Origin of the sequence: Terriglobus roseus, from assembly GCF_900102185.1 — a bacterium.
Classification (GTDB): Bacteria; Acidobacteriota; Terriglobia; order Terriglobales; family Acidobacteriaceae; genus Terriglobus; species Terriglobus roseus_A.
Map to the genome: position 1 here is coordinate 1,899,239 of NZ_LT629690.1, position 57,671 is coordinate 1,956,909.

At 56.5% G+C, this 57,671-nt stretch carries 52 protein-coding genes, 3 tRNA genes and 1 riboswitch (1 of these 56 cut by a window edge); of the genes, 38 read left to right on the top strand and 17 right to left on the bottom strand.

Annotated elements, in window-relative coordinates; translation table 11 throughout:
- The first annotated feature begins 213 nt into the window (after positions 1–213).
- Both BLT38_RS08100 and BLT38_RS08105 read left to right on the top strand, forming a co-directional pair.
- On the top strand, positions 214–558 hold the full coding sequence (locus BLT38_RS08100; protein ID WP_083344710.1) for a PadR family transcriptional regulator: 345 nt from the start codon (positions 214–216) through the stop codon (positions 556–558).
- 31 nt (positions 559–589) lie between these two features.
- Complete coding sequence (locus BLT38_RS08105) at positions 590–3,352, top strand: ABC transporter permease (RefSeq protein WP_083344711.1); 2,763 nt, start codon at positions 590–592, stop codon at positions 3,350–3,352.
- Positions 3,353–3,413: 61 nt separating this feature from the next.
- Here the strand turns inward: BLT38_RS08105 and BLT38_RS08110 are convergent.
- Positions 3,414–3,501 (bottom strand) — tRNA-Ser (locus tag BLT38_RS08110).
- 129 nt (positions 3,502–3,630) lie between these two features.
- Between BLT38_RS08110 and BLT38_RS08115 the strand changes: the two genes are divergently transcribed.
- The gene (locus tag BLT38_RS08115; protein ID WP_083344712.1) at positions 3,631–4,875 is read left to right on the top strand and encodes an FG-GAP repeat domain-containing protein; all 1,245 of its coding nucleotides are present in this window, start codon (positions 3,631–3,633) and stop codon (positions 4,873–4,875) included.
- On the opposite strand, the gene BLT38_RS08120 is transcribed toward BLT38_RS08115, so the two are convergent.
- The gene (locus BLT38_RS08120) at positions 4,872–7,751 is read right to left on the bottom strand and encodes a serine/threonine-protein kinase (protein WP_172838187.1); all 2,880 of its coding nucleotides are present in this window, start codon (positions 7,749–7,751) and stop codon (positions 4,872–4,874) included. The genes BLT38_RS08115 and BLT38_RS08120 overlap by 4 nt on opposite strands.
- Before the next feature lie 182 nt (positions 7,752–7,933).
- On the opposite strand from BLT38_RS08120, the gene BLT38_RS08125 reads away from it, so the two are divergent.
- The 4 genes from BLT38_RS08125 to BLT38_RS08140 all read left to right on the top strand — a co-directional run bounded on the left by BLT38_RS08125 (position 7,934) and on the right by BLT38_RS08140 (position 9,864).
- Positions 7,934–8,665: an HAD family hydrolase gene (locus BLT38_RS08125; protein ID WP_083344714.1), complete on the top strand. Its 732-nt coding sequence runs from the start codon at positions 7,934–7,936 to the stop codon at positions 8,663–8,665.
- A gap of 72 nt (positions 8,666–8,737) precedes the next feature.
- Positions 8,738–8,822, top strand: a tRNA-Leu gene (locus BLT38_RS08130).
- A gap of 45 nt (positions 8,823–8,867) precedes the next feature.
- On the top strand, positions 8,868–9,164 hold the full coding sequence (gene secG / locus BLT38_RS08135; RefSeq protein ID WP_083344715.1) for a preprotein translocase subunit SecG: 297 nt from the start codon (positions 8,868–8,870) through the stop codon (positions 9,162–9,164).
- Positions 9,165–9,237: 73 nt separating this feature from the next.
- On the top strand, positions 9,238–9,864 hold the full coding sequence (locus BLT38_RS08140) for an MBL fold metallo-hydrolase (protein WP_083344716.1): 627 nt from the start codon (positions 9,238–9,240) through the stop codon (positions 9,862–9,864).
- Between the two features lie 71 nt (positions 9,865–9,935).
- On the opposite strand, the gene BLT38_RS08145 is transcribed toward BLT38_RS08140, so the two are convergent.
- Entirely contained in the window at positions 9,936–10,565 is a 630-nt protein-coding gene (locus BLT38_RS08145; protein WP_083344717.1) for a YdcF family protein, read from the bottom strand.
- Positions 10,566–10,611: 46 nt separating this feature from the next.
- Complete coding sequence (locus BLT38_RS08150) at positions 10,612–12,648, bottom strand: CCA tRNA nucleotidyltransferase (protein ID WP_083344718.1); 2,037 nt, start codon at positions 12,646–12,648, stop codon at positions 10,612–10,614.
- A gap of 232 nt (positions 12,649–12,880) precedes the next feature.
- Here BLT38_RS08150 and BLT38_RS08155 point away from each other — a divergent pair, with 232 nt between their 5' ends.
- The 7 genes from BLT38_RS08155 to BLT38_RS08185 all read left to right on the top strand — a co-directional run bounded on the left by BLT38_RS08155 (position 12,881) and on the right by BLT38_RS08185 (position 18,667).
- Positions 12,881–13,423: a DUF6982 domain-containing protein gene (locus BLT38_RS08155; protein WP_083344719.1), complete on the top strand. Its 543-nt coding sequence runs from the start codon at positions 12,881–12,883 to the stop codon at positions 13,421–13,423.
- Between the two features lie 17 nt (positions 13,424–13,440).
- On the top strand, positions 13,441–14,454 hold the full coding sequence (gene lpxD, locus BLT38_RS08160) for a UDP-3-O-(3-hydroxymyristoyl)glucosamine N-acyltransferase (RefSeq protein WP_083346994.1): 1,014 nt from the start codon (positions 13,441–13,443) through the stop codon (positions 14,452–14,454).
- A 21-nt stretch (positions 14,455–14,475) separates the two neighbouring features.
- Positions 14,476–15,333, top strand: coding sequence for a response regulator (locus BLT38_RS08165; RefSeq protein ID WP_231966824.1), 858 nt, complete (start codon positions 14,476–14,478; stop codon positions 15,331–15,333).
- 32 nt (positions 15,334–15,365) lie between these two features.
- On the top strand, positions 15,366–15,713 hold the full coding sequence (locus BLT38_RS08170) for a hypothetical protein (RefSeq protein WP_083344721.1): 348 nt from the start codon (positions 15,366–15,368) through the stop codon (positions 15,711–15,713).
- On the top strand, positions 15,710–16,417 hold the full coding sequence (gene tmk / locus BLT38_RS08175; protein WP_083344722.1) for a dTMP kinase: 708 nt from the start codon (positions 15,710–15,712) through the stop codon (positions 16,415–16,417). Before BLT38_RS08170 ends, tmk begins: the two co-directional genes overlap by 4 nt.
- A gap of 6 nt (positions 16,418–16,423) precedes the next feature.
- Positions 16,424–17,857, top strand: coding sequence for a cytochrome P450 (locus BLT38_RS08180; protein WP_083344723.1), 1,434 nt, complete (start codon positions 16,424–16,426; stop codon positions 17,855–17,857).
- 66 nt (positions 17,858–17,923) lie between these two features.
- Entirely contained in the window at positions 17,924–18,667 is a 744-nt protein-coding gene (locus BLT38_RS08185) for a TIGR03435 family protein (protein WP_083344724.1), read from the top strand.
- 17 nt (positions 18,668–18,684) lie between these two features.
- Here the strand turns inward: BLT38_RS08185 and BLT38_RS08190 are convergent, their stop codons facing one another.
- Positions 18,685–20,892: an EAL domain-containing protein gene (locus tag BLT38_RS08190; RefSeq protein WP_083344725.1), complete on the bottom strand. Its 2,208-nt coding sequence runs from the start codon at positions 20,890–20,892 to the stop codon at positions 18,685–18,687.
- A gap of 177 nt (positions 20,893–21,069) precedes the next feature.
- Between BLT38_RS08190 and BLT38_RS08195 the strand changes: the two genes are divergently transcribed.
- Positions 21,070–22,188: an ATP-binding protein gene (locus tag BLT38_RS08195; RefSeq protein ID WP_231966825.1), complete on the top strand. Its 1,119-nt coding sequence runs from the start codon at positions 21,070–21,072 to the stop codon at positions 22,186–22,188.
- Position 22,189: 1 nt separating this feature from the next.
- Here the strand turns inward: BLT38_RS08195 and BLT38_RS08200 are convergent, their stop codons facing one another.
- The gene (locus BLT38_RS08200; RefSeq protein ID WP_156785054.1) at positions 22,190–22,984 is read right to left on the bottom strand and encodes a DUF6454 family protein; all 795 of its coding nucleotides are present in this window, start codon (positions 22,982–22,984) and stop codon (positions 22,190–22,192) included.
- Positions 22,973–23,114: riboswitch (cobalamin riboswitch) on the top strand. It overlaps the preceding gene by 12 nt.
- Positions 23,088–23,225, bottom strand: coding sequence for a hypothetical protein (locus tag BLT38_RS20480; RefSeq protein ID WP_156785055.1), 138 nt, complete (start codon positions 23,223–23,225; stop codon positions 23,088–23,090). Its footprint overlaps the riboswitch before it by 27 nt.
- 33 nt (positions 23,226–23,258) lie before the next feature.
- On the opposite strand from BLT38_RS20480, the gene metE reads away from it, so the two are divergent.
- A complete protein-coding gene (metE, locus tag BLT38_RS08205; RefSeq protein ID WP_083344728.1) occupies positions 23,259–25,535 on the top strand; it encodes a 5-methyltetrahydropteroyltriglutamate--homocysteine S-methyltransferase in 2,277 nt (758 codons plus the stop codon).
- 190 nt (positions 25,536–25,725) lie between these two features.
- Positions 25,726–25,802: transfer RNA gene (locus tag BLT38_RS08210), tRNA-Arg, on the top strand.
- A 51-nt stretch (positions 25,803–25,853) separates the two neighbouring features.
- On the opposite strand, the gene BLT38_RS08215 is transcribed toward BLT38_RS08210, so the two are convergent.
- From BLT38_RS08215 to BLT38_RS08230, 4 genes are all read right to left on the bottom strand, one after another.
- Complete coding sequence (locus BLT38_RS08215; protein ID WP_231966826.1) at positions 25,854–26,804, bottom strand: serine hydrolase; 951 nt, start codon at positions 26,802–26,804, stop codon at positions 25,854–25,856.
- Positions 26,805–26,877: 73 nt separating this feature from the next.
- Positions 26,878–27,195, bottom strand: coding sequence for a YbaB/EbfC family nucleoid-associated protein (locus BLT38_RS08220; RefSeq protein ID WP_047493075.1), 318 nt, complete (start codon positions 27,193–27,195; stop codon positions 26,878–26,880).
- 10 nt (positions 27,196–27,205) lie between these two features.
- Positions 27,206–29,278: a DNA polymerase III subunit gamma/tau gene (dnaX, locus tag BLT38_RS08225; RefSeq protein WP_083344730.1), complete on the bottom strand. Its 2,073-nt coding sequence runs from the start codon at positions 29,276–29,278 to the stop codon at positions 27,206–27,208.
- 43 nt (positions 29,279–29,321) lie between these two features.
- Positions 29,322–29,795 carry an SET domain-containing protein gene (locus BLT38_RS08230; RefSeq protein WP_083346995.1) on the bottom strand — a complete coding sequence of 158 codons (474 nt, stop codon included), beginning with the start codon at positions 29,793–29,795 and terminating at the stop codon, positions 29,322–29,324.
- 80 nt (positions 29,796–29,875) lie between these two features.
- Here BLT38_RS08230 and BLT38_RS08235 point away from each other — a divergent pair, with 80 nt between their 5' ends.
- Positions 29,876–30,688 carry a tetratricopeptide repeat protein gene (locus tag BLT38_RS08235; RefSeq protein WP_083344731.1) on the top strand — a complete coding sequence of 271 codons (813 nt, stop codon included), beginning with the start codon at positions 29,876–29,878 and terminating at the stop codon, positions 30,686–30,688.
- Here BLT38_RS08235 and BLT38_RS08240 read toward each other — a convergent pair whose 3' ends face one another.
- Complete coding sequence (locus BLT38_RS08240) at positions 30,689–31,165, bottom strand: hypothetical protein (RefSeq protein ID WP_083344732.1); 477 nt, start codon at positions 31,163–31,165, stop codon at positions 30,689–30,691.
- Positions 31,166–31,268: 103 nt separating this feature from the next.
- On the opposite strand from BLT38_RS08240, the gene BLT38_RS08245 reads away from it, so the two are divergent.
- From BLT38_RS08245 to lysA, 3 genes are all read left to right on the top strand, one after another.
- On the top strand, positions 31,269–32,471 hold the full coding sequence (locus BLT38_RS08245; protein WP_231966827.1) for a hypothetical protein: 1,203 nt from the start codon (positions 31,269–31,271) through the stop codon (positions 32,469–32,471).
- 111 nt (positions 32,472–32,582) lie between these two features.
- Positions 32,583–32,888, top strand: a complete 306-nt coding sequence (locus BLT38_RS08250; protein WP_083344733.1) for a PspC domain-containing protein — start codon at positions 32,583–32,585, stop codon at positions 32,886–32,888.
- Positions 32,889–32,918: 30 nt separating this feature from the next.
- On the top strand, positions 32,919–34,187 hold the full coding sequence (gene lysA, locus BLT38_RS08255) for a diaminopimelate decarboxylase (protein WP_083344734.1): 1,269 nt from the start codon (positions 32,919–32,921) through the stop codon (positions 34,185–34,187).
- Here lysA and BLT38_RS08260 read toward each other — a convergent pair.
- A complete protein-coding gene (locus tag BLT38_RS08260; protein ID WP_083344735.1) occupies positions 34,184–35,116 on the bottom strand; it encodes a hypothetical protein in 933 nt (310 codons plus the stop codon). The two genes, lysA and BLT38_RS08260, sit on opposite strands and share 4 nt — an antisense overlap.
- 128 nt (positions 35,117–35,244) lie before the next feature.
- On the opposite strand from BLT38_RS08260, the gene BLT38_RS08265 reads away from it, so the two are divergent.
- The 5 genes from BLT38_RS08265 to BLT38_RS08285 all read left to right on the top strand — a co-directional run bounded on the left by BLT38_RS08265 (position 35,245) and on the right by BLT38_RS08285 (position 39,394).
- Positions 35,245–35,763 carry a VOC family protein gene (locus BLT38_RS08265; protein WP_083344736.1) on the top strand — a complete coding sequence of 173 codons (519 nt, stop codon included), beginning with the start codon at positions 35,245–35,247 and terminating at the stop codon, positions 35,761–35,763.
- An 83-nt stretch (positions 35,764–35,846) separates the two neighbouring features.
- Positions 35,847–36,587 (top strand): YebC/PmpR family DNA-binding transcriptional regulator, encoded by a 741-nt coding sequence (locus BLT38_RS08270; protein ID WP_083344737.1) that lies wholly within the window; start codon positions 35,847–35,849, stop codon positions 36,585–36,587.
- Between the two features lie 74 nt (positions 36,588–36,661).
- Positions 36,662–37,390: an acyloxyacyl hydrolase gene (locus BLT38_RS08275; RefSeq protein WP_083344738.1), complete on the top strand. Its 729-nt coding sequence runs from the start codon at positions 36,662–36,664 to the stop codon at positions 37,388–37,390.
- A 24-nt stretch (positions 37,391–37,414) separates the two neighbouring features.
- A complete protein-coding gene (ftcD, locus tag BLT38_RS08280) occupies positions 37,415–38,404 on the top strand; it encodes a glutamate formimidoyltransferase (protein WP_083344739.1) in 990 nt (329 codons plus the stop codon).
- A 36-nt stretch (positions 38,405–38,440) separates the two neighbouring features.
- Complete coding sequence (locus BLT38_RS08285) at positions 38,441–39,394, top strand: hypothetical protein (RefSeq protein WP_083344740.1); 954 nt, start codon at positions 38,441–38,443, stop codon at positions 39,392–39,394.
- Between the two features lie 70 nt (positions 39,395–39,464).
- Here BLT38_RS08285 and gpmI read toward each other — a convergent pair whose 3' ends face one another.
- Positions 39,465–41,081 carry a 2,3-bisphosphoglycerate-independent phosphoglycerate mutase gene (gene gpmI / locus BLT38_RS08290; RefSeq protein WP_083344741.1) on the bottom strand — a complete coding sequence of 539 codons (1,617 nt, stop codon included), beginning with the start codon at positions 41,079–41,081 and terminating at the stop codon, positions 39,465–39,467.
- A 79-nt stretch (positions 41,082–41,160) separates the two neighbouring features.
- Positions 41,161–42,450: a phosphopyruvate hydratase gene (eno, locus tag BLT38_RS08295; RefSeq protein WP_083346997.1), complete on the bottom strand. Its 1,290-nt coding sequence runs from the start codon at positions 42,448–42,450 to the stop codon at positions 41,161–41,163.
- A 375-nt stretch (positions 42,451–42,825) separates the two neighbouring features.
- Here eno and BLT38_RS08300 point away from each other — a divergent pair, with 375 nt between their 5' ends.
- Positions 42,826–43,770 (top strand): TrbI/VirB10 family protein, encoded by a 945-nt coding sequence (locus tag BLT38_RS08300; protein WP_083344742.1) that lies wholly within the window; start codon positions 42,826–42,828, stop codon positions 43,768–43,770.
- Positions 43,771–43,779: 9 nt separating this feature from the next.
- On the opposite strand, the gene BLT38_RS08305 is transcribed toward BLT38_RS08300, so the two are convergent.
- Positions 43,780–44,226 carry a DUF6249 domain-containing protein gene (locus BLT38_RS08305; protein WP_083344743.1) on the bottom strand — a complete coding sequence of 149 codons (447 nt, stop codon included), beginning with the start codon at positions 44,224–44,226 and terminating at the stop codon, positions 43,780–43,782.
- A 100-nt stretch (positions 44,227–44,326) separates the two neighbouring features.
- On the opposite strand from BLT38_RS08305, the gene BLT38_RS08310 reads away from it, so the two are divergent.
- Positions 44,327–44,860, top strand: a complete 534-nt coding sequence (locus BLT38_RS08310; RefSeq protein ID WP_156785057.1) for an RNA polymerase sigma factor — start codon at positions 44,327–44,329, stop codon at positions 44,858–44,860.
- Positions 44,857–45,207 (top strand): hypothetical protein, encoded by a 351-nt coding sequence (locus BLT38_RS08315; protein WP_083344744.1) that lies wholly within the window; start codon positions 44,857–44,859, stop codon positions 45,205–45,207. Before BLT38_RS08310 ends, BLT38_RS08315 begins: the two co-directional genes overlap by 4 nt.
- A gap of 15 nt (positions 45,208–45,222) precedes the next feature.
- On the opposite strand, the gene BLT38_RS08320 is transcribed toward BLT38_RS08315, so the two are convergent.
- Positions 45,223–47,679: a serine/threonine-protein kinase gene (locus BLT38_RS08320; protein ID WP_083344745.1), complete on the bottom strand. Its 2,457-nt coding sequence runs from the start codon at positions 47,677–47,679 to the stop codon at positions 45,223–45,225.
- Between the two features lie 404 nt (positions 47,680–48,083).
- Here BLT38_RS08320 and BLT38_RS08325 point away from each other — a divergent pair, with 404 nt between their 5' ends.
- The 9 genes from BLT38_RS08325 to BLT38_RS08365 all read left to right on the top strand — a co-directional run.
- Positions 48,084–48,473 carry a response regulator gene (locus BLT38_RS08325; protein ID WP_047487222.1) on the top strand — a complete coding sequence of 130 codons (390 nt, stop codon included), beginning with the start codon at positions 48,084–48,086 and terminating at the stop codon, positions 48,471–48,473.
- Positions 48,474–48,534: 61 nt separating this feature from the next.
- The gene (locus BLT38_RS08330) at positions 48,535–50,604 is read left to right on the top strand and encodes a heme lyase CcmF/NrfE family subunit (protein ID WP_083344746.1); all 2,070 of its coding nucleotides are present in this window, start codon (positions 48,535–48,537) and stop codon (positions 50,602–50,604) included.
- Positions 50,604–51,086 (top strand): cytochrome c-type biogenesis protein, encoded by a 483-nt coding sequence (locus tag BLT38_RS08335; RefSeq protein WP_083344747.1) that lies wholly within the window; start codon positions 50,604–50,606, stop codon positions 51,084–51,086. Before BLT38_RS08330 ends, BLT38_RS08335 begins: the two co-directional genes overlap by 1 nt.
- A 4-nt stretch (positions 51,087–51,090) precedes the next feature.
- Positions 51,091–51,357 carry a hypothetical protein gene (locus BLT38_RS08340; RefSeq protein ID WP_083344748.1) on the top strand — a complete coding sequence of 89 codons (267 nt, stop codon included), beginning with the start codon at positions 51,091–51,093 and terminating at the stop codon, positions 51,355–51,357.
- A gap of 82 nt (positions 51,358–51,439) precedes the next feature.
- Positions 51,440–53,734 (top strand): Tex family protein, encoded by a 2,295-nt coding sequence (locus BLT38_RS08345; RefSeq protein ID WP_083344749.1) that lies wholly within the window; start codon positions 51,440–51,442, stop codon positions 53,732–53,734.
- A gap of 138 nt (positions 53,735–53,872) precedes the next feature.
- Positions 53,873–55,153, top strand: coding sequence for a putative DNA modification/repair radical SAM protein (locus BLT38_RS08350; RefSeq protein WP_083344750.1), 1,281 nt, complete (start codon positions 53,873–53,875; stop codon positions 55,151–55,153).
- On the top strand, positions 55,150–56,592 hold the full coding sequence (locus BLT38_RS08355) for a UdgX family uracil-DNA binding protein (protein WP_083344751.1): 1,443 nt from the start codon (positions 55,150–55,152) through the stop codon (positions 56,590–56,592). Before BLT38_RS08350 ends, BLT38_RS08355 begins: the two co-directional genes overlap by 4 nt.
- Before the next feature lie 96 nt (positions 56,593–56,688).
- The gene (gene deoC, locus BLT38_RS08360; RefSeq protein ID WP_197674949.1) at positions 56,689–57,435 is read left to right on the top strand and encodes a deoxyribose-phosphate aldolase; all 747 of its coding nucleotides are present in this window, start codon (positions 56,689–56,691) and stop codon (positions 57,433–57,435) included.
- A gap of 38 nt (positions 57,436–57,473) precedes the next feature.
- Positions 57,474–57,671, top strand: partial view of a SpoIIE family protein phosphatase gene (locus tag BLT38_RS08365; protein WP_083344752.1) — the beginning only. Its footprint extends 1,806 nt past the window's final position; the window shows 198 of its 2,004 coding nt (coding positions 1–198); the start codon lies at positions 57,474–57,476; its stop codon lies beyond the right edge, outside the window.

Consider the following 57,671-nt stretch of genomic DNA (forward strand, 5'->3'; position numbering starts at 1 on the left):
TTCTTTGCCGCCGTTCTTAGACATCGCCACAACAACATATTCGTTCTAACACCACTGGCTGGAACATCTGATTGTTCCAGCCAGTGTACGTATGCGTAACCAAATCCAGATACTTGAACCCACATTTCGCTACCTCTTGACCACCAAGAGGAATTCTGCGACCCTTTGACCATCAAGAGGAGGCACCTCTTGACGGTCGGGAGGAAGTTACGCATGGGGCAGCAAGACGTAGTTCAGGGCACTCTGGAGATGCTTATCCTGAAAACCCTCGCCCTGGAACCGACACACGGTTATGGCGTTGCCACTCGTATTGAGCAAGTCAGTCAGGGAGTTTTCCGCGTCAATCCTGGTTCGTTGCTGCCTGCATTGGCACGTATGGAGCAAGCCGGAAGCGTGAAGAGCGAATGGCGCAATAGCGAGAACAACCGTCGCGCAAAGTACTACAAGCTCACCGCTCGTGGACGCAAGGCGCTCGCAGCAGAAGAAGAGACATGGAACCGCCAGGTCTCTGCGATCGCTCGCATTATGACCAACGCCAAGGCCACATCTGAAGCCTGATCACTTCGTCCCGCAGTCACGAGGGCCCATCATGCCGATGCTTAGCAACCTGATCCGTGGACTAAAGAGCCTGCTGCGTTCTGACAACGTGGAACGCGACCTTGACGACGAACTACAGGGCTTCCTCGATGAGTCCATTGCTGACAAACAACGACGTGGACATTCGCCACAACAGGCTGAACACCTGGCACGCGTGGAAATGGGCAGTACCAACACCGTGAAACACCACATACGTTCCGTGGGATGGGAGACACACATGGAGAACCTGCTGCAAGATCTTCGCTACGCCATCCGCACGCTGCTTCGCAGTCCGGGATTTACCGCAGTCGCCATCCTCTCACTGGCACTCGGCATTGGGGCCAACACCGCCATCTTCACACTGCTACGTCAGGTAGTGATGCAACAGTTGCCTGTACGCAATCCCCAGGAGCTATTTGCCTTCGGCATAGGCCAATCCGGTGGAATCCTTGGCGGCGTGGATATGGGAACGGCCGACCTGTTCACCTATGACTTCGCCAGGCACCTGCAAAAAGACCCCGGCCCATTCCAAGGCATAGCAGCCTACAGCAGCTTTGCGCCAATGGTGAATGTTCGTATCCCCGGCCTCGCCAGTGCTGTTCAGGCTCCCGGCAAGCTGGTTACTGGCAACTTCTTCCAGGTGCTGCAAGCAGCGCCACTGCTGGGCCGCACGATTGAGAGCTATGACGCCACCGCTCCCGGTAGCAACGCTGTAGCCGTCATAAGCTACCACTTCTGGATGCAATCTCTGTCCGCTAACACTGATGCGGTTGGTAAGAGCATCACGGTGAACGGGCTTCCCTTCACCATTGTCGGTGTCATGCCGGAGCCATTCCATGATCTGAAGCAAGGTGCCCGGCAAAATGACTTTTGGTTTCCCGTTACGATGGCAAGCACGATCATGATGCAGCCTGACATACTGCATCCGGACCACTTCTTTCTGGACATGGTGGCTCGACGGAATCCGCAGAATGCTCTTAGCGCAGACCAGCAGTGGCTTGACCGTCAGATTCGTACGGAGGTGCGCACAGCAAGTGGCACAAACATTCCTCCGGCCCGCGAACAGGAGATCGAACACCTTACCGTACGCCTGACACCAGCAGACAAAGGCCTCTCGTACCTTCGTAGCCGATATCGCGATTCCCTGCTGATTCTCGCGGTCATCGTCGGGGTAGTGCTTCTGATTGCATGCGCCAACCTTGCCAACTTCTTGTTGGCACGTGCGATTGCTCGCCAACGCGAAGTCACCACACGACTGGCGCTGGGTTCCAGTCGTGGCCGTATCCTCGGCCAGAGCATTCTGGAAGCTCTGCTGCTATCGCTTACGGGCGGTGCACTAGGCCTCGGCGTAGCTTTTCTTGCGACACGCGCGTTGATTGCGTTTGTGATGCACGGAGTCCCTGCCAGCATCCTTAGCGCACATCCTGAGGCTTCGGTGCTTGCCTTCACCTTTGCCATATCTGTCATTGCAGGACTTCTTTTCGGATTGGCTCCGGCATTGCAATTCGCACGCTCATCCAACGCGACAACACTCGCACCCGGCGCACGAACATCTGCCAGCTCCGACGGCAATTCGGCGCGCTTCTGGCCGAAGGCGTTGATCACTGTGCAGGTCGTTCTGGCGCTTCTACTGTTGGTCGTCGCGGGCCTGTTCATACGCACGCTACGAAATCTGCAAAGCCAGGACCTGGGCTTTGAACGCACTCACTTACTCGTCGCTCAGATACAACCGGATATCGCAGGCTACACACCCGAACGTCTGCCCGCACTTAATCAACGGCTGTTGGAAACCATTGCTGCAGTCCCGGGCGTGCGATCCGTTGCACTCGCCGATGGTCCGCCCATTAGTACTTCCTCCTGGCGCTCCAGCTTCCATCCCTCTGGCTACACACCGGCACCACGTGAGGAGGTGGGCGCTACGCTGCGGCGCGTTACTGGTCAATACTTTGAAACAACTGGCAACGAGATCATTGGCGGTCGCAGCATTAATCCCACCGATACCGCCACCAGTATGAAAGTTGCAGTGATCAATCAAGCACTTGCCGATAAGTACTATCCGCATGGCAACGCCATAGGGCAGACGCTGCAGATTGATCTGGACACGCCCGGTGCATGGCGCATTGTGGGTATCGCTCGCAACTCACGCTCGCTCGATCTGCGTTCCGCTCCAGAGCCTTTGGTCTATCTTCCGCTCTTTCAACTCACCGGCACTGAAGGCAAAGGAACGCTGAACTCGATAGCGCCTACCGTGCTGGTCCGTACCGCTGGCGAACCGTCAGACATGACACATTCATTGCGTAATGCGATTGTCTCCGTGGATCCCAATCTTCCGTTGCTGCAGGTGCACACCATTCAAGAACATCTGGGTGATTTCACCAGCACTGAGACCTTGATTTCAAGGCTGACATTGGCCTTCGCTGTACTCGCGGTTCTTCTTGCAGCCATTGGTCTGTACGGCGTAATGAGTTTCAACGTGACACGGCGCACCAACGAGATCGGCATTCGCATGGCATTAGGCGCCAGCAACTCAGGAGTTCAATGGATGGTGCTTCGTGAATCTCTGCTTCTGCTGCTGGGAGGCCTGCTCTTGGGACTCCCACTCACGCTGATCACTGCACGCCTTCTGCGATCGCAGCTATACCAGATGAGTCCGTTCGATCCCATCGTATTTGCCGCGGCCACCCTTGGCATTGCTGCAGTCACCATCGTGTCGGCGTGGTTGCCTTCACGACGCGCTGCCGCCATCGACCCGATGGTAGCTCTGCGTTACGAATAAAAACGCAAAAGGTCGCCAGACCGTTTCGCGACTTTGATTTCAGGGATTTAAGCGGAAGGTGTGGCGGAGAGACAGGGATTCGAACCCTGGATACCTTGCGGTATACACGCTTTCCAAGCGTGCGCCTTAAGCCACTCGGCCATCTCTCCGCTTCTTGGCTATCTTAGCATGCTGAGGCGTGTCGCTGCTTGTCGCTCGTTTGCGTGTTGCCATCTTCCGCGCCGTAACCGTTAGAATGGCCGCGCATAGCATTCTCAGGAATCGAAGGCACTCTGTTCATGCGCTGGCCAGCTCCCACTTCCCTTGCTGCGATCGTCTCCGTCGCAGCCCTTCTTGGTGCAAGCCGCCCAGCGGATATCGCCTTTCGCGTGCAGATGATCGACCCTGGCTACGGTGAGACGGTGACCGTTGCAGACGTGAACCGCGACGGCAAGCTGGACATCGTTTCGGGAGAAAGCTGGTATGAAGCGCCCGGATGGACGAAACATCCCCTACGCTCCATCAACTATGCCAACGGATACATCGACAACTTTGCTGACCTTGCAATGGATGTCGACGGTGATGGCTGGACCGACATCATTCAGTTCAGCTATTTCGCGCACAATATCGTTTGGCTGAAGAACCCTGGCAAGGCGGGTGGCGAATGGAAAGCAAGCGAGATCGATAATAGCGGTCCTACAGAGTTCGCCTTTCTTGTTGACCTTGATAACGACGGAAGAGCTAACGAACTACTACCGGAATTCGATCGCCCCAATGCCCCGGCAGCATGGTTTGAGCACCGTGATGGGAAGTGGATCAAGCATGTTGTTGCGCCGCAGAGCTATGGCCACGGCATCGGTGTTGGCGATATGAATGGTGATGGCCGCAACGACATCCTCACTCCTAAGGGTTGGCTGGAAGCGCCAATGGATGTCCGAGCTGAGGGCTTTTGGAAGTTTCACCCCATGGACTGGGGATGGAAGTACATCCCCCCTTCGGGCACACCTGCGGATGAAGTGAAACCTTCAGCTGCCGCGCAGCGTGCCGGAGCACAGTTTGGCTACATGTACCTATTGGACATCAATGGCGATGGCCGCAAGGACATGGTGACCGGTATGGCACACGACTACGGCTTGGCATGGTACGAGCAGACCGCAGATGGCCATTTCGTTCAACATGTGATCGATAGTTCATGGTCCCAGGCGCACGCATCACAGTTGGTCGACATGAACGGCGACGGACAGCCGGACCTTGTAATCGGCAAGCGATACTTTGCGCACAACGGAGGCGATCCTGGTGAGCGCGAACCGGTAGGAATCTACTGGTATGAATGGCGGAAGGTATCACCTGCAACCGCGCAGAACGGCGGGGTGGAGTGGGTTCGCCACATCGTTGATTACGGAGGGCGGATGGGCGGCGGAGTTCAAACAGTAGCCGTGGACATCGACGGCGACGGCGACATCGACCTGATCAGCGCAAACAAATCGGGATTGTTTTTGGCAGAAAATCTCACCAAGTCGTCAACGAAAAACACACGCCGTTAGTTTGATCCACGAAGCAGCGGCTCTGATGGGTCGGCGTCCTGCCAGAGGCTTTTCAAATCATCTTCAGCGCGACTCGCGTTCGGATCGTCGCCCATCGTGCGATAAGCAGTCGCCAACCCTGCCTGTGCCACGGGATACACGAGTGTCCCTGTGAGCAGTGCCTCGCCGCGCCGTGTAAGCGCAGCTCTGAAATCCCCGATAGCGAGAACTTGCTGACCAAGCTTCAGATGCGACTCGCCACGAAGCAGCGTAGCCACGGTGGATTGTGAACTCGTCTTGTCTTCCTGCAATAGGTTTAATGCTCCCTGCGCGTCGCCCGTACTCCACAGCAGCGCGGCGCGGATCAATGTCTGTTGTGTTGGATCAGCAAGAGCATTGTCGGTGGAGTGCTTGCACCATGCCTGTGCAAGACCCGCATAGAATTTCGCGCCGTCACCTGCATTTGCCACAGCAACCGGTTCGTTGTGGCAGTGCCCAGCCATTGCTTCCATGGCGTCTAATCGTGCACGCAAGAGCAATGCGGACGAGGCAATCTCCGGCTGCCCACTCAGTCGTGTAACCGCGGCAGCACCAAAGCTGTGCGCCTCAGCAAGGCGGCCACGATCTCCCAGGTAACTCAGGTAATACCAACTGTCGTTAAACGTATTGGATGCCGCGGCGGTTGCAGCCCATTGCGTTTCCGCCGCACGGTCGCCCCGTAGATACGCGGCGAGTAATGCCAGCCCTGGCGAAGCCGCGTTTAAGCCTGCAGCCCTTCCTTGTTCTTTCTGAGCCGATTCATAGTGCGCTTGCGCGATCATTGCCTCTGTCGCTACTGATACGGCGATGCGTCCAGCAGGATCGAGTTCAACGGCAGTCGCCCCCGTGCTTTCAGCTTCCGCAGTACGCCCAGCTGCAAGGAGTGAACGCACCATCGCCACTTGAGCTTCTGGTTGCAGGCTGCACAGATTGCTCCAGGCTTGTGCGGCTTCCGTTGTCGCATTCGGTGTGTCTGCTGTTTCGTAAGTGATGCGATTTTGCTGGCAGGGACTCCCCTTGGTTGCGGCGGCTTTCAACGTAGCCGCTGCATGAAGGCGCTCTACCTCCGCGCCTGATTCGCGCAAGGCTTCCACAAGTGCGAGTCGCGCAGGTACAAAACCCGGATCATCTGCAAGGGCGCGATTCAACTCGTCAATCGCATTCGTTATCTGACCAGCCCGCAGATAGGCCATCCCTTTTGCGTACAGGCTTAACGCATTGAGTGAATTCGTAGCCTCGCTGGCCAACGGCACAGTATTCGCGGCCGCTTGATCCGGGCTTTCTCCAAGATGCGTTCGCAGCGCTACAGCAAGGCGGCTCAGTGCGTTTGGAATCTCCACTGCGGACGAGGCATCTACGTCTTCTGTCGCCAGATTCCCGCTGTCTGATGTCCGCAGTATCTCCGCGTGGATGTGATAACTGTTGCCATCGCGCGAGATATTGCCGGTCAGATACGCATCTGCACCACTTCGCCGTGCGATATCCAGTCCGTCAACATCATTCGAATTCAGCGCAGGCGCATATCCCGTCACATGTAGCGAAGGCATTTCGCGCAACAGAATCTGCATGGCAATCGCAGGAACATCCTGCAGAACGTTATCGCCGGTGTTGTTATCAAACCGCGTCACCTGCAATCCCGTGCTGACCACACCTTGCCCACCAACCGCACTCCCGCGCTGACGCAGGAACAGAAAAACACCCACTGCTGCCAAAATGACTGCTACTGCCGTGGCCGGAATCCACCAGCGTACGCCTCCGTCCACGGCCTCATGCTCAGACAAAGAAGTGGAAGTAAGAGCTGGCTCACGTACCGCATCTCTTAATGCAGAAGTCCTCGACGCGGTATGTAAAGCGGATGCTCTGCTGCCCGACGGCGCATGTCCACGTACGCTCCTTGCAGTCGGATCAGACACCGTTATGGGATCACGAGATAGTCGGGCAGAAGAAGCGGCGCGGGCATGCGAGGAAGTTGATACCGGCTTCGAATTGCTGCGCGGCCAAGAACCTGAAGGTTCCTTCAACCTTCGCAGTTCCTCAAGTAACGCGTTTGCAGAAGGAATACGATTCTCGCGCTTCTTTTGCAGAAGGTGCCGAATGATGGAGTCCATCCCCGGCGACAATTCCGTATTGACCTTACGGGGTGGGATCGGATCGGACCCTAGCAGCTCCGAAAACACAACAGCGCTGGTTGCACCGCGAAACGGAACGTCACCGGTCGCCAATTCATACAAGACTGCGCCCAGCGAGAACAAATCGGAACGAGGATCTAAATCTTCTCCGCGTGCCTGCTCGGGCGACATGTATTCCACTGTGCCTACGGTTGCACCAGTACGCGTCAGCCCCGAAGGTCCAAGCAGAATCCGATCGTGCTCCACCTTCGCCAGGCCGAAGTCCAATACCTTGAGCTGCGGCTCGCCATGAGGGCCATCCACCAGGAAAAGGTTCGCCGGCTTAATGTCACGGTGCACAATTCCCTTCGCATGCGCCGCAGCCAAAGCTTGCGCTGCTTGCGTAGCAATTGAGATCAGTTCCTCCTCTGACACAGGCACGCCATCGTGCAATCGATCCTTGATCGACTCACCATGCAGCAGTTCCATCACCAAGTACGGATCGCCATCCTGCTCGCCAATGTCGAAGATGGTGGAAATGTTCGGATGATTCAGCGAGGAAACGGCGCGGGCCTCGCGCAGAAAGCGCTCGCGTGCACCAGCCATTTCCAGGTTGCGATGCAACACCTTGATGGCAACGTCGCGCTCCAGTCGACGATCCCGAGCACGATACACCGCTCCCATGCCACCAGAGCCAATCTGTTCAAGTACGACGTAGGGCCCGTACTGTCGTGGGCCGAGACCCTCCATCTGATTCCCTTTCCCCATTGGAATGCGAATCGGAAAGTATCACTGGAAGCTAGAGCTTCCGCGACACTTATCCCCTAGCCCACGGGCCAATCATATACTGTAGATGCGTCGCAACTCCCTGCTGCGATGGCAATTTCCACCCCAAAGTCTCCCTCCTTTGTGTGAGGCGAAATCGACCGTTCATGAACGCTTTCAATCCTTCAGCTTTCTGTCCCTCGCCCTCGCCGCAGGTCCTCATGATCGATGCGGACGACACACTGTGGGAGAACAATATCTACTTTGAACGCGCCATCGAACAGTTCATACGCATCGTTGATCACGCAGAGCTGAACGATGCAGAAGTACGTTCGGCTTTCGATGCACTGGAAGCCTCTCGCGTGCACTCGCACGGTTATGGCACCAAAGCCTTCCATCACTCGTTGCTTGCCAGCTACGAACATCTCACCGGCTCGATATGCACCAACGAGATTGCAACTCAGCTTGCAGGCTGCGCGGAGAGTATTCGTTCAGCAGATCTCACTCTGCTGGATGGCGTACAGGAGACGCTTCCCCGTCTCTTTGAGAGGCACACCGTGATTCTGGTCACCAAAGGCGACCATGAAGAACAGCACGGCAAGCTATTGCGTTCTGGACTTGCCGATCACTTCCACCATGTAGAAGTACTGCATGAAAAACACACCGCAGCATACGAAACACTGTTGCAACGCTACGACTGCGACCCCGCCCATTCCTGGATGATTGGCAACAGTCCGCGCAGCGATACCAACCCCGCACTCGCTGCCGGAATGCACGCTGTATACCTTCCGCATCCCAGCACTTGGGTTCTGGAACGCGAACCCATTGGAAGCCCAAAGGCCGGCCGACGACTGTTGCATCTGGCAAACTTTCGAGAGCTTTTGCACCATTTTGGGTGAAGCCATTTCTCTGCTATACTTCGTTCTGGATGGCGCACACGCCGGACACGCAGTAAGTCTCGTGTAACCGATGCGGAGGTGGCGAAATTGGCAGACGCACTAGCTTGAGGTGCTAGCGGGTAATTCCATACGGGTTCAAGTCCCGTCTTCCGCACCACTCCACACTTTTCTAGAAAGAACAGCCTGAACGGCAACACACCTGATGACCTTCCTCGTAGCATTCCTCATTGTTCTTCATGTGATCGTTTGTCTGTTCCTGATTGGTGTTGTCCTTATTCAGCAGGGCAAGAGCGCCGATCTGGCAGGAGCTTTCGGCGGAGCCGGATCACAGACAGCCTTTGGTCCGCGCGGCGCAGCAAACTTGCTGACACGCCTTACCACCTGGTCCGCAGTTCTGTTCATGCTCACGTCGATCAGCCTGACGATTCTGATGTCGCGCACCAACGATCGTTCGGTACTCTCCGGCATCAAGACACAGCAAACCACACCGAAGAAGTAATCTCGGAACGTACTGATTTTTGGAAGGGTGTGGGCGCTGCCTACACCCTTTTCTCATTGCCCAGGAGGACTTCATGCAGCGCGAAACCTTCCCCGTCGCCCCACTTGGCTGCAACTGCTCCATTCTTTTCGATTCCGTGACGTCGGACGCCACGGTCGTTGATCCGGGCTCAGACATCCTGCGCATCGTCGGCTTCCTCGCCGCCCGCAATCTCAAGCTGCGTCAGATTGTTGTCACACACGGCCATTTGGATCACATTGCCGGAGCAAAGCTTCTGTCAGAGCAAACCGGAGCACCGGTCGTCTTCCATCCTGCGGACATCTTCCAGCTTTCGTGGATGGAACAGCAGGCCGCATGGATGGGTGTTCCCGTCCCCAAAACAGGACCGCCTGACATAGAAGCACTCGAGGGCATGAAGCTGCAGGTCGGCTCCGAAACCGGAGAGGTTCTTCACACTCCGGGCCATACGGAAGGCAGCATCTCGCTCTACTTTCCGCAGAGCAGCCTGCTGCTGGCTGGCGATACCCTCTTCCGCGAAGGTATCGGTAGAACAGATCTACCAGGCGGCGACGACAAACAGATCATCACTTCTATTCGCGAAAAGCTGCTTCCGCTGCCAGAGAAGACTCGTGTCATCGCGGGACATGGTTCCGAGACAACCATTGAACATGAGGCTGTGCGAAACCCGTTCCTTCGATAATTCAGCTACTTAACGGCGTTTTCAAAAGTAATGCTTGACGAGAATCGTGCCCTGTTTATTAGGTTGATTCCTTACGGTTGAGGCAAAAACTTGCGATTGCCAAAGCCGTAAAGGCGGAGCTTCACAGTACCGAGCGCCTCATGCCAACGGAATTGAATACGTTTCTGCCATCCGTACTCGACTGGCCACAATGATGCGTGGGTACGCCACGAGAAGGCCAATGGGCCCTTATAGCGCTCAAGGATGAGTGCCGTTCGGGGCAGATGATACGCGGAGCTGATCACCTCCGCGGAATTCCATCCCTTTTGCTGCATGATCGCGCGGCTATACCAAATGTTCTGGATCGTGTCCTGCGCCTTGTCTTCTTCAATCACTGCAGTCGCAGGAACACCCTCGCGTTCTGCCAGATCCGCCATCACCTTTGCTTCGACAAAGTGATTATGGGCTGGGCCCCCCGTCATGATGATGTTTGGAGCCACACCGGCGCGGTACTCTCGCACGGCTTCTTCCACCCGTTCCCGCATCTCCGGATCGGGCGATCCATCAGCCTGTGCAGGATGTCCCAGGACGATCAACGTATCGAAGTGGTTTGCGTCGGTATTGTGACTGGAAATCGTCTCGTATGAGACGGTCGGCACAAGGAAATACAGAAGAGCGGCACAGACGACAATGCCCAGAAGCCAAAGAGAAAGGCGGCGCATAGGCCAACCCTAGCACGCCGCCCTTCTCTATTGATTTTCTTTTCTCTTACCGGCGTGACTTCTTCGCAGGCGCCTTCTTTGCGGGCTTTGCCACGACCTTCTTGGCTGGTGCCGCCTTCTTCACAGCTTTAACCGGCACGGCCTTTTTCACTACCTTGGCCGGTGCCTTCTTTACTGCTACGACTTTCTTAGCGACCGCCTTGACCGGCTTTGCTGCTACAACCTTCTTGACTGGTTTAGCAGGAGCCTTCTTCACCGGGGCTGCTTTCTTCACGGGCTTAGCAGCAACTTTCTTCACGGGCTTAGCAGCAACCGTCTTTGCAACGACCTTAGCAGGCGCTTTCTTTGCCGGAGCAACCGGCTTGGCAGCTACCTTCTTCGCAGGAATGGCAGCTTTGACCGGTGCCGGTGCTTTGGCCGGAGGAACCGCCTTCTTCGCAGGAGCAGCGGGCTTCGCGGCCACTACAGGCTTCGCTGCTGGAGCCGTCTTGGCAGGTGCCGCTGCGGGAGATTTCTTCTCCGCAACGACCTTCGCTGCCTTCTTATCTTTTGCTGCCTTCGTCGGAAGCGGAGCCACTTTTTCAATCGGCTCTTCTTCGGTTGGCTCAGGACCACGGTCTGGGCCGGTGAGGTCTCCCTCTTCCGTCAGTCCGGTCTCGAGGCCAGCCAATTCTTCTTCGGCAGCAACGGTAAGAGGCATACCTTCGAAGTCGGAACCATCGATATCGAGTTCCGCAGCCTTCTTCTTGCCACGTCCCTTGGGTTCCTTGCGCGCACGAGCGCGGCGCAGGTTTGGCGGCGGCGGGGGCGCCGGAGGAGAATACGGCTCAAGGAACGCCTTCATCTCTTCCGGAGTCGCAAGTCGCCCATCCATCAGCTCAAAGAACAGCTTATCCAGGAGTTCGTTGTACCCCGGCAGATCCGGAGTGATACGCATCTCCGTCAGCAACTGATACGGGATACGCTGCCGCGCATTCGGAGATTCCGTCAGGAAGGTCTTCAGACGTGCCTGCACTGGAGCGCTCTTGCTGCTGAAGTATGTAGCAAGAACCAGATCCGGTTCAGTCGCGTGAAGTAACTTCCAGGCAGCGGACGGTGTGGCGGCCTCTTTTGCGCTGAGTTTCGCCGCGAAATCCTTCACACGCGCATCCAGAGCCTCAATCTCACGGACAAATCCCTGCCGTGCGACCAGTTTCTTCAGCGAAGCAACGTCCCCAGAGGACATCTTGCCCGTTACAAGCGGGAAGGCGATGGCGGCAATGTGGCCCAGAACGCCCTGAATCTGCAACTCACCCTGACGGGTATACAAGTCTGAGAGCGAGGTGGTGTTTACCTTCGCCGATTGCAATGCTGGGAACAGGTGCTGCATCCAGCCTTCGGTTTCCAGAGCACGAAGCACGCGGACTGGGTCTTCCTCGTGGAAGATCTCTTCCAGCTCGTATCCCTTATTCCAGGCACTCAGAGCAGAGATGTAACCCTCTTCCTTGGCGGTTTCGTACCGCTGGCGGGTTTTCTCTTCCAACTGCCACCCCAGACGCGACATCAGCCGGGCAGCGCGGATCAGCCGCGAAGGCTCCTCAATGAAGCCATAGTTGCTGACCAGGCGCAGTTCGCGGTTCTCGATGTCCGCAACGCCGTTCAGCGGATCCATCAAGAGGCCGTAGGACCCCTCATTCAGAGAGATCGCCATTGCATTGGCGGTAAAGTCGCGGCCACGGAGATCGTCGATGAGACTTCCCGGCTCGTATTTCGGCTTCCCCGGCTTCGGCCACGAAACGGCAACGGCCGAGCTGAGTTCCAGCCGGACACCACCGGAATAGGTCAGGAAAAGCTGATGTGCGGGTGCATTCTCACCCACAATCTCGAATCCAGCGGCCCCTAAGCCTTTTCGTATCTTGGACAGATCGCCCTGAATGGTCAGGTCGAGGTCTCGGACAGAAGCGCCCGCCGTCAGATCGCGGACTGCGCCGCCCGTGAGGAAAATCGTAGCGTCGCTCTCGCGGGCAATCGTGCGGAGTGCACCAACGGCCTTCTGCTGCGCGTGCGAAAGGCGGTTTTCCAGCAGATAGATATAATCAGCCATGTACCGTTCCAGTCTCCAAAGCGCCGGTCCAAAGTGGCCTGCGCGTTGCCGGTAAACAGCGCCAATTCAGCATGTTAGGCGGCGCTGAAAAGCTCAGCACAAAATCTGAGTGTAGCATGCTGCTGTCGCCCTGAATACCCCTCTGCACACATTTTGTTGCGGGCAGAACGCTATAACGCCACAATAGCTTCGACCAGCCATAATCAACAGGCGGAGTCCAAACGGGAGAGCAATGGCGGGATCGCAGAAAAAGGTTGTTCTTCGCCGCTTCTCGCCAGGTCTGTTATGGGGCTATCTACCCACCAGCGGCTTCGCCCATGCCGGCTTTCTGGATTTGCTGGACCTCAGCGGCAGGATTCAGAGCATCCCTCTATCCGACGTAAAGTATGCCGCCTTCGTGCGCGACTTCAACACGAACGACACCTCTGCCCCGGAACGACTGCTACGTAAGACATTTCTGGCGCGCCCGCGAACTGAAGGCCTCTGGCTGCGGCTAACCCTCCGTGATGGTGACCGGATGGAAGGCATGGCTTCTTTAGATCTCACCCTTGCCGATGGTTGGGTCGAGGACATGGGTGTTCAGCTTGTGCCACCCGACATCCGTGGGAATACACAGCGGCTTTACGTTCCCCGCGCGGCCATCGACCAGATGGAGGTTCTTGCGGTTGTCACCAGCCCGTCGAAGCGGAAGACCTCCACTCCGATGCCGTCGGAGGAAACGCAGCAACCAGACCTATTCAGCATGCCGCTACCGCCTGACTCGCGCACCCACTAGCGAGTACGATGGACGGCATGAAGCTAGGGGAAATTGCGCAACGGTTGGGTGCCGAACTGGTAGGTGGCAACGGCGATACAGAGATTACAGGAGTCGCCGGGATTGAACACGCTGGCGTTTCGGAAATCACGTTTATCGCCAATCCGAAATACGCCGCGCAGGCAAAGACAACCAACGCCGCCGCCATCCTGGTAGAGCCAGATTTCCCCGCGCTGGACGGCACGGCTACGCTCCGCATCAAGAACTGCTACAGGGCCTTCGCCCAGACGATCACGTTCTTCTATCACGCACCAAAGTACGCGCCGGGTGTTCATCCCACTGCGGTAGTTGATCCGTCGGCAAAGATCGGAACCGACGCCCATATCGGCGCTTATGTTGTGATTGGCCCTGACGTGACGATTGGCTTGGGAGCCGTCGTTCTACCCCACTCTGTCATTTACGCTGGCGCCACCATCGGCGACCGTTTCTTCGCCCATGCCCACGCAGTAGTGCGGGAATTCTGCCGTCTGGGCGATGACGTTGTCCTTCAGAACGGGGCAGTTATCGGCGCCGACGGATTCGGTTACGCTCGTGAAACGGCGGGCGGATGGACCAAGATCGTGCAATCCGGTGCTGCCGTTCTAGGCGACCGCGTCGAAGTGCAGGCGAACGCATGCGTTGATCGGGCCAGCATCGGCGAAACGCGCATTGGCGACGGTAGCAAGATCGACAACTTGGTACAGGTGGGCCACGGCTCCACCGTGGGACAGGACACATTGCTCTGCGCCCAGGTTGGCCTTGCGGGCTCAACCGAAGTGGGTAGCCGGGTCATCCTTGCCGGGCAGGTCGGCGTCGCCGGACATTGCAAGGTAGGCGATGGCGCAGTGGCCACGGCGCAAAGCGGCATTCCCAGCGATGTGGCTGCAAACAGCGTCGTCAGCGGCTACCCGGCCATGGACAACAAGCTCTGGCTGCGTTCGGTAGCAGCCTTTGCCCGCCTGCCGGAGATGGTGCGGGAACTGCGTTCCTTGCGTAAGGAACGATCCGAATAAATACCGGCGGGTGACTATGCCATGCCTCCCCGCATCAGACCTGTTGAGCGCATGGACGAGCAAAGCACAACAGCAACCGAGATCCCGACGACAACAAACGCAGACGGCGGACCGCGTGTCCGGGTTTTACTGCTGGACGATGACCCGGCCAACCTGTTGCTGCGTGCGGCAATCCTGCGGCAGAACGGGTACGACGTGCTTTCCGCAGGCACCATCGAGGAGGCAAACGCCTACCTTGAGCAGACGGACATTGCGGTTCTTGACTATCACCTGGGCCACGGAAAATTTGGTACCGCGGTCGCTGCAAAGCTCCGTCAACGCCGCCCTGAAGTTCCCATCATCATCCTCTCGGCCACGTTGGAGCGCCGTTTCGGTGGTGTAGAGGATATGCATCTTCTGAAGGGCCACAGTTCCGCGGAAGACTTGCTTTCTGCCTTACGCGGCCTTGAGGCTAAACGCCGCGGTGCGCCAGTGGTAGTGAATGCACGCGAGTTCTATTACAGCCGCATTGCCATGGCGATTGGGGTGGATGTTCTGGTGCAGATTCTGGATCCCGAAGGCACATGGCACTACGTAAACGAAAGCGCGGCGGCGTACCTTGAGAAGCCCCGCGAATGGTTCCCGGGACGCAACATGTTCGCGGAGATGAGCGATATTCTCCGCGACTGGCGCGATGTTCTGCACGCCGTCTCCACCACACGCGAAACATATATCGATCGCACACGCCGTGGCCTGCTGACGGAACCCCGCCCTGAGGAAGTGTCGGCTACGTGGTCGGTGCTGGCGTTCCCCATCATGCTGCACGATGGCGGCAGTGGCGTGGTGCTGAGCGCACGCATTCTGGAACGCAATGGTGGGACTCCTATCTTCGTCGCGTAACATTCGCGTCATCAACCTGCTAACCTCAACGTATGCGCCGTATCGCTGCAGCCTCGTTCGTCAGCGCCGTCTTTCTCACCGGCTGCCATTCGCATTACATCCAGACCACCATCACCAACCACTCTGGTGCAGACATCAACGTGGTGCAGGTGGAGTATCCCGGAGCCACCTTCGGGACGCAGCGCATTGCGAATGGGAATAGCTTCCATTACCGCTTCAAACTGCTGGGCACCGGCGATCTGAAGCTGACGTGGACAGATGCCTCCTACCAGGACCACACATTAAAGGGACCGCACCTGAACGAAGGCCAGGAAGGGACGCTTGTTATTGAGTTTCCTTCGCAGTCGCAGGTTACATTCCAGCCGGGCCTGAAACCGTGAACGATTCCCTTTCGCAAGAGCGCGGCTTTTTCATAACGTTTGAAGGTCCTGATGGTTCTGGCAAGACGACCCAGATTCGTCGCACTGCTGAATGGCTGCAGAAGCGTGGCATCGATCCGGTGTTGCTGCGACAGCCTGGTGGCACGCCGTTGGGTGAAAAGATTCGTGCCATCCTGCTCGATTCGCGCGCGCAGGATCCGGTATCGCCTCTTACAGAACTCGCGCTGATGTTTGGGGACCGCGCGCAGTCAATTCACGAGATCATCCTGCCTGCTCTGCGCGAAGGTCGCGTCATCCTCTGCGATCGCTATACCGATTCCAGTGAGGCGTATCAGGGTGCAGGGCGTGGCCTTGGCTCTGAGCGTGTTCTCGCCATACATCGCGCTATCTGCGACGATCTGCAGCCGAACCTTACCATTCTTCTGCTGCCAGATGTGGAGAAGGCGCTGGAGCGGGCGAGCCGACGCAATCAGCGGCACATCCAGCAAACAGGCACAGATGAAAACCGCTTTGAAGCGGAAGGCGAAGCGTTCTATCGTCGCGTTCACACTGCCTACGTAGACATTGCAAAGCGCGAACCCAAACGCGTTGCTCTCATCGGCCCCGGCACAGGTGATGATGGCATCGAAGCCATCGCATCAAGGATTCGCGAGATCATAACAACGCGTCTGGAAGAGCATCTGCGCATCGGTTCTCGCGTCTAACTGGCAATGGCCGACGGTATCGACTTTGAGAACAGCTACGTCTTTCGTCCAGCGCATACGCTGACGACAAAGACCGGCGAATGGCGCATCCCGCCAGGCCTTCGCAAAACGTTGCCCTTCTATCTGCATAAGCCATGGGCCCGTCTTGGTAAGCCCATTCTGCTGTTTGAGTACATGGCGCAGAACTGTGGCCCCATCTCGCATTACATGCTGTTTGGGAATCACGTCGTCTTTCTGAACGATCCCGCCGCCATTCGCGAAGTGCTGGTCAATCAGGCAAATAAGTTTGTGCGGGAACGCACCATCACCCGGTTGAAAATATTGCTCGGTGAAGGTCTTCTCACCAGCGATGATCCCATTCACAAACGCTCTCGGCGCATCGTTGCACCGGCATTTCATCGTCAGCGAATCCACGATTACGCAGATGAAATGGTGCGTTCGACGCAGCTGTGGCGCGACCGTTGGCATAACGGCGATGTAGTGGATATGAATGCGGAGATGATGACGCTGTCACTGGACATCGTCGCGCGCACGCTCTTCGCAACGGAAGTAGACGATGATATTCGCCAGATCAATGAACATAGCAATCGCATCATGGCGATCTATAACTACCTCGTCAGTTTTCCAAACGCAGAAGCGTTTCTGAAGTACAAAATTCCCGTTCCAGGATTGCGCAGGTTTGCAAAGTCGCGAGCAAAACTTGATGAGGTGGTGAATCGCATTATCCGCGAACGCAAAGCAGCCAATGCAGCCGACCCTGAACACGCCGACCGGCACGATCTGTTGAGCATGTTGCTGGCATCGCGAGATGAAGATGGCTCGGCACTCAGCGACGAACAGCTTCGTGATGAAGTGCTGACCATCTTCCTTGCAGGTTATGAGACCACAGCGAATGCTTTGTCATGGACCTGGTATCTGTTATCGACGCATCCAGAGCAGCAGCAAGCGATGTACGCAGAGATTCGTGAAGTTCTAGGCGATCGCACTGCGACACTGGACGACTACGCAAACCTGAAGTACACGCAAATGGTATTCGCGGAGGCCATGCGCCTCTATCCACCTGCGTGGGCAATGGGACGCAAATCGATTGAACCCATCGAAGTCGGCTCGTATCGTCTCCCGCCCGGAACGCACTTCTTCCTTTCGGCATATGTTTTGCACCGCGACGCCCGTTTCTATCCTGATCCATTGAAGTTCGACCCACTACGCCACACCGAAGAGGAGAAAGCAAAGCGCGATAAGTTTGAGTTCTTTCCTTTTGGCGGCGGTCCCCGACAGTGCATCGGCGAGGGATTCGCATGGTTGGAAGGCGTTCTTCTGCTCGCAAACATTTCACAGAAATGGCGGATGGAATGGATCGCAGGTCAGCCCGTGGATGTGGAGGAGAAAATCACGCTTCGGCCTAAGTACCCGCTACGTATGACCCTGCACGCGCGTTAGTATCCAAATCGAAAATCAGGCAAGAAATTACCATCGCAGAAACTCGGCGATGCGTAATAGATCGGTATGAACGTCCTCGCGCATCTTCGTGTCGCGGTTGTCGCTTTTGCCGCTCTGTTCGGCACATCGCAGCAGACACCCGAATCCTTCGATGTAGTCGTTATCCATCCAAATCACACCGGCGAACGCAACACGCAACTGGACCTGTCGCGTCCGGGGCAGTTTATTGCAGTGAATGCAACGGCTCGCACGCTGCTGCGTAATGCCTATGGCCTGTTGCCATTCCAGCTTGCTGGCGCGCCGAACTGGGACGATGAAGATGCATTCGACATCCGCGCCAAGATTGATTCCCCTGATGTGATCACGCAGGCTCGGTTCAAGATCCTGCTCCAGTCGCTCCTTGCAGATCGTTTTCATCTGAAATCGCATTGGGAGACACGCGAATCTCCCGTCTATGTGCTAACTCGGGACAAGGGTGAGCCCAAAGTTACGCCTCGCGGTGACACGCCGGGGCATGGTATGAACACGCGTAAGACAGCAACCAGCGTGAACATGAAAGGCGATGGTGTTCCCATGCAGGAGCTGTCGACTAACCTTGGAAATCAGTTGGGCCGCTATGTGATTGACCAGACGGATCTGAAGGGAAATTACGACTTCGTTCTCAACTGGAGTCCTGATCAAAACTCAGACACCAACCTACCTTCGCTTTTCACTGCAATACGCGAGCAGCTTGGATTGCGGCTCGAAGCGCAGAAAGGGCCAATGCCAGTGTTAGTGATCGATCACATTGAGAAGCCATCCGACAACTGATTCCGTGGCGAACGAATCTATGCTGTCGCTGAAGTCGAAAGAAATGTATCCATGCCAGCAGCAGATAGTGGTCTTGAAAAAAGATAACCCTGCCCGTACTCGCAACCCATCTCTCGAAGCAACTCTAGCTGCTCTGCCGTTTCAATCCCTTCTGCAATCACGTTGAGATGCAGCGCGTGTGCTAACGCAATAATTGATCGCACCAGTGCGGCCTTTTCGCGGCTGTCCATCATGTTCATTACGAAGGAGCGATCTACCTTGAGACCGTCAAAGGGGAATCGCTGTAAATAACTAAGCGAAGAGTAGCCGGTGCCAAAATCATCGAGATCGAGCAGAACGCCCGTACTCTTTAGCTCTTCCAGTATCTCGTTGGCGCGTTCCGTATCATCGATCAACACACCTTCCGTAACTTCCAGAGAGATGCGTTGTGGCGGTACACCATGTTTCTGAGTAAGTTCGCGCAACATCCTGCCGAGTCGCCTGTCTACCAGTTGAAGCGCCGAAAGATTGACTGCCATGGAGACTTCATCGTCCACCAATCCGTTATCACGCCATTGCGCCAACTGCTCAATAGAGCGCGTCAACACCAGGGTTCCCAGTTCAACGATCAAGTCGAATTGTTCCGCAATGCCAATGAATTCTTCCGCGGAGATCATGCCGAACTTCGGATGATGCCATCGCACTAGCGCTTCAAACCCAATGACCTTACGCGAAGGCAGATGGAGCTTGGGTTGGTAATAGACTTCCAGTTCCTCGTTGGAAATGGCATTGTGAAGTGCGGAAGAAAGCTCGAGCTGACGAAGCATCCCATGCCGCATGCTTTCTGAAAACACCAGCCTATTGCCGCCTCCGTGCAATTTCGCCTCGCCCAAGGCAATTTCCGCGCATTGCAGAAGGTCACTGGAGCTTTTGCAGGGATGAGACCGCATGGCAAGACCAATGCTGACGGAGAGTGAGATCCGTTTATCGTCCACTGCGATGGAACTTCCGAGGAGCGCACTCAACTCTTCTGCAACGCGAAGTGCCTCATGCTCATTTCGCTTTCCGCCAAGGACCATCGCAAATTCATCTGCTGAAAGGCGAGCAGCCATGCTGTCTGGATGCACGGATGCTCGTTTGGAAAGCCGCAGTCCGACCTCTCGCAGAACACTATCTCCCGCCCCTCTGCCAAGTCCGCTGTTCAACAGCTTGAACGAATCTAGATTGATCACATAGACCGCAAAATTTTCCTCTGCATGCGACCCAGATTCCATCAGGCGCTCCAAATGCTCCAGCAGATGGGTTCTGGTGGCCAGACCGGTTAAAGCATCTACGGTCTTGCGTTCCGTGATGTCCACCATTGCTCCAACCAGCCGTGTCGGTTCCCCTTCACTGTTTCTTACAGCAATGCTTCGGTTCGCAATCCACCGCCAACGACCATCCTTATGGATGACTCGATACTCGGCATAAAAGGAAAGGGCATCCGTCGCATACATATCAGCGATGGTGTTGACTCGCGGTCTATCTGCAGGATGGATCTTCTTCAGCCAATCTTCGATACGCACATAACAGTCAACCGCTTCTTCACCGACAATGGCTCGCGCACGACCCGACAGATACAACGAATCATTCACGCAATCCCAGTCCCATATGCCTTCAGTGGCAGCCTGGGTGGCGAGCTTAAAACGCTCATTCGCCTGCACGATTTCATCGCCGATGCGCGACAACCGCTCTGGGTAGAGACGATGCTCCATGATCAGGACGGTCAGGGCTGCGAACTGTTTAAGACAGTCGCGCTCACGCTCTGAAAAATCTTGGCGCGGCTTCTGATCAATGATGGAGAAGCCGCCAAGCATCATGCCGTCGCGTCCCACCAGCGGGGCGCTTGCGTAAAATCGGATGTTCGGCTCACCAGTCACAAACGGATTGGTTCGGAAGCATTCATTCTCCTGCGCATCGGGAACCACCAATGGTTCGTTTTCCAGAATCGAATACGCACAGAACGAGGTGTCACGCGGAGTCTCGCGAAAGTTGACTCCGACAGCTGATTTGAAGAATTGGCGATGCTCGTCAATCAGTGAAATCAATACGATGGGCACCTGGAAGAGTTCCGCCGCGAGCCGCGTCAGGTAGTCGAAACCAGGTTCTGGCTCACTATCCAGGACGCAATAACTCTTCAGAACGCGAAGGCGTTCAGCTTCGTTGTATGGAAGCGGCGCAGGAACCCAGTCATCTGTTGAAGCCATGCGGATCAGCCTCCCGGCGCCTTGCGAAACTCAAAACATCGCAGAATCAACAGAGCAGACTCGGTATGTATAGCACACAGCATAAGGCATCGCATGGAATGTTGGGCATTACGCAAACGAGAAGCTCAAAGTGCTTCCGTCTAACGAATTTTTCGTGACGCCGGTATGCTGGAAGAGATGTTCCGCTTTTCCGATTTCGTGGGCAACACCGCTACGGTAGTGCATCTTCGCCGCGCCATTGCGTCAGGACGGCTGCCGTCCTCCATCCTGTTAAGCGGCCCTGCAGGCAGCGGTAAGTACACTCTTTCACTCCTGCTAACGATGTCGCTGCTTTGTGAGAATCAGCCGCGCGAAGCGCATGCAGATGGTGACCTTGCTGACTTCTGCGGACATTGCCGCCACTGCACACGGATTGCAGAGGCAATGGACCTTCCAGCGCTGGTGGATGCTGCCGTTGCCGCGCGTGAAGAGATGCGTGAGACGGACAAGAAAGAGACACGCGTCCTGATTCAGACACATCCGGACGTGCTGATTCTTCCACCCGATCCGCCACAGCTTCTGGTAAAGCTCGGGCAAGTCCGCTCGCTCATCCACAGCATCTACAGTCTGCCCGGCGAAACGAAACATCGCGTTTATCTCTTCCCATCTGCGGCTTTCATGAAAGAAGCGGCAAACAGCCTTCTGAAGGTGCTTGAAGAGCCGCCGGCCTACGCGCATATCATCCTGATGGCCGAGCATCCCGGTGAACTTCTGCCCACCATTCGCAGTCGTTGCGCGCCGGTTCGCCTCGGAGCCTTGTCTGCTGTAGAGATTGAAGAACTGCTCGCGACGCAAAAGCCTGAAGTGAAGCCTGCACAACGCAACCTAATTGCACGGCTGGCACAGGGGGCAGCGGGCAAGGCACTCAGCTTTGATCTTGAAGGTTATCTGACAGCGCGCGCGGATGCGATGGTACTGCTGCGCTCTGCTGTTCTTGATGCAGAACACACTGACCTGTTCAAGACAACCGAGACCTATCGCGCCGGTGCAGACGGACAACAGAAAACGCAAGCCATGCTGGCTGCATTGGCGGGACTGCTGGAGGATCTGTTGTTGCTGCGCAGCGGTGTGCCAGATCGCATCCGTAACGTGGATATGCGTCGCGATCTCGACACGCTTGCTGATTCCGTCACCTTTGAATGGCTCGAGAACGCATTGCGTGGCATGGACCAAGTCATCAGCGGTATGCGTCGGAATCTGCTGCGGTCACTGTCGCTGGACGCTTTCGCAGAAGGCATGTCCAGCGGCCGCCGATAAGCTACTTGTCGATGACAAAGTGAAACACACGAGTTGGTCCATCCTCCGGTAGCAGATACAGGTCATTTCCTTTGACTGTCATGCCTTCCGCGCTATAAAGACGGCCACGATCCGTCGTTCCTGATGCAAGCGAACGCACCGGCTTCAGCGACGGCCATTCGTACCAATCCACTGCGCCCGTGGTCTTCGTCAAATTGCCGCCACCCACCAACATCCCGTTGAGAAACTTGATGTCCTGATACTGGTTCTGCGATGGCGTATCGATCACGCGAATCACCTTGCCATCCATGCCGATGACATAGAGCTTGCGGCTGCTCCAGTTGCCCGCAATGAGCGAGTCTTTTGTGACCGCAACACAACCGACGTGATCCGCAACGGAAATCCTTCGTTTGACCTTCAGCGTCTTCTTATCCAGTTCCAGCAGTGTTGCGCTGCTGTTGGGCTTGTACTCCGCAACTGGAACCCAGATGGAATTACCGCTGATGGAGAAACCACCGGGGTGATAGCGCTCGCCATCGCTCACGTCCACCTGCCGCTCAAACGCGCCAGTCTTCCGGTTGAACTGATGAAGATAGCCTTTGCGCGCGCTGGAATCCACGGATGTAATCCAGATGTGTTCCTTATCCAGGTCAATGCCCTGCACGTGAAACACCGTGCCTTGTAGCGTTTGCACGTCTGCCATACGTGCATGCTCAATACCCTGAACCTGCGCGGCTGCTGGAAGCGACAAGCCGAGAACCATCACCATTACTCGCAACATCATGCGATCAGCATAAGTGATTCGGTAAACTGTCATTGTGCAGGTCAGGCTGTCTTCGGACAGCTTGTTAAACGGGGAAGCTGGTGTGAATCCGGCGCTGTCCCGCAACGGTGATGGGAAACGATTTCCCAAAGTCCGACTACCGGCCTGCCGCCACCACCATGGAAGCGTTAAAGCGCTGACCGTGGGTGCGCTTGAGGCTACCGCTCTCGTGGATTGGAACGGTGACCAATGCCTGCTTCCGTGCGTTTACGCGCGTTGTTGCACGCCTGCGCATGGGTGGTTCCCTCGTAATTAGGAGAGAACCAAGATGGCAACACAGGCACTAACACCACTTTCCAAGCTGAAGACAGCAAACCTCGGCTTCCCGCGCATGGGCCGGCAGCGCGAATTGAAGTTTGCTCTGGAAGGATTCTGGACGGGTAAGCGCACCGAAGCCGAACTTCTGGAAACCGCCGCTTCCCTTCGTGCAGAACACTGGAAATTGCAGAAGTCCGCAGGCATTGATTTCATTCCCACGAATGACTTCTCGCTCTATGACCAGGTGCTGGACACGCTGGTTCTGATCGGCGCCACACCGGAACGTTTTGGCAGTGGCAAAATCACGCTGGAACGCTACTTCAGCATGGCGCGCAACAGCAAAGAACAAACCGCCATGGAGATGACCAAGTGGTTCGATACGAACTATCACTACCTGGTCCCGGAATGGAGTGCGTGGCTTCCCTTCACTGTCGATACGACGAAACTTCTGAATGAGATTGCAGAGGCTCGTGCACTCGGCATTGAACCTCGTCCCGTTCTCATTGGACCGCTTACTTTGCTGTTACTTGGCAAGGGGGTGGATGGCTTTGATCCTTTCATGCTCACGGATAAGCTCGTGTCTGCTTACCAAGCTGTGCTTCACACGCTGGCCGAACAGAATATCGAGTGGGTGCAGATCGATGAGCCAATCCTTGCCACAGACTTGCCTGAAGGTGCAGCGGAGTTCTTCCGTCATGCGTACGCAGAGCTGACAAAGACGCCGGTCAAGCTGATGTTGACCACATACTTCGATCGTCTCGGGAGCAACCTCTCGCTCGCGGTTGAGGCGCAAACCGCAGGCATCCATATTGACCTTGTTCGCACACCGCGGCAATTGAACGAAGTTCTTGCTGCGCTTACCCCAGAGCAGGTGTTAAGCCTCGGCGTGGTGGAAGGGCGCAACATCTGGCTTACGGATTTTGCCGCTGCCCAGGAGTTCATCACAAAGGCTGTTGCGGCGTTAGGAGCAGAGCGCGTCATCGTTGCACCGTCGTGCTCACTGCTACACGTACCGCATGATCTACGTAGCGAAACGAAGCTACCTACGCGCGTTAAAAGCTGGCTGCGTTTCGCAGAGGAGAAACTCGCAGAAATCGCTGCGCTTGCTTCTTCTGAAGCAGCCGCTTTCACCGCAAATTTAGCTGCGATTGCAGATCGCGCGACTGCGGAATCCTCTACGAATCAGGAAGTACGTTCGAAGCTTGCATCGCTATTGGAATCAGACTTCGCACGTAAATCGCCTTACAGTGAACGCACCGACAAACAACGCGCAGAGCTTGGCTTGCCGCTTTTCCCCACCACAACCATCGGCTCATTCCCGCAGACGGCTGAAGTGCGTAAGCATCGTGCGGCATTCAAACACGGACACGAAAGCGCAGAAGCCTATGAGGCATTCCTGCGCGAAGCCACCGAACACTGCATTCGTCAGCAGGAAGAGATCGGCCTCGATGTACTTGTTCACGGCGAGTTTGAACGCAATGACATGGTCGAATACTTCGCTGAGTTTCTGGAAGGCTTCGTCTTCACGGAATACGGCTGGGTCCAGAGCTACGGATCGCGTTGTGTGAAGCCGCCCATCATCTTCGGTGATGTATCGCGACCACAACCAATGACTGTGAAGTGGTCAAACTATGCACGCTCCCTCACGTCACGCCCGATGAAGGGCATGCTCACCGGCCCCATCACCATTCTGCAGTGGTCGTTTGTGCGCAACGATATCCCACGGCAACAAACAGCATGGCAGATTGCGCTTGCGCTGCGTTCCGAGGTTAATGATCTGGAAGCAGCGGGCATTCGCATTATCCAGGTGGATGAGCCTGCACTGCGAGAAGGTTTGCCGCTGCGTCATGCCGATTGGGAAACCTATCTGGACTGGGCAGTCAAAGCGTTCCGGCTCTCCACAAGCGGTGTCGAAGACGAGACGCAGATTCATACGCACATGTGCTACTGCGAGTTTGAAGACGTACTGCCTTCTATTGCTGCACTCGATGCGGACGTCATTTCGATGGAGTCTGCACGTTCGCGTATGGAGCTGCTGGATGCTTTCCAAGCGCATGGCTATCCCAACGAAATTGGACCGGGCGTTTATGACATTCACTCGCCCCGAGTTCCCTCCGCTGAGGAGATGGGAGAGCTACTTGGTCTTGCGATCAACGTGCTCAAGCCAGGACAAGTTTGGGTTAATCCAGACTGTGGTCTGAAGACACGCGGATGGCCAGAAACGGTCGAAGCTCTCAAAAACATGTGCCAAGCCGCAGTTCAGGCACGCATCCATTTCACTGAGTAACTTCAACGGAGGCGGCGGATCATCATGGTCCGCCGCCTCGAACTCAGCGTCGTGTTGGGTTAGGTTATTTCAGTGTTTCGTATCTGGCTTCCGTGATTCGCCAAAGATTACGTAATCCACATCTGAGACTGCCCAAGGGTTGCAACATTCCCCGTATCTTGTTATCTTGAATAAGTGCTTCGGCGCGTGTGCACTCGTAGCTCAGCTGGATAGAGCAATTGGCTACGAACCAATAGGTCGGAGGTTCGAATCCTTCCGAGTGCACCATACCTTTTAGAAAGGCCACTCTTTGGAGTGGCCTTTCTACTTTGCTATCAGTTATTTCGCCTGGGGTAAGCCAAGGTCCGGAACGAGCGCCTTCCCGTCGATTCCCTGTGGCGACCATGCTGTCACAATCGCCTTTGCAATCTTTGCCACAGTGACTTCGCCTTCGTTGTCGACACTCCAGCCTTTGTCGGAGTTCTCGTACGTGTAGACCGCAAGAACGATGGGGCCAGACTTTGCTGCGATGATCGCTACATCGGAACGCGTCGCATCCAACGAGCCGGTCTTACTCGCAATGCCACTTCCCGCTTCCGTGTTATCCAGAGTCTCCAGATAACGCGGAATGGTATCGCGATAAAACTGATTGCGAAGCATCTCAATAGCTGCCTTGCAGGCCACCTGCGCCTTTGCAGGATCGACCGCAGGCTGGCCTGCGATGTTGAGATCGCAGCGGCCAATCTTCTCCATCACCGTGCTGATCTGTCGTGCTGTTGTCTTTCCCAGACCAAACTTCTTTTGATCTGCTGGCATTGGCCCGACGGCTGGTTTTGAAACCTTCTTGTATAGCCACGTCCGATCCAGACCAAGCGCCGTCATGTTGTCATCAACCTTCTTCGTGGTGAAGCGGTCAATCATCATGTTGGTAGCGGTGTTGTCGCTGACGATAACCATCATCGTGGCCACATCCTTCAGCGTGACGGTCAACGGCGTGTCGAAGAAATGCAACACGCCAGAGCCAGCCACACCCTCGCCCGGTTGTAGAGTCAACTTCTCGTTCCACGCAGCGTGTCCCAGGCCAATCTCACGCATAGCCGTCCACAGCATAGCTAGCTTGATGGTGCTCGCCGTCTGCACGGGTTGCTCCGCATCAATGGCAATCGTCTTGTCTGTGTTGAGTTGGTGGGCGTAGACGGCTACTTTGCCATGGTGCTGCGCGATGATCTGCTGTACCGCGGCGGTCGTTGCATCTTGTGGCTGTGCAATAGCCGCGGAACTGCACGCCAACAAGGACAAGCTCGCGGCATAAAGAAAAGTTCGAATGGTTCGATGAAATATGCGGGGGAACATGTCCGCAATGCTATCCGAGCAGCTTGCCTAAATCCATGCCACCCAGCATGCCCTGTGTCTCCGACTGCATCTGAGCGTCTGCCTTGCGACCGGCTTCGTTGATTGCTGCGGTGATCAGGTCTTCCAGCATTTCAATGTCACCGGAAGCAGCGGTCAACACATTCGGGTCCAGCTTGAGCCGCAGCAATTCCTTGCGACCGTTTACACGGGCCGTTACCAACCCGCCGCCGGAGGTAGCCTCAGCGGTGGTGGTGGCAAGCTTTTCTTCCATCTGGGCCTGCATGTGCTGCGCCTGGCCCATCATCTCCTGCAGTTTGCCGAAATCCATTGGAAGACTCCTAATCCTTTCGGAGATCGAACACTGTGCTGATCTCCGCGTTGAACAGCTTCTGTGCCTTCTGCACTGTGGGGTGATCCAAAGCCTTTGCCTGCACGGAACCTGAGCGAGGCTTCTTTGGCTCCTTTGGTTTGTTGTCGACTGCTGCGGGAACGACGCTGATCTTTACGCCGACCAAACCTTTTTCGCGAAGTGCTGCCTTGATGATCGCTTCCACATCCGCACGGAAGATCGTGCCAATCATCGGCTTTGAAAGTGAAACTTCGATCTTTACTTCACCGTCGGCGATGGTCCAGTGGCTCTCTTCCAACTGCTCCGCCGCGGAGTTGTTCTTCTTCGTGGCGAAAAGAGCCTCGACTGCAGCTGCCTGCAATTCCGCTGTTCCGGAAGCAGCAGCACTGGTGGCCACGGGTTGTGATGCAGGCTCCGTTGCCTCCGGATCCTCGTCAGGGGAAACAATGTTCTCCCACGAGGGGTCGTAGTTTTCATCGGCCTGTAGCGCAATGGCGACAGGTTCTTCCAAAACAATGGGCGACGGCGCCACATGGGCGTTCAGCCCTGTGCTTGGCTCCGGCATGGTGATGACGCCGGGCTGAGCCAACGGCGAAACATTCGACGGCTCTTTTACCGGCTCTGGAGCCAGAGCCAGGCTCCCTTCCGTCTGCGGTTGCGAGATAACGCTGGCCACGGGGCGCGCCGCTGACTCCGCCGTGTTGGAAGCGAAGGGCGATGTCGAAATGGAAGGTGCTGGGGCGGCCTGCGTGCGCGGTGCAGCAGGTTCAGGCGCTCCACTGAAGCGCGAAGGTGTGTTTGCTGGAGGTCGTGGAGCGGGCGCTGGAGCAGCAGGAATGGCCGCGCGTTGTGGCGGCAGAACACGCGGCGTGGAATTCCCCGATGTCTTCGGGAGCTGCGCGAGGAACTCCTCTACTGGCACCAGACGCTGCAGGTGTACCAGCTTGATCAGTCCCATCTCCAGGTGCAGTCGCTGCTCCTGTCGGAAGCCGAGGTCATCAAACGTCCGCAGCATCACATTGAGGAAACGCGTTAGCTCTTCTTCGGTGAACAACAACGCGGTACGTACCGCACGCCGACGCTCATCCGGGCTGATCTGCAGCAGGTCGCTGGAATTTTCGTCTTCGGTCAGCGACGCGATCTTTGCGACGACGCAATTGCGGAGATACCGCACGAACTGCCGTGCAATCTGCGAAGGTGAATTGCCTGCATCCAGAAGGCGTCCAGCGGTGGTGAGAACCGTAGCAGCATCGTTGCGCGCAACGAATTCCAGAATCTCTTCAAACACCGTGTTCGGCACGGTACCCATAAGTTCGCGGATTTCAGCGGCACTCAGTTGCGCCTTGCCGTCGATGACGGGAGCCGAGGCAATCGCCTGATCCATGATGGACAGCGCATCGCGCATGGAGCCATCGCCAGCTTCAGCCAACAGAGACAGTGCAGCTTCATCCGCAGCAACGCCTTCATGCGCGGCAATACCGCGCAATTCACCCAGGATGTCGTCCAGCTTTACGGCATGAAAGCTGAAGTGCTGGCAACGCGACCGGATGGTCTGCGGTATGTTCTCCGGTTCCGTGGTCGCCATCATGAAGACGATGTGGTCTGGTGGCTCCTCCAGCGTCTTCAGCAGCGCATTGAAAGCGGCATCCGTGATCTGATGAGCTTCGTCAAGGATGTAAATCTTGAAGCGATCGCGCGCGGGCCGATAACGCGCGGCATCGCGCAGTTCACGGATCTCATCAATGCCACGGTTGGTGGCGGCGTCAATCTCAATGACGTCAACCGCATTACCCGCACGGATCTCCAGGCAGGCATCGCATTTCAGGCAAGGCTCCGGCGTGGGGCGCTCAGGCGAACCAATTGTGTTGTGGCAGTTCAGCGCACACGCAAGGATGCGCGCGATGGTCGTCTTACCAATGCCGCGGTGTCCGCTGAAGATGTAGCCATGCGCAATGCGGCCCTGTTCCAGGGCGTTCTGCAGTGTTCGGGTGACGTGGTCTTGCCCCGCGACATCAGCGAAGCGTTGCGGTCGATATTTGCGGGCAAGAACCTGATACGGCATATCAGGGTTAGTGTACCGTCCTGCGCTGTGGGAGAACCGGCCGCTACCTGCGGCGCGCCGGCTTCTTCAGGGTCATGGGCAGTCCCAACTTCTTCCGCCGCCGCACTTCCGCCTCGCTGAACATGGTTCCCCGGCAGGCATCCGTGCTGCAGTAGCAGGGCTGATCGTCCTCGTCGGAATCGTAGAGGTGGTACTCGTAGGTCAATTCCTCACCGGCGGCAATGTTCCGCAGCGCCAGGATGTAGACGTGTCCCTCTTCATCTTCTTCTGTCTGGCAGTTCGGCTCGCAGCAGTGGTTGATAAACATGGCCGTACCGAAGCCGTCAATCACGGTATCGCGATCCTGCACGCCGAACAGATAGGTGATATCACGGTCTGCATAACGTTCATCCGCATCGGCTTTGGTCATGCGGGGGCCGTCGTATTCCGCCACGCGCGCGCCGTTGCGAATGGGGTCAAGGGTGTAACAGCCGCAGCCGTGAACCGGCGAGGAACGAAGAATCAACCGTGGGAGCATCGTTGCGCGAGTATACGGCAATTGCCGGTGAGGATACAGGTGCACTTCCGCACTGCCTGCGTCTAAGCTGATGACAGATCATGTTTCGCCGTGCGTCCATTCATCGTTTTCTTCCTCTTGCCGCCGCCGTGCTGTGCTGCGGCCTGGCCGTTGCGCAGCAGGACTCGAAGCCTGCGAAGAAGTGCAAGCCAAAGGACACCGCCTGCAACAACGCGCAGTCTTCGTCGGACACATCCGGCTCGTCCAGCCAGCCTCAGTCGATGCACGACCAATTTCCGTTCCCGACAGATGATTCGAAGCACGGTGGCGATGCAGAAGGAACGCCTTCAGCGCCTCCCGCTCCAGCCGCAAATTCGAACGGGCTGCCGCAGATGCCTACCGAACCGGTTCCTGACCCGCCTGCCGAATCGCAGAAGCCAATGCACATTCCGCGTAGCGGGGATGATGCAGCAGGTTCCAGTTCGAGTTCCGGCTCCAGTGGTTCCAGCAGCAGTTCCAGTTCGGCTGACGACGACAGCGACGTAGCACCGACCACCGAAGCGCCCAACGCGCCAGTGAAGGCCGCTCCGCTGAAGAACTACGGCGCCAAGGACAGCAGCGAGGTCATCCGCGAGAAGCTGGACAAGACGCGCGTTCCCGACGACATCAAGGTCGGCAAATACTACATGGACACGGGAAACGTGCAAGGCGCGTATCTGCGGTTTAAAGATGCTGTCGGCTATGATCCCGAAGATCCGGACGCACGCTTCTACCTGGCAGAAGCAGCCTCAAAGCTGAAACATCGCGATGAAGCCGTGGCCAATTACCAGGAGTGCCTAAAGCTGGATCCAGGTGGCGACCACGACAAGGCCTCGCGCCGTGCTCTGACGTCACTGGGTATTGCTGCTAAGTAGCTAAGCGGTCTCGCGAACAAGATTTTCGTTGTCGTAATCGTCTTCATCAACGACCTGAACGGTCGGTCTCGACACGGCTGCCATCGTCTCTTCCGTAATCAGAAATCGGCGGATGTAGTGTAATGGCTCTGCTCGTACCGCCATCTCGCGCAGATGAAACCGCCATACATCTTCCCTGCTGGAATGGCGCAGATGCGCCTTGCGATTCACCGTGAGACTTTGTCCGTTCGCAGTGACACGTTCAAAGGTTTGCGGCTCCACAACGTATTGGATACGCTCGCCGCTCTGGAAGAAGCTTTTCGCGAACTCATGGGAGAACAAAAGCATCTGCGCGCGTTTGCCTTTTGCGAGCCATTGCAGAGCTTCGGCATAGCTACTCCACGTCTCTCCGGTATTCTGCACAAACCACCGGCGAAACTCGAACCCCCGGGTTCGTCCCTGCCCGATCAGTAGATGGAGAAGTTCGCCGCGTGTCATTTCGAATATCTCCCAAGGTGCGAATAAAAATATGCCGTCGCAAGAGCCTCGTCAATCAAAGACCAGACACAGCCGTAAGCACCGCATCTGCGTCTACCCTTTTGTGACGATTCAAAAGAAACTTCTGACTACGGCATTGGGCTCACTCGTGCTGCTTGGCACCGCAACCGCGCAAGACACATATCCCCTGAATAACGACCCCACTGTACGTGAGGGATTTCAGCACTTCTACATCCTGGATTACGACGGCGCGATGCAGCGCTTCGAGGCCGTTCAGCGCGAACACCCGCAAGACCCAATGGTCGTGGGCTACATCCTGATGGACACAATTTTCCGTGAACTCTACCGACAGGACCTGCTGGACACCACCTATTATGCGCGCGAGCACTTTCTCAGTTCCGGTCATAAATCGGACATCCCGGAGAGCATGCGCAAACACATTGATGACCTGACGGATCGGGCCATCAGTCTTGCCGATGCACGCATTAAAGCGAATCCCAACGACAAAGACGCCTATTTTGCGCGTGGTTATGCCAAAGGCATGCATGCCGCATGGATGACGCTTGCCGACCACAGCTTTACCGGCGCGGCGCGCCAGGGACTTTCCTCGCGGAATGACAGTGAGCAAGTCTTAAAGCTCGATCCAAACTACGCCGATGCCAAGATGGCCGTCGGCATTCAGAAGTTCGCCGTCGCCAGCCTGCCACGCTTTGTGCGTATTCTGGTGGGCATTGCGGGCATAGGCGGCAACAAGGAAGATGGACTCAACCTGCTGCGGGAATCTGCCGCGCACGGCACAGTCACCAGTGTGGAGTCCCAAACCGCCTTGTCGCTCTTTTTGCGTCACGATCAGCGTTACAACGAGGCCTACGCCGTATCGCAAAAGTTGGCGCAGAAGTATCCGCACGACTTCCTCTTCCGCCTTGAAGAGGCCAACCTGATGAAGGACGCTGGTCACGGCCCACAAGCCATCGCTATCTACAAAACCGTCCTTGCCGACGCGGAAAAGCCCGGCTATTTCATGGAGCCAAGACTGCAACTTGCTTGGTTCGGCCTCGCGGAAACACAGCGTGGACAGGGCCAGGTGCAGGACGCAGCCACCAGCTATCTCAACGCTGCCAACCAACCCAATTGCAGTGACTGGATGCGTAAACGCGCCAACCTGAACGCAGGCATGATGCTGGATAAGCTTGGGCGCCGCGACGAAGCCTTAGCCCAATATGAGAAAGCTGCCGCTCCGGGAGGCGATCAAACGCAGGCAGATGCGGCGCGCAAATACATGAGGTCGCCGTATAGCGGCAATTAGCGTTGCGCGCACAAACGTTACGGAACCAGTGGCCTATCTGTTGCGTAATCTTCCCCAACGGCTTACTTAGTGGCAGAATAGCCACACGCCGCATAAGGGAGGGTTTTCGTCATGTACGGTCCTTTGATTCGTCCTCGTTATGACCGCAAGGTTGCTGGTGTCTGTGCTGCATTTGCTCGCTCCTATGGCTGGGATCCCACCACGGTTCGACTGATCTTGGTGTTGCTGGTGATCTTCGGTGGTAGCGGCATTTTGGCGTATGTCGTGTGCTGGATCGTTATTCCCGAAGAGCCGCTTGGCATGAGCTATCCGAATCCCGGCCAGTATCCGCCTCCGCCGCCACCCGCGAATTATCCGCCGCAGTACCAGCAGCAGTACCCGCCGGTACCCCCAACGGAACCGCCTACTGCCTCGTAAGAGTCTCGAAAACGGTCTACCCTAGAAGATATGGATCAGGGTAGACCGTTTCAGTACGACGAGCAGAGGCTCGTGTGTGATGGTGTTGATATAGCTGGGCTGGCGGATAGTTTTGGCACGCCGTTGTATGTTTACTCCGCAAAACAGATATCCGAACGTGCAGGGCTGTTTCAGAACGCCTTCGCCGGTACGCCGCACACTGTTTGCTATGCCGTGAAGGCAAATTCCTCACTTGCCATTTTGAAGATGCTTGCAGCACAGGGCTGCGGCTTTGACATTGTCAGCGGTGGCGAACTCGCGCGCGTTCTCAAGGCGGGCGGACCGGAAGTTGCATCACGCGTCGTGTTTTCTGGCGTGGGCAAGATCGCTGGAGAGATGGATGCTGCACTCGCCGCGGACATTCTGCAGTTCAACGTTGAAAGCGAACCGGAACTGGAACTGCTGGCTTCGCGTGCTGCAGCGCTCGGCAAAAAAGCACGCATCGCTCTGCGTGTGAATCCCGATGTTTCCGCCGAAACGCATCCCTACATCTCTACCGGCCTCAGCGCCCACAAATTCGGCATTGGCATTCAACTGGCGCGTGCTGTTTATGCTCGTGCGGCACAGTTCCCTTCTATTGAAACCACAGGCGTCAGCGTTCATATCGGCTCGCAGATTCGCCAGGTGGAGCCCTTTGCTGAAGCGCTTGAGAAGACGCTGAACCTTGTGCGTGAACTTCGAGCCGATGGCCACAATATCCGCAATGTCGATGCGGGTGGCGGCCTTGGCATTGAGTACGGCGACAAGAGTTTCGACGCAGCCCAACAGGTGCAGAAGTATGCTGCGGCTCTGCAGTCCGCACTCGGCGACATGGACGTTCACTTATTGCTGGAGCCTGGTCGTTTCCTCGTCGGACAGGCGGGGGCACTGGTGACGCGTGTTCTGTATCGCAAGGCCAACGGCGATAAGAAATTCACCATCGTCGATGCCGCGATGAATGACCTGATCCGTCCCGCGCTCTATCAAGCACACCATGAGATTGTGCCGGTGGTTCGCGATGAAGCAGTTGCTACAGAAGAAGCGGACATCGTTGGTCCGGTCTGCGAAAGCGGCGACTTCTTTGCTCGCTCGCGCGCTTTGCAGCAAACGGAACAGGGCGATCTCATCGCCATTCTCGATGCAGGAGCTTACGGTCTCTCGCTCAGTTCCAACTACAACACGCGGGTCCGTCCTGCCGAGGTTCTCATCGAAGATGGAAAGGCGCGGTTGATCCGTCGCCGCGAAACGTACGACGAACTCTTCGCTCCGGAAATCTTCTAGTAGTGGATCGGTTCCACGCGCGATGCCACCATCAGATCGCAACAAGGATCCTGGGCACGCGCAGCCAATCCGACGTACCCCTCGGCGGCCTCGAAATGGTCGCCGAGATTTTTCCAGGTCACCGTGTAGCTTTCAGGTTGCACCGCAGGACAGGTTGCCACACCCGATTTGCCAGGCTTTGCCCGTGCCAGTGTCACCTTAACGATCACGCTCGGCCGGTTCGTATTGGTAGGCACAAGGTACGCACGATCGACCCTGTCGAACTGCATCGTCTGCTGAGGATTCCCAAGCGGAAAACCGCAATTCGCGCTGCCATCTTCTGCTACGACAAAGTTGACCTTCCGGTAGGTGTCCGTATCAATCACAGTCGTCGGTGGCGTGGTATCAAACGTCATTAATTGCACGCCGCTGCTGGCAAACCCCTGATGCATGTCGCCATTTTGGCAGATCACGGCATCCCTGCCCTCTCCCCAAAGCGACTTCAAACATTTGTCATCCGCAATGGCGGACTTCGCATAACGGACCAGAGACCATTTGCTTCCGTCCCTACGAAAGAGAAAATCGCCGCCCATATTGTTTGCGTGCGACTCGCAACCCGAAGCTCGCATCAACGCTTCATCCATGCCGGGTGCGGTGAAACTGCCGGTCAAAACTCCGCTGTTGCTCCATCCCGCGTCTGGCCCGCTGCTGGCACCCACAAAGTCAGAACCCTGAGGACACGTACGGCATGCGATGACTTTCTTCTCATCGACGCTGGCATGGCCGTCGCAAGCTAGATTCGCCATCGCCATTTGATCGTCAAACGTAAGTGGGATCTGCGCCAGCGGTGTGTCCGGCGTATCGTCGTCCGTGGAGAAGGCCACGTACGCATACCAGGCGCCCCCAACGATAAGGATCAAGAGCAGAACAGCAACAGAAACACGTTTCAAAGCAGAAGCCCCATGTAAGGTGTTGCAGCAGTACGTGACTAAACAATCTGACTAAATCAGGTGCACACCGTTATAACGCCATAACGCACTATTCGCATCCATTTCGATATCGAATCATCAAAAGAAATATGAATGAGGCAATACATTCCGGCGTGCGCATTGGCCATGTTCACCTGAAGGTGGCGGACCTGGATCGCGCCCTGTGGTTCTATCACGAGGTCCTTGGCTTCGAAATCATCCAGCGTTTTGGCAATAGCGCTGCGTTCGTGTCTGCAGGTGGATACCACCATCACATAGGCCTGAACACGTGGGAAAGCGAAGGTGGGCAACCTCCCGCCGCTGGCACAACGGGCCTGTACCACCTTGCCCTCCTGTATCCAACGCGTGCAGAGCTCGGCAAAGGACTGCAGCGTCTCTTGAACGCGGGCATCCCCATCCACGGCGCATCGGACCACGGCGTCAGCGAAGCCATCTATCTCGCGGACCCCGATAGCAACGGCGTGGAGCTCTACTGGGATCGCCCGAAGGAAGAGTGGCCATTGGACGCGAACGGAAATATCCGCATGATCACGCGTCCGCTTGACCTGCGTCCCATACTGGAGGCCGCGGAGGAAGCTTCCGTGGATACACCTGTGCAGGTGCATTAGCACTGCGGCTTGCTATACTTTCCCTGTTGCGTCCGCTTCTGGCGGAGCGCGTTGAATCATAGGAAAGAGTAGGGTTTTGTTCCATGTCAGGCCACTCAAAATGGGCAACCATCAAGCATAAGAAGGGCGCAGCCGACGCCAAGCGTGGCAAGGTCTTCACCCGTCTGATCAAGGAAATCACGGTCGCAGCAAAGCAAGGTGGCGGCGATCCCGATGGCAATCCGCGTCTCCGTACCGCCATTCTGGCAGCGAAGGCCGAGAACATGCCGGCCGATAACATCAAGCGTGCTGTCCAGCGCGGTACTGGCGAAATTGAAGGCCTCACCTACGAAGAAATCACCTTCGAGGGTTATGGCCCCGGCGGCGTCGCGGTCATCGTGGACGTGCTTACCGACAACCGCAACCGTGCTGTCAGCGAAATCCGTCATGCCTTCAGCAAGAACGGCGGCAACCTGGGTGAAACCGGCTCGGTTGGCTACATGTTCTCCAAGAAGGGCATCATCGTCATCGCCAAGGCTGGCGCCGACGAAGAAAAGCTGACGGAAGTGGTTCTGGAAGCTGGCGCAGACGACCTGAACGACGAAGGCGAGAACTGGGAGATTTACACCACGCCCAAGGACTTCGTTGCAGTGAAGGAAGCCGTCGAAAAGGCTGGTTTCAAGCCGGAGCACGCCGAAGTCACCATGATTCCCAGCACCTACCAGAAGCTCGAAGGCTCGCAGGCAAACGCAATGCTGCGTCTGCTGGAAGTGCTGGAAGATCTGGACGATTCGCAGAACGTCTACAGCAACTTCGACATGGATGAAGCCGCGGTTACCGCGTAAATCAACTGAACAAAGAGGGCAAACGGCCGCCGCATACCGGCGGCTTTGCTCTTGTCACCGGAAGAAGGAGTGGAATGTCCCAGGTAAAGCGTTTGGTTCTTGCAGCGGTAGCGGGACTGTTCCCCCTTGCAGCACTCGGTCAGATGACTGCCAATGAATCGCCTGTAGGCGCGGCGGCAAAACACACTCCGTGGGAGATGGGTGTCCTATTTCAAGGCGGTAAAGGCGTTACCGACGAGCGTGACGACTTCCAGTTCTTCATGGCTGGTGGCCATCTTGGCAAGGTTCTCACGCCCGAATATGGCAGCGGTCTCTTCAAAGGAAACTTCGAATACGCCGTCGAGGTCTTCCCCTACTGGCAGTCAAACACGCCCACTTTCCAGCGTTATTCCTGTACCGGCACCCCCAACGTCAACGTCTTCAACTGCGTGGGCCCGTACACCGTAGGTGGTACCTTCCACGGCGCCTCCATCACCCCAATCATCCTGCGGTGGAACTTTACCCACGGACACAGGATCATGCCGTGGGCGCAGGCGGCAGGTGGCGTTCTATGGACGAATCATAAGTATCCGGCGTATGGTCAGGGCGAAGTAAATCTGCAGAACATGGGACCGAACTCTGACGCCAGTGTCTGGAACTTCACCCCGCAGGGTGGCGTTGGTCTTCATTACTTTCTGCAGCCGAACCGTTCGTTGGATTTTGGGGCGAACGCTGTACATATTTCGTCGGCCTCATTGGGCGACCGCAACCCTGGCGTGAATGCCAGTGTGCAATTTTCCATCGGTTACACGTGGTGGAAATAGGCAGAGTGTAGAAGTTTCGAAGTGATGGCAGAGAAGCAGTACGAAGCAGTCCCCCCATCGGCGAACGAACCAATCGTCGAGTGTGTTCCGAACTTTTCTGAGGGCCGGAACGAACGCATTGTGCGCGAGATTGTGCAAGCCATGAAGGTCTTCGGCGTAAGCCTGCTGGACTGGTCCATGGACGCGACGCATAACCGTAGCGTCGTCACCATTGCAGGATCTCCCGAAGCCGTTGCAGAGTCAGCCATTCGTGGCGTTGGACGCGCGGCTCAGCTCATCGACCTAACGAAGCAGGCGGGAGTGCATCCCCGTATGGGTGCGGCGGACGTGGTTCCGTTTGTTCCTGTCGCGCACTATACCCTGGGACAGTGTGCGTCGCTTGCGCATCATGCCGGTCTGGAAATCTGGCGACGTTTTGGCGTTCCTGTGTACTTTTATGAGGCAGCCGCCATGCGACCGGATCGCATGCGTCTGGAAGAAGTACGCCGAGGCCAGTTTGAAGGCATTCGCGATGCAGTCCGCCGCGATTCCTCGCGTCATCCGGACGTTGGGCTTGGCGAACTCCACACGACGGCCGGGGCGGTTGCCGTAGGTGCACGCCAGTTCCTCATCGCCTACAACATCTTTCTCGAGAGTACGGATCTGCACGCCGCGCGCGCCATTGCAAAGGAATTGCGTGCTTCCAGCGGTGGCATGGTCGGCGTCAAGGCAATGGGAGTGCTGGTGGAAGGCCGCGCACAAGTTTCGATGAACATCACGGACTTCCGAGCATCCCCAGTGGCCGCAGTCCACGCTGCGGTATGCCGCGTGGCCAACCGGATGGGCATTGCCACTGCCGAGGGCGAACTTATTGGACTGATTCCAGAGGCGGCATGCGCGCCAGTCATCGCTCGCGAAACGCTACCGGAGTGGCTGCGTCAAACCAGTGAGTTCCACCCGGACGAAAAAGTACTCGAACGGAAGCTGTCCCGGCCCCTCCCGTGGCCAGAGCCAGTTTCCGCAGCGCACGTCTAAAATAATTAAGAAGCAGTGGCACGGAGGCAGTTGGTAATGAAGATCGCACGGACAGTGCTGATGGGATTGGTTGCGGTTCTTACCGCAGGAGCGGCGCATGCGGCGCAATTGAGCGGCGATGCGAAGGCGTCTATCCCGAAGGATATACAGCAGTTGATCGTGGTGGACTACCGCTCAATGCAGGCTTCGCCTGCCGCCATGAATCTGAAACAGCGAATTATGCCTCCGGAACTGGTTCGCCTGGAAACGGCGCTGAAGACCAGCGGCCTCAAGGTGGATCGCGACACGGAAACGCTTGCCTTTGCGGCGTTTCGTGTCGGCGGCACCAGCGCTAACAACACGCGGACACTCGGCGTGGCACAGGGCCAGTTCAACACCGCTTCCATCCAGGCAAACTGGGTGAAGCAGAAGACCAAGCCGACTGTGATTCGTAACTACAGCGTGTACCCCATGGGCGCTGCAGGTATGAGCGTGGTCTTCCTCAACCAGACCACCATGATCTTTGGCGACAGCGCCGCGGTGAAGGCAGGCCTCGACTGCCGTGATGGCCTCTCGTCCAACATCCTGGAAAACACCGACATGATGGGCGAAATGAATATCGTGGATCAGCGCGCCATCTGGAGCCTGCTCGATCAGAAGGGCACGCAGACCATGATGCGCAGCGTTCTGGGTGATGCCGCTTCCCTCACCGACTACGACACGGTAAAGAACCGCATGAAGAGTTCGCGCTACACCATGGACTTCGCCAACGGCATCAAGTTCGACATGGCTGTAGTGATGAGCGACACCATGACTGCCGCTACCGCAGCCACCCTGATGAAGGGCATGGTTCTGTTGAAGCAGTCGCAGGGTTCGCAGATGGAGAAGGCAGCGATGAAGGAAACTAACATCGACTCCAACTCGGGCACGCTACAGGTTTCCTATGCCGCGAACGACTCGCAGTTCTCCGAACTGCTGAGTTCTTCCCTCTTTCAGCAGGTCGTTCGTTAAGCTAACAAACAGTTCAAAACAAGAAAGGCCGGATGCAGACGCATCCGGCCTTCTCTTGTTCTGGTTTCTATTAAAGCTTCGGAAACACTCGTAGATCACCGCCAGTCATTTCCTTCGGCAGGTCGAGCCCAAGCATCGCCAACATCGTTGGTGACAAGTCGCGGAGTGAGCCACCTTCGCGCAACGAGAACGACTTCCCTGCTTCGGTGACAGCAATCAACGGCACCGGATTCGTCGTATGCGCCGTGTGCGGCCCACCTGTTACCGGATCAATCAGCATCTCTGCATTGCCATGATCGGCTGTAATGAGCCACGAACCACCATTGCGCTTCAGCGACGCATAGATCTCGCCGAGGCAAGCATCTACAGTCTCCACGCCCTTGATCGTCGGCTCCATCTTGCCGCTGTGGCCCACCATGTCGGCATTGGCAAAGTTAACGACGACCACATCAAACGCGGTGTCGTCGATCGCCTTCAGCACCACATCGCAGATGCCACGCGCGCTCATCTCCGGAGCCAGATCATACGTCGCGACCTTCTGCGACTGCACCACCTCACGCTCTTCACCCGCGAACGGTTTCTCGATGCCACCATTGAAGAAGTACGTTACGTGTGCGTATTTCTCCGTCTCAGCAACACGCAGATTGCGAAGTTCATTGTTCGCCATCACGTTGGCCAGCAGATTATCCATGCTCTCTGGCAGGATCACCATCGGCAGCGTGAACTTCGGATCATACTGCGTCATGGTGATGTAACGAATGCTCTTCGGCGAGGAGACGCGAGGAATCTCAAGGTCAAGCTCATCTGCCTTGGGAAGATCAAGCGCATTCGACTTCGTCAAGCCACCTTCAACATTGCGCGCCAGCACACGCGTAATCTGCCGCACGCGGTCACTACGATAGTTGAAGCAGATACACAGATCTTCGTCGCCAATGGTTCCAACTGGCTTACCTGAACCATCTACGCAGACAAACGGAATGGTGAATTCGTCGGTCACTCCGTTGTTGTAGTTCTCGCGAATCTTCGAAGCGGCATCGGTGGCCGTGCCGCCTTCGGCATTGCCCTTCACCACGGCATCGAATGCCTTGGCCTCACGATCCCACTTCAGATCACGATCCATCGCGTAGTAGCGACCGCTGCACGATGCCAGCTTACCGACGCCAATCTCGCGAATCTGCTGTTGCAGCGCATCGACATAGCCTGCACCAGAAGTCGGCATAGTGTCGCGTCCATCAAGAAAAGCATGGACAAACACGTCCTTCGTACCAAGCTTTGCGCACAGCTTCAGCAAGGCATACAAATGCCGCTGATGCGAATGCACACCGCCATCGCTCAACAATCCAAGGAAGTGAACGTTGCGACCACGCTCCATCGCTCCCTTGATTTCATTCACCAGCAGTGGCAGTTCAAAAAACTCACCGGACTCAATCAGCGAATCGATACGCACAATATCCATGCGCACCACGCGGCCCGCGCCCAGGTTCAGATGGCCCACTTCGCTATTGCCCATCTGTCCATCCGGCAAACCAACATAGTGATCGCTGGCACGGATGATAGTGTTGGGATACTCGCGCAGCAACATGTCATACGTTGGCTTGCGCGCCATCGCGATAGCGTTGCCATGCTTCTCAGCGCGAACGCCCCAGCCGTCGAGAATGGTGAGTACAAGTGGTTTACGGCGGGACATATTCGCTCCTATTTCCTTGCAGCTTGCAAAGAGGGAGTGGCCAACTGCCACTCCCTCTTTCTATAGTTAGCTTTATTAACTATTCGCAGTTGATGGTTTCAATACCCAGGAACTCAGCGCCCTGGCCCAGTTCTTCTTCAATGCGAAGAAGCTGGTTGTACTTGGCGATGCGATCTGTACGCGACAACGAGCCGGTCTTGATCTGGCCTGCACCGGTACCCACTGCAAGGTCAGCAATGAACGTATCTTCCGTCTCGCCCGAGCGATGCGAAATGATCGAGGTGTAGCCGTAACGGCGCGCCAGCTCAATCGATTCCAACGTCTCGGTGATAGTTCCGATCTGGTTCACCTTGATCAGGATCGAGTTGCCCACGCCCTTCTCAATGCCTTCACGCAGACGCTTCGTGTTGGTCACGAACAGGTCGTCGCCCACAAGCTGGCAACGGTCGCCAATCTCGTCGGTGAGGATCTTCCAGCCATCCCAATCGTCTTCGGCCAGACCATCTTCAATCGACACGATGGGATACTGGCGAACCCAGTCAGCCCAGAACGCAGCCATCTCGGCCGACGTCTTTTCGCTCTTGTCAGACTTCTTAAAGATGTACTTGCCGGCTTCCTTGTTGTAGAACTCGCTCGAAGCGGGATCGAGAGCCAGGACGATATCTTCGCCAGCTTCAAAACCAGCCTGCGAGATCGATTCCAGGATCACGTCAATCGCTTCCACGTTCGACTTCAGCGACGGCGCAAATCCACCTTCATCGCCCACAGCGGTGTTGTAGCCCTTCTTCTTCAGCACGCCCTTCAGCGTGTGGAAGACCTCAGCGCCCCAACGCAGAGCGTCAGAGAAGCTCTCCGCACCCACCGGCATAATCATGAACTCCTGAAAGTCCACGTTGTTATCGGCGTGCGCGCCACCGTTGATGATGTTCATCATCGGCGTGGGCAGCAGGCAGGCATTCACGCCGCCCAGGTAGCGATACAGCGGCAGCTTCAGCGCATTCGCAGCAGCGCGGGCAGTTGCCATGGAGACTGCCAGAATCGCATTTGCGCCAAGGTTGCCTTTGTTCGGGGTGCCGTCCAACTGCAGCATGGTGGCGTCAATCAGTCGCTGGTTCGTCGCGTCAATACCAGACAGTTCCGGCGCGATGGCGCTTTCGACGTTCTCCACGGCCTGCATCACGCCTTTGCCCAGGTAAACTTCCTTGTCGCCGTCACGAAGCTCTACAGCCTCGTGCTCGCCGGTGCTGGCGCCGCTGGGAACTGCTGCGCGGCCGATAGCTCCGCCAGACAGGATTACGTCGGCTTCTACGGTCGGATTACCGCGGCTGTCCAGAATCTCCCGCGCCTTAATTGCAATGATTTCAGTCATGTTGCCTTTCCCTTCGGCCGCTTGCGGCGCGAGGATGCGATGTTGCAGCCGTTCATTCAGCTTGGGACGACGATCCACGGCAATGCGGCTTCCGCTCGTGCCAAGTATCGTCTCCAGAATCTCTGCCATGGTGTCTACAAGAAGAAAAAGTGGTGGGGCAGCCTGCCACTGGAAAAATGCAGATTGACTTGGTGCTCCACGGAAAATTCTAGCAAACGAAAGCGCTAACGCTCGGAGTGGAACCACCGGCAGTTCCCGCGTTTACCCTCTGGATTCAGCCCGCGAGATGATTCCGCCGAAAACGCGTCTACTCTTCTAGCCTGAATTTGCGTGGCTGCACAGTTTGAAGAAGAACCAACGAGGAGTTGTATCCCGATGAAGATGCCCATCGCCCTTGCTTTTGCCGCAGTGCTTGCGGGCAATGCGTTTGCACAGCAGACCGGTGTGTCCAACCCGCCGGAGAGCGTGCAGGACATTCCTCAGGTCGCGCAGCCGGCTCCTGTTGCCGCAGCAGCACCTGCCGAAGCCGCGCCGCAGGCTAAGCCCTCGGCCGCAGAGGTCTACGGTGAGTACAAGCCCTATGGCGGAGCGCCAGTGCTGCGTCCGCGCACACAGCAACCGGATCCCGATGCGGGCATTGTGACGGAAGTGGTGCGCCGTCCGAACGAACTTCCCCCCGGGACCTCGCTGCATATCACGTTAGAGAGCGCCATCGACACCGTGTCGACAGAACCCAACACGCCGCTCCGGGCCCAACTGACCGAAAACATCCAGAATGACGGTCGTATCGTGATTCCGCAGGGTTCCATCGTGGAAGGCCGGGTTACCCAGGTTCGCGGTGGCAAACGTATCCGCGGTACCGCACTCATCCATCTTCAGATGGATACCGTCGTTCTGCCGGACGGCACACGGCTTCCCCTGCGCGCGCAGGTTGTCGACTCGGATCAGTTCGCTCACACACGTATTGATGACGAAGGAAACATCCTACGGAAAGACCACGTAGGCGGAACGCTCGCAGCCATGTCCCTGGCCACTGGTGGAGCGGCAGCAGCGGGTGGCGTCATTGCCGGTCCGGCTGGCGCATTGGTTGGAGCCGGTGTAGGCGCAGGGCTTGGCACAGTGGTGTGGCTGAAGCAGGATCGTCAGACGCATCTGCCCGAAGGTACGCAGCTGGTTCTTAGCCTGACAGAGCCTTTGGACCTCAGCCGCATGAACTTTGCGTCGGCTCCGGCACAGCCTGTTCCGTCGACACCCATGGCAGCAGCATCGCCAGTGGCGCCATCTGGAGTTTCGGAAACGGCTTTCGTTCCAACCAACTAAAGTCAGAAATTACAGCGAGGCTTCCGAGTCCACTTCCATGCCGAAGCGCGAGAGTTCGCGCTTCTGCATGTTGTAGTCGATGAGGAAGCCTACGCCGATGCACAGGTTGATGATGCCCGTTGCGGCCACGACCAACACTGGTCTGATCTGAAGAATCTCGTAGAGCAACAACCCGAAGACTCCAAGTCCGACACCACAAGCCAGCAAGATAAGAGCCGTACGACGCGCATTCGCCAGACTACGCAACGGGTCGCGCACCTTCTTCTCTTCGTCAACGGTCTGGGCCATCATGCGCTCAATGTCCGCAAGCGGCACCCCGCGCTGCAGCATAGCGATACGTTCCTGCGAGCGCAGTTCTTTGTTGCGAATCTCCGAATAAATACCGGCCACGCCAAGACCCAGAATCATCACGCAACCAGCAACGGGAACCACAAACGGACTATCGAAAGCATTCATGGGTGTTTCTCCTTTTCGCCGGCGTTAGACTGAAGCGCGTCCCCTGAGTTTCAAAAATCTTTTCTGAAACTTTCGCTATCCGGCACGGTCTTACCCTCTCTTGAACGATCAAGCCAGCTTCGAGCAGGTAGTCACGCAACATCAGGACATGGTGTTTCGTATGCTCGTCCGACTTACAGGATCGCGAGAGAACGTAGATGATCTGGCACAGGACGTCTTTCTCAGACTTTATCGCGCATTGCCATCGTTTCGTGGCGAGGCTCTTCTCACCACATATCTACACCGCATCGTCGTCAACGTGGCACAGGATGAATGGAAGCGGCGTAAACGGATTGATCAGCGCCAGACTTCTATCTCGGACGAGACCAGCGGATGGGAAGATCGGCTGCATCATCCGTCGCCAAACGCTGAACAGGAGCTGGCAACGCGAGAACTGCAACTACGTGTCGAAGAAGAAATGGGCAAACTCAGCGCGGTCGAGCGCTCCATCCTTGTCCTCTATCATCAGGAGGAGCGAAGTTACCAACAAATAGCAGAGTCACTTCAGCTTCCTATAGGTACAGTCCGAACGCATCTGCACCGCGGCAGGAATAAGCTAAGAACAGCACTGGAACGGAAAGGAGGATGGCAATGACAACACCCACGCAAGACCCGCAGGACGAGTTCAATGCCGCACTTCTCCGTGCCCTGGAAACTCCCCCACAGATGAGGGCGCCGCATGATTTCGCCGCACGCGTGATGGGACGTATTCCGCAAACACCAAAGGCGCGTCCACGTTTTGCGAACGCCGTTTTCACAGCGCCGGACTACGGTCGCAAGGCAATCTTTGTCGCGCTTGGATTGCTTCTGGTGCTTATGTTGGCCATCACGCCTGCAACCCGAACGTCCTCCACATGGATGACCTTTCAGATGGTGTTGCTTGCGCAATTCGGTGTTCTGGTTTTGTGGCTCGGCTTTAGTGGACGTTTCTCAAGGCAGTAAAGATATCCGGTTCCTTTAACGGGCCAACTGCCCCAGCAAGCGTTTCCAGGTCTTTGTGTTGCGCTTGAATATCTTCTTCAGATCATTCAGAATCAGCTCGAAATCACTGTTTCCCTGCAACTTAGCCCAGGCCGGATTCTTCGCGAACCACGGATAATTCTCATTTCCCAGGTACACGGCACGACGCAGCCAGTGCAGCGCCTCGCCGGCCTCGCCATCCACCGCGAAATACGTAGCCAATCTATATGCCATTTCGCTATCGGCTTCGGCCGCGGCCATCGTCTCATCGACAATAAAAGTCGCTGCTTTCGTGCGATCCCCAAGCTGCACGTAACACATGGCAATTGTCGGAAACACAATGCGCATGGTGGCGTCTTCTGCAATCACCTCTTCCAGCGCGTCAATTGCTTCAGAGAGGCGTCCCAGCCGCATCAATTGATAGCCGCGCGAGATGCGCAGCAACGGCTGCTTAGGCTCCAGGGCGAGTCCCTTTTCCAGTTCCTCGTCGGCCAGTTCCAACTGATTCTGATACTGCAAAACGCGTGCGCGATGGTTGTAAATGACTGCGGCATCCGCGGGATTCTGCTGCAATGCGATGCCGAACTCACGCAATGCTTCGGAATATTGTCCATCGCTTCGCAGGGTCATACCCGCCACGCGATGCACATTCCAGTCATTGCCCGCGGTCTGTAACAGATGAGCAATGCCGTGACGTGCGCTTTCCTTTTCACCGCGCGAGAGCAACATGTACACGCGATACAGGTTCGCTTCTACCGAAGCCGGATCCAGCGACAACGCCCTATCCAGGGCGCGGCGTGTCTCCAACAGATGCATCTGCCCGCCAAGCCCGTGCCGCGCATATTGCAGATGGGTCACACCCAGGCCGGTCCAGGCGGCTGCATAGGAAGGATCACGCAGCGTCACATCCTCAAACAGCTTGCGTGCGCGCTCCAGGTCTTCAAGCGCTCCCGTGCGCGACATGAAGGTACTCAACACCGCACGTGCCTGGAGGTACTCCTCGGAGACTTCTTCGTTCAACGAATGCGGATGATCCTGCTGGTTACGGCCTCCAATACGAACCGCTGCACTGCCGCGGAGCGCCCCGAAAATCTCCGTGCTGATCTCGTTCTGCACCGCAATCAGATCGAATGACTCGACGTTGATAGAACCGCCCGCACGAACAGCCTGCGCCGGAACGTCCAGCATCTGCCAGTTCAGGTCGAAACCGCTTTCACCCTTCAGAAAGCTTCCGGCCACCACATACTGCACCAGCAGCTTTCGGCCAATGCTTAAGGGATCAAGCTGGCGCGCAGGAACATTCATCAGTGCGCTCGTGGGCCGAACCACCAGCGACTGCATCCGTGCCAGTCGCGCACTGATCGCGTCAGCCAACGCATGCCCGTATAGCGGCGCGGAAGAGGCTGGTCCCATGTTCACAAACGGCAGCACTACGATCGTGTTTTGTTGTTCGTTGCCGCCACTTTCGCGGAATCGCTCAGCAAGCATCGAGAGGAAACCGGTTGACCGTTTCTCTTCTTCCGGCGTCTTGAAATCGAGTGAAGCTGACGCGGACATGCTCGCACTGGGCACTACCAGCGAATCCAGCTCATTCGCCTTAAGAATGGTGCGCAGACTCTCGCGCAACTCGGCAGCCGACGCAAATCGTGCAGCTGGCTGTTTCTCAAGGCAATGCAGAATCGCGCTCTCAAGTTCTACTGGCGTATTCGGTGCAAGTTCGGTAATCGACGGCGGTTCCGCAAACTGAATTGCGCGGATGCTTTGAAAATCCGGAGCATCTGGCCGATGGAACGGATGCCGCCCCGTCAGCAACTCGTACAACACCACGCCTAGAGCAAAAATGTCGCTCTGCACCGAAGATTGGCCCGTAACGAACTGCTCCGGAGCCATATATGCCAGAGTGCCGCCACGAGCTGTGTACTTTGCATCCGGCGGAGGTGTCCGGGGATTCGATCGCGCTGGATCGAACTCAACATCTTCCATATTGATGCGTCGCGCCAGGCCGAAATCCAGAATCTTCACCAGACCGCCATCGGTCAGGATGGCGTTGGCGGGTTTCAGATCGCGATGGAAGATGCCAAGCGAGTGCGCCGCAGACAGGCCGTCAGCCATCTGGATACCAACAGACAACACCAGCTCGACCGACGCCGGTCCGCCCTCGATCAGCTTGTCCAGCGGTTTTCCGGGGACATACTGCATCACGATGTAGGCTTCGTCACCCGATTCGCCTACGTCATAGATGGAACACACATTCGGGTGGTCAATGGCGGAGGCCAGCCGCGCCTCGCGCAGATAGGTTGTCCGCATCTGCTCTTCGGTCAACGCTCCGCGTTGCAGCAGCTTCAATACGACAGGCCGCTGCAGCTGCGTGTCGTTGGCCAGATAGACCACGCCACTTCCGCCAGCCCCAAGCTTTCGGACCAGCTCATAGTGTTCAATGACGCGGTGCTTCATAGCCTCATTATCGCAAGGATGAGTGCGTTACATCGTGAAGAGCTAGATACATGCTCCGAGCGTTCCCTTTTCGGATTAATTCAGCAGGGCGATGAAGAGTATTAACTGAAACGACAACAGCTGCTCGTCAGGCGGAAAACCGCCCTGCCACAGGGTATCCGCGAAGATTCTTCCCACCCGCAGGAATTTATTCGCAGGCCGCATAAATCATTGCAACTGCCCGTTTTACTGGCAAAATGCCCCATTTTCCCTCTGGGCCTACCTTTTCATGCAGGAAAGCACCTGTAAAAATAACCCATTGCGGGGCTGCTGTTGTGGCAACATTGGCATCTGAAGTTGGAAATCTCCAGATACGCAGGCCAGTTCACAACAAGAGCAACTCCCGCAGAGGAATAGAAACATCGATGGAAGCAACTGTACTTCTGATTGACGACAACGCCATCCAGGCCGCCACGCGACAGACGATCCTCAAGCGCGCCGGGTATTTCGTCATTCCCGTTCTGAACCCCCTGCGTGCGCTGCAACAGTTCCGTGACAACGATTTCCCCGCCGAAATTCAACTTGTCATCACTGACCACATCATGCCCGGCATGAGTGGCGCCGAATTCGTCCGCGAACTCCGTACTCTCCAACCTGACCTACCGGTTTTGGTGATCAGCGGCCTGGAAGAAGCAGAGGAAGAGTATCGGGGACTCCATGTGACCTTCCGTTTGAAGCCTCTGCTGCCGGATAATCTACTCGCTTCCGTCGACCGGCTGGTCAACTGCCGGATACCGGAGCGGCAGCCCGCGTGACGTTTGCACCCGTTGTCACGCACCTGAGACAATGAACCTGCGCGCATAGCGCCGGACATCCATGCCTCATCCCATGCCTACTTTCGGCACCTTTGCGCTGCTTCTGGCGCTGTGCCTCGCTGCCTATACGTTTTTTGCGGGTAGCTTCGCTCTCTTCGCGATGGCCAAGGGGATGCAGCTTCGCATCTCGGCTGAGCGACTAAGCGAAACCGCTCGTCGTGCCGGCGTCGCCAGCTTTATTGCAGTGCTTTGCGCGGCCTTTGCCCTCGTCTGGGCAGCCTTCACCAACGACTTTTCCGTCGAGTACATCCGCGAACACACAAACATCGCGCTGAACCCGATGTACAAGTTCTCCGCTCTTTGGAGCGGACAGGAAGGCTCGTTGCTGCTGTGGTCGTTCCTTCTGTCGGGATACGGCTTTGTGCTGCGCCTGCGTCATAAGACGGATGTCCGCCTATTCGCCTATGCGTCCACTATTCTTGCGGCGCCGCAGATTTTCTTCCTCGCTCTGCTGAACTTCGCAGCGGAACCCTTCTCGCTCACCAAAGGCCCCATCCCCGCCGATGGCAATGGTCTGAACCCACTGCTGCAATACGTGGAGATGGTGATCCATCCCCCCATGCTGTACCTGGGTTACGTGGGCTTCACCGTTCCGTTCGCCTTCGCACTTGGCGCGCTCATGATGCGCTACCCCGGCGAAAAATGGATCCGCATCACCCGTCGCTGGACGCTTGTGACGTGGCTGTTCCTTACCGTGGGTATCTCTCTTGGTATGCACTGGGCTTATGCGGTGCTTGGATGGGGCGGCTACTGGGGATGGGACCCGGTTGAAAACGCATCGTTCCTTCCTTGGCTTACCGCCACGGCCTTCCTGCACTCGGTCATGATGCAGGAGAAGCGCGGCATGATGAAGAAGTGGAACGTGTGGCTCATCTTCCTCACGTTCATGCTGACCATCCTTGGAACCGATCTGACGCGCTCCGGCCTCGTCAGCAGCGTCCACGCGTTTGCGCAGAGCAGCATCGGTGACTGGTTCACTACATTCCTTTGCATCATCTTCGCGGTCTGCCTGTTCGTGTTCTTCCGCCAGAGCAGCCACCTTACTTCCGAACATAAGCTCGAATCAGTTGTAAGCCGCGAAAGCAGCTTCCTCTTCAACAACCTTGTTCTGTTGGTGGCCTGCTTCACCGTTCTCTTCGGAACACTCTTCCCGGTACTCAGCGAATATGTGCAGGGTTCGAAGGTCACTATGGGACCTCCGTTCTTCAATAAAGTCGCGGTGCCAATTGGTCTGTTCCTCCTCGTCCTCACTGGCATAGGACCGCTGCTGGCATGGCGCGCAACCTCGTTGCGATCCATCCGTCGCAACTTCATCCTTCCCTGCGTCGCTGTCATCGGCACAGCCATCATCCTGATGGCGACCGGTATGCATCCGTGGTCTGCATCGAAGGATGATCTCGAAGGCCAGCTTTACGCACTCGTCTGCTTCTCCATCGGAGCAGGTGTCATCGTTGCGATCGCAGCAGAGTTCCTGCGCGGAGCGAATGTTGTCCGCACGCAATCGGGCAAAAGCCTTCCCGCAGCCGTCTGGACACTGACGATGCGCAACAACCGCCGTTACGGTGGCTACATCGTCCACTTCGGCATTGTCATCCTCTTCATCGGGCTTGCGGGTGGTGCCTTCAATCAGCAGCATGAGATGGAGATGGGCTTTGGCGACTCGCTCACTATTGGCAACTACAAACTTGTCTGCCAGAGCTACACCGAAGACTCGAACCCGAACTACGACACCGACTTCGCCCTGCTCGATGTCTATCGCGGCGATAAGAAGATTGGCCAGATGACACCAGAGCGCCGCTTCTACACCGCGAGCCAGACGACATCAACCATCGTCGCAATTCATTCCACGGTTTTGCGCGATCTGTATGTCATCTTTGAGGGGCGCAACAACGACACGAACAAGCCCATCATCAAGGTCTTCCTGAATCCGCTCGTAAGCTGGATCTGGGCGGGTGTGGCCATTGTGTTTGCCGGTACAGTGCTTGCCCTGTTGCCCGGCCTCCGCGCACAACTCAGCAACAAGCCAGCACCGGCTGAGCCGCGTGAACTGGTAGCCGCGGGAGGCGACTGATGCGCAATCTATTACGCAATCGTGTCCTGCAGATGGTGTTCGTTTTCACCATTGCACTTGCAACCATTGGCGCAGGCAGCACCGATGAGAAGTTCTCTTCCATCGGCCACAAGATGATGTGTGTCTGCGGCTGCGGACAGATTCTGCTGGAGTGCAACCACGTTGGCTGCCCTGATAGCGACCGCATGATCAAGGAGCTTCGTGCGCAGGTAGCGTCAGGCGGTAGTGACACCAGCATTTTCAATTGGTTCACCGCCAAGTACGGCCCTACGGTTCTCGCAGCGCCCATCCGGGGTGGATTTGATAACGCGGCATGGATCACACCCGTTGTCGTTTTCATCCTCGCGCTTGGCGGCACGGCTTTGCTCGTGCGCCGCTGGAAGGGCCGTCACATGATCGCCGTTGCTGGCGCGCCTTCTATCCCCTACAGCCCGGACAATGACGCTGTGCGCGAGCGCATCCGCCGCGAGACGGAGTACTAACCCCATGGCATACGTCGCCTGCATTGCACTTCTTGTTGGAGCCTTCGCTTACACCTTCTGGCCGGAGAAGAATCCCTTCGTCCAGCGCTCCGCATCGCGCATAGACTTCCTCCGCGAACGCCGCGAATCCATCTTCGCCAACTTGCGCGACCTCAACTTCGAATACAAAGCCGGCAAGTATCCGGAAGAGGATTACGCTACCCAACGCGCTATGTTGGAAGACGAAGCGGCCACTATTGTCCGCGAAATCGACACACTCGAACGCGTCTGATTGGCTGCACGTCATAATCCTCGCTTGCGGATTATGGCGTGCAGCAAGTTTTCCTGAGACTTCCCCGTTACCATGAACGGGTATGGCTGAAGTGCAACCCCTCGCTCCCGAAATCCTCCTCCACATTGCCCAAGAACTAAATATCCCGCTCACTGGCGTACGCGCCGTGATGGGACTCCTGGATGAAGGCTCAACTGTTCCCTTCATCGCGCGCTATCGTAAGGAAGCCACCGGCAACCTGGACGAAGTGCAGATTCGCGATCTTGCCGAGAAGATCACTTACTTCCGCGAGTTCGTCTCGCGGCGTGAGACCGTCTTGTCTTCCATTACGGAACAGGGCAAGATGACGGACGAGTTGAAGGCAAAGATCATGGGCACGCTGGACCGCAGCGAACTTGAGGATCTGTATCTGCCGTACAAGCCAAAGCGCCGCACCAAGGCCACGATTGCACGCGAAAAAGGTCTGGAACCGTTGGCTGACTATCTGTGGGCGCAGAAGCCTGGCGAACTTGATCTGATCGCACTCGCCACTTCACTCATCGACCCTGAAAAGGAAGTCGCGACAATCGACGACGCACTGGAAGGCGCGCGCCACATTATTGCCGAACGCATCAGCGAAGATGCTGAGGTGCGTCGCTCCACGCGTCATGTGATGTTTGAAGAAGGCCTAATCGTCAGCCGCAAGATTTTCGATGCAAAAGACGAGCAGGAAAAGTTCAAGATGTACTACGAGTATCGCGAGCCGGTGAAGACCATCCCGTCGCATCGCATGCTGGCAGTGCGTCGTGGTGAAGCAGAAAACGTTCTGTACTGGCTCATCGAGACAGAGGAAGAACGCATGCTGGCGCTGATTCGTTCGCGCGTTCTTAAGAACGATGGTGATTGGACATCGCAACTCCGCCTCGCCATTGAAGACTGCTGGAAGCGCCTTCTCAACTCGTCGATTCAAGGTGAGTTGCGTTTGGAATTGAAGCGTCGCTCGGATACAGAAGCGATTGATGTGTTCCGCGAGAATCTGCAGCATGTGCTGATGGCTTCGCCCGCCGGGCCGATTCGCGTACTCGGAATCGATCCAGGCCTGCGCACTGGATGCAAGATTGCTGTCGTTGATGAAACAGGCAAGTTCCTGGCGCATGACGTGATCTATCCGCACACAGGCCGTGAGAAAGAGGCATCGCAGAAGCTGGCTGTCATGGTGGCTTCGCAGAACATTCGAGCCATTGCGATTGGAAACGGCACAGCATCGCGTGAGACGGACGCCTTCGTTCGTGACTTCCTTGCTGAACACAAGCTCGGTGGCATCTTCAAGGTCACGGTATCCGAGTCGGGCGCCAGCGTGTATTCCGCTTCAGACGTTGCGCGTCAGGAGTTCCCTGATCTTGATCTGACCGTGCGCGGCGCTATCTCCATTGCACGTCGTCTGCAGGATCCGCTTTCTGAACTGGTGAAGGTCGATCCTAAGTCCATTGGCGTTGGTCAGTATCAACATGACGTGGATCAACGCCAGTTGAACCAGTCACTGGAAGCAGTGATCGAAAGCTGCGTGAATCGTGTTGGCGTTGACTTGAATACGGCATCGTGGACGTTGCTGCGTTACGTCGCCGGAATCAGCGAACGTATCGCGCTGAACATCGTCCAGTTCCGCGATACCAATGGCCGCTTCCAATCCCGCAAGCAATTACATGAGGTATCGGGTATTGGCCCCAAAACGTTTGAGCAGGCCGCCGGCTTCTTGCGTATCCGCGATGGAGAGCAACCGCTGGACTCCACTGCGGTGCATCCCGAATCGTATGCGTTGGTGGAACAGATTGCGTCTTCTCTGAACACCTCGATCGATGACTTGATCCGTAAGCCTCAACTGCTGACGGGCGTGAAGACAGACGCGTTCGGTGCAGGCACTTACACGCTGAACGACATTCTCGAAGAGTTGAAGAAGCCCGGCCGTGATCCTCGCGATTCGTTCGTCGCCCCTACTTTCAACGAAGCAGTGCGAGAGATTCAGGATGTCGAACCCGGCATGGTGATGGAAGGCGTGGTCACCAACGTGACGAAGTTTGGTGCTTTCATCGACATTGGCGTACACCAGGATGGACTTGTTCACATCTCGGAGATTTCGCACAAGTACATCAAAGACCCGAGCGAAGCGTTGAAGGCTGGACAACTGGTAAAGGCTAAGGTTCTTAGTGCCGACGCCAAGACGAAGCGCATCTCGCTTTCAATCAAGGCGCTCGAACCTGCTCCGGGTGGAAAAGCCCCGCAGCGCGGTGGTGGACGCCCTCAGACCCAGCAGCGATCAGCGCCAGAACCCACGTCGATGGCAGACAAGTTGGCCGCCTTGAATACAAAGTGGCGCAGCAATGCTCCGACGGGACGTTAACTTCCGACAGGACATAAGCCCTTGCTGTTGAGTCAGCAAGGGCTTTTTCATGGCCCCACAAAAGAACTGCATTTGTTCAATAATCCACATCGCTGCGTGGGCGTTTTCGCCATTTATTCGCTATACTGAAAACGCATTATGGGCCCCCTCACCGTGCAACAGAAGCTCGAGATTCTTGCTGATGCGGCCAAATACGACGCGTCCTGCGCGTCGTCTGGCGCCAAGCGGAGTGGCAACAGCAAGGGTGTAGGCCACAGCGACGGTACCGGCATCTGCCATAGCTATACGCCGGATGGCCGCTGCATATCTTTGCTGAAATTGTTGTTGACGAACTACTGCACATACGACTGCGTTTTTTGCGTCAATCGTGTCAGTAGCGACATTCGGCGTGCGAGGTTTACGCCTGACGAAGTGGTCCGGCTCACATTGGATTTCTACAAGCGCAACTACATCGAAGGGCTGTTTCTTTCGAGCGGAATCATCCAGTCGCCGGATTACACAATGGAACAGTTTGTGACCGTGGCGAAGACGCTGCGAACCGTGCATTACTTCGGCGGATACATCCATATCAAGGCAATTCCTGGTTGCGATCGAAGACTGATTGACGAGGCAGGTTTGTATGCCGACCGGCTGTCCGCAAATATCGAACTGCCAACGCAGCAGGACCTGGTGCAGCTTGCCCCGGAGAAGAAATCAGACGTCATTGAAACGACCATGACGCAGATTCGTTTGGGTAAAGAGCAAGCGGATGACAACCGCAGGCACTTTGCCCATGCTCCGGCGTTTGCACCCGCTGGTCAAAGCACGCAAATGGTCATTGGAGCCACGCCTTCAACCGATCGCGAAATCATTGCGCGCTCTAACCGGCTGTATACCGACCACAAGCTGCGACGGGTGTACTACACAGGCTTTTCGCCGTATCCGGAAGCGGATACACGGCTGCCATTGAAGGCTTCACCCATGCTGCGTGAGCATCGGCTCTATCAGGCAGATTGGTTGATGCGGCACTATGGCTTCGCCGCAGAGGAGATTACGACAGAAGATGCCCCTGATCTTGATCTTGCATCGGACCCGAAGCTGGGATGGGCAAAACGGCATCCTGAATTCTTTCCTGTCGATGTGAACTCCGCCCCGCGAGAGGTGCTGCTGCGGATCCCAGGGCTTGGATATCGAAATGTGGACAGGGTTTTATCGATACGTCGCTACCACCGGCTGACAAGTGATGACCTGCGTAAACTGCATGTCCGCTGGAAAGACGCTGAGCAATACGTCGTCGCCGAGGATCATCTGCCGCTGGAAGTCTCCGTCTCCGAGACCGGTGACACACTCACGCCCCTTGCACAAAACGCTCCATCTTCCGCGCGTCAGATGACTTTGTTTGAAGATGTGGCGCGTTCCGCCATGTGGGGTTCGTTATGAACGCCGTTGATGTGATGCGCGTGCGTGTCGTTCCAGACTTTGCGCAATGGCGAGCACTTGCTCGTGCTGTCGTCAGCAAAAAGATTCCGCCTGAGTTAATCGACTTCTATGACCCGGCATTTGCGACGACACAGAAGTTGTTTTCAGAAAATGACGATTACTCAACAGAACTGATACAGGATGTGCCCGATTCAAAACCGCATGTTCCCAAACGTTTCCTGGAAACGGCAATCATCGCAGCATGTCATCGCGACCCACAACGATGGAACTTGCTGTACAGGCTTTTGTGGCGATTGCAGACAGAACGCGAATTGATGAAAGTGCAGGTGGATGCTGACGTGAACGCCCTACTGCGGTTGGAGCAGCAGGTGCGACGCGACGAGCACAAAATGCATGCCTTTGTACGATTCCGTCGGGTGGAGGATCCGGATGGCGTGGAACGGTTCATTGCCTGGTACGAACCGCAGCACCACATTCTGAAGCTGGCAGCACCATTTTTCGCGGAACGTTTTGCGGTGATGCGTTGGACCATTCTTACGCCGGATGGCTCGGCATTTTGGGATCCCCCCACAAAGCAACTGGAGTATGGGCCACCGGTCCCGCGTGAACAGGCTCCGTCAGGCGATGAATTAGAGGAGTTATGGAAGAGCTACTATGCGAGCATCTTCAACCCGGCCCGACTCAATCCAGTCGCTATGCGTGGTCACATGCCGATGCATTACTGGGGCAACCTGCCGGAGATCGAATTACTCCCACAGTTGATGTCAACCGCAGTGAAACGCGTTGAGGGCATGGTTTCCGCACAGGCCGGAAAGCCGAGTGCGGCTCCGTTCGTCCCGGCGAAACACACCTTGACTGTGATTCGCGAAGCGCTGCCCACATGCAAAGGTTGTGATCTTTACCAACACGCAATCCAGGTCGTGCCAGGCAGAGGTGCTAACCATGCGCCGCTCATGCTGGTGGGTGAGCAGCCCGGAGATCAAGAAGATCTGCAAGGTCTTCCCTTCGTCGGGCCAGCAGGAAACGTATTGAGAAAGGCTCTAGCGGAAGTTGGAATTGCCGACGGCGATATTTTCATGACAAATGCTGTGAAGCATTTCAAGTTTGTGCAGAGAGGAAAACTGCGTTTGCACCAGAACCCCAGGATGAGTGAGATCACTGCGTGCAAACCGTGGCTGTTAGCCGAACTCGACGCCGTCAAACCGAAGCTGGTTTTGTGTCTGGGGGCTTCTGCCGCAAAGTCCCTTCTTGGAGGAACGTTTGGACTGATGCGAGACCGAGGCAAGGTGCTTTCAACCCCCTTCGCAGAACATGTCATGGCGACAATTCACCCTTCGGCTGTTTTGCGGGCACCGAACGATGAGATGCGCCATACGTTGTACGAACACTTGCGAAATGACCTGCTGGCCGCGTACCAGTTTGCGATGAAGGCCGCGTAACCTGTCACCAACTACCGGGTTGAAACAAAGCCAGCCCGGCTGAGGATAAGATGTCCTTTGGGGCTTTTAGCGCCCATGTGGATTGAGAGTTTTTACATGATGGAATCGACGTACACCCCTGAAGGCTTTTACGAACACGCAATCAGCAGCCCACGCGCTCTTGCCGCCACGCTGGACCATACCCTGCTGAAGGCCGATGCGACACGCGCACAAGTGTTGCAGATTTGCGAGGAAGCGGCACAGTATCGCTTTGCATGCGCCATGGTGAATCCGTTCTGGGTGTCCACGGCAGCCGCGGCATTAGCTGGCACAGGCGTCCCAGTGGGTGTTGTCATCGGATTTCCGCTCGGCGCATCCCTTGCCGAATCGAAGGTTGACGAGGCCAAGCGTGTCATCGCGCTCGGCGCTCATGACGTAGACATGGTGCTCAATATCGGAGCTCTCAAGGGTGGCGAATATGACACGGTCGCCAGTGACATTCGTGGCGTAGTCGATGCGGCGCATGAGCGCGGCGCCATTGTGAAGGTCATTCTGGAGACAGCCCTTCTAAATTTCGAAGAGAAGTTGCGTGCCAGCGAAATTGCCGTAAACGCTGGCGCAGATTTCATCAAAACCAGCACTGGCTTCTCCACTGGGGGCGCCACGGTAGATGACATTGCTCAGATGCGCAGTGTTGCAGGGCTGCGCTCCGGCGTGAAGGCATCGGGAGGCATCCGCTCCTTGGCCGACGCGAAGGCGATGCTGAAGGCAGGCGCAAATCGCATTGGCGCAAGTGCCAGCGTGCGCATTGTTCAGGAGCTGACCGGAACGGCCAAGGGTGACTCCGGCGGTTCCGGCTATTAAAGAAGGACCGCACCTCTGCTACAAAGGCAAGCAGGTACATGGCCGCACAGGAAGACAAGGGAAAGCGCGAAGGCAAACCGCTGCGTGTGGTAACGCGGTCGCGCGCCTCTGACGCTTCTGAGGTGCGGCTGCAAGCCGTGGATGAAGCAGAGACTCTTTCGAACGAGTTTGAGGGCGATTATCGCCCCAGTCCTGGCGCGCAGGCAGACGATACGATCCGCGTCGACATCCCGAAT

Bases quoted from the DNA above. Each gene is read 5' to 3' on its own strand.
- lpxD (WP_083346994.1), top strand. From the start codon at position 13,441: ATGAAGCTAGGGGAAATTGCGCAACGGTTGGGTGCCGAACTGGTAGGT.
- ftcD (WP_083344739.1), top strand. From the start codon at position 37,415: ATGGCAGAGAAGCAGTACGAAGCAGTCCCCCCATCGGCGAACGAACCA.
- BLT38_RS08240 (WP_083344732.1), bottom strand. From the start codon at position 31,165: ATGACACGCGGCGAACTTCTCCATCTACTGATCGGGCAGGGACGAACC.
- BLT38_RS08340 (WP_083344748.1), top strand. From the start codon at position 51,091: ATGGCATACGTCGCCTGCATTGCACTTCTTGTTGGAGCCTTCGCTTAC.
- BLT38_RS08120 (WP_172838187.1), bottom strand. From the start codon at position 7,751: ATGGAGGGTCTCGGCCCACGACAGTACGGGCCCTACGTCGTACTTGAA.
- deoC (WP_197674949.1), top strand. From the start codon at position 56,689: ATGATGGAATCGACGTACACCCCTGAAGGCTTTTACGAACACGCAATC.
- BLT38_RS08180 (WP_083344723.1), top strand. From the start codon at position 16,424: ATGGCCGACGGTATCGACTTTGAGAACAGCTACGTCTTTCGTCCAGCG.
- BLT38_RS08185 (WP_083344724.1), top strand. From the start codon at position 17,924: ATGAACGTCCTCGCGCATCTTCGTGTCGCGGTTGTCGCTTTTGCCGCT.
- BLT38_RS08170 (WP_083344721.1), top strand. From the start codon at position 15,366: ATGCGCCGTATCGCTGCAGCCTCGTTCGTCAGCGCCGTCTTTCTCACC.
- BLT38_RS08115 (WP_083344712.1), top strand. From the start codon at position 3,631: ATGCGCTGGCCAGCTCCCACTTCCCTTGCTGCGATCGTCTCCGTCGCA.
- BLT38_RS08220 (WP_047493075.1), bottom strand. From the start codon at position 27,195: ATGGATTTCGGCAAACTGCAGGAGATGATGGGCCAGGCGCAGCACATG.
- BLT38_RS08230 (WP_083346995.1), bottom strand. From the start codon at position 29,795: ATGCTCCCACGGTTGATTCTTCGTTCCTCGCCGGTTCACGGCTGCGGC.
- BLT38_RS20480 (WP_156785055.1), bottom strand. From the start codon at position 23,225: ATGCGCAGGCGTGCAACAACGCGCGTAAACGCACGGAAGCAGGCATTG.
- gpmI (WP_083344741.1), bottom strand. From the start codon at position 41,081: ATGTCCCGCCGTAAACCACTTGTACTCACCATTCTCGACGGCTGGGGC.
- BLT38_RS08125 (WP_083344714.1), top strand. From the start codon at position 7,934: ATGAACGCTTTCAATCCTTCAGCTTTCTGTCCCTCGCCCTCGCCGCAG.
- BLT38_RS08320 (WP_083344745.1), bottom strand. From the start codon at position 47,679: ATGAAGCACCGCGTCATTGAACACTATGAGCTGGTCCGAAAGCTTGGG.
- lysA (WP_083344734.1), top strand. From the start codon at position 32,919: ATGGATCAGGGTAGACCGTTTCAGTACGACGAGCAGAGGCTCGTGTGT.
- BLT38_RS08335 (WP_083344747.1), top strand. From the start codon at position 50,604: ATGCGCAATCTATTACGCAATCGTGTCCTGCAGATGGTGTTCGTTTTC.
- BLT38_RS08300 (WP_083344742.1), top strand. From the start codon at position 42,826: ATGAAGATGCCCATCGCCCTTGCTTTTGCCGCAGTGCTTGCGGGCAAT.
- BLT38_RS08345 (WP_083344749.1), top strand. From the start codon at position 51,440: ATGGCTGAAGTGCAACCCCTCGCTCCCGAAATCCTCCTCCACATTGCC.
- eno (WP_083346997.1), bottom strand. From the start codon at position 42,450: ATGACTGAAATCATTGCAATTAAGGCGCGGGAGATTCTGGACAGCCGC.
- BLT38_RS08270 (WP_083344737.1), top strand. From the start codon at position 35,847: ATGTCAGGCCACTCAAAATGGGCAACCATCAAGCATAAGAAGGGCGCA.
- metE (WP_083344728.1), top strand. From the start codon at position 23,259: ATGGCAACACAGGCACTAACACCACTTTCCAAGCTGAAGACAGCAAAC.
- BLT38_RS08145 (WP_083344717.1), bottom strand. From the start codon at position 10,565: ATGCGCCGCCTTTCTCTTTGGCTTCTGGGCATTGTCGTCTGTGCCGCT.
- BLT38_RS08140 (WP_083344716.1), top strand. From the start codon at position 9,238: ATGCAGCGCGAAACCTTCCCCGTCGCCCCACTTGGCTGCAACTGCTCC.
- BLT38_RS08250 (WP_083344733.1), top strand. From the start codon at position 32,583: ATGTACGGTCCTTTGATTCGTCCTCGTTATGACCGCAAGGTTGCTGGT.
- BLT38_RS08275 (WP_083344738.1), top strand. From the start codon at position 36,662: ATGTCCCAGGTAAAGCGTTTGGTTCTTGCAGCGGTAGCGGGACTGTTC.
- BLT38_RS08350 (WP_083344750.1), top strand. From the start codon at position 53,873: ATGGGCCCCCTCACCGTGCAACAGAAGCTCGAGATTCTTGCTGATGCG.
- BLT38_RS08200 (WP_156785054.1), bottom strand. From the start codon at position 22,984: ATGACAGTTTACCGAATCACTTATGCTGATCGCATGATGTTGCGAGTA.
- BLT38_RS08105 (WP_083344711.1), top strand. From the start codon at position 590: ATGCCGATGCTTAGCAACCTGATCCGTGGACTAAAGAGCCTGCTGCGT.
- BLT38_RS08265 (WP_083344736.1), top strand. From the start codon at position 35,245: ATGAATGAGGCAATACATTCCGGCGTGCGCATTGGCCATGTTCACCTG.
- dnaX (WP_083344730.1), bottom strand. From the start codon at position 29,278: ATGCCGTATCAGGTTCTTGCCCGCAAATATCGACCGCAACGCTTCGCT.
- BLT38_RS08155 (WP_083344719.1), top strand. From the start codon at position 12,881: ATGGCGGGATCGCAGAAAAAGGTTGTTCTTCGCCGCTTCTCGCCAGGT.
- BLT38_RS08150 (WP_083344718.1), bottom strand. From the start codon at position 12,648: ATGGCTGATTATATCTATCTGCTGGAAAACCGCCTTTCGCACGCGCAG.
- BLT38_RS08330 (WP_083344746.1), top strand. From the start codon at position 48,535: ATGCCTCATCCCATGCCTACTTTCGGCACCTTTGCGCTGCTTCTGGCG.
- BLT38_RS08195 (WP_231966825.1), top strand. From the start codon at position 21,070: ATGTTCCGCTTTTCCGATTTCGTGGGCAACACCGCTACGGTAGTGCAT.
- BLT38_RS08100 (WP_083344710.1), top strand. From the start codon at position 214: ATGGGGCAGCAAGACGTAGTTCAGGGCACTCTGGAGATGCTTATCCTG.
- BLT38_RS08285 (WP_083344740.1), top strand. From the start codon at position 38,441: ATGAAGATCGCACGGACAGTGCTGATGGGATTGGTTGCGGTTCTTACC.
- BLT38_RS08235 (WP_083344731.1), top strand. From the start codon at position 29,876: ATGTTTCGCCGTGCGTCCATTCATCGTTTTCTTCCTCTTGCCGCCGCC.
- BLT38_RS08305 (WP_083344743.1), bottom strand. From the start codon at position 44,226: ATGAATGCTTTCGATAGTCCGTTTGTGGTTCCCGTTGCTGGTTGCGTG.
- BLT38_RS08325 (WP_047487222.1), top strand. From the start codon at position 48,084: ATGGAAGCAACTGTACTTCTGATTGACGACAACGCCATCCAGGCCGCC.
- BLT38_RS08165 (WP_231966824.1), top strand. From the start codon at position 14,476: ATGCCTCCCCGCATCAGACCTGTTGAGCGCATGGACGAGCAAAGCACA.
- BLT38_RS08190 (WP_083344725.1), bottom strand. From the start codon at position 20,892: ATGGCTTCAACAGATGACTGGGTTCCTGCGCCGCTTCCATACAACGAA.
- secG (WP_083344715.1), top strand. From the start codon at position 8,868: ATGACCTTCCTCGTAGCATTCCTCATTGTTCTTCATGTGATCGTTTGT.
- BLT38_RS08315 (WP_083344744.1), top strand. From the start codon at position 44,857: ATGACAACACCCACGCAAGACCCGCAGGACGAGTTCAATGCCGCACTT.
- BLT38_RS08355 (WP_083344751.1), top strand. From the start codon at position 55,150: ATGAACGCCGTTGATGTGATGCGCGTGCGTGTCGTTCCAGACTTTGCG.